A 55,948-nucleotide genomic window follows, 5' to 3' on the forward strand; every position below is an offset into this window, starting at 1 on the left:
CCCGGCCTCGTACCGGCCCCCGGCCCGCGTCCCTCCCTCGCCTGACGCTGAGCCCTCGAACGGACGCAATGGAGGCTCTAGACGCGTGTCGTACGAAGTTGGCCGGCAAGCTTGGCTACGCGCACCACCGCCAACTCCATTGAGCACTCCAAGGAGCCGCCGGCTTGCTCACTTTTATGGCCCTGACTCTTCTTCAGTCCTAGGCTCGGACATTGGTAGCAGGTGACGGAGCGAAGCAGGAAGCGGACCGGCTATCCCCGACATCGCTCTCAGCGTTAGCTCCGGTGGGAGGCTTCGGGTAGAAGCCGACCTGCTGCACCGTCAGGTCGCCGCGATGGCTGAGGGCAGGGCAACTGCTCCGACCCGGTCGGCACTCCGATGGCCTGCCCCGAGGCCCCTGCGCCGGAACCTGCAGGAGGTGGCCGCGCGGGCTGGGTGACAGGTGGCACGATCCCGAGGCCTCCCCTCGACCGATCGCTAGGTGCCTTCCGCCACTGCGGGCCCGGCTTGTTCGTCGAGAAGTGAGGATTTCTCATTAAGCCATCGCATGGGCTTATGTCGATTTTGCGTCCTTCGCCGGGCTTGCTCCTCGCGCGAGCGACTGTGACTTGTGCCACTGCTCCTTGCAGCGGCTTGGGCTGGCTGAACCCCTACGGCGATCTTGTCGCCGCTGCGGGCGCCCGCAAGAGTTACGCACAGTAAGCTCCACCGCTTTGCCCTCTTGTCCACCGCCTATCGCTCAGCACCTCCGTGGCGGTCGCCCCGCCAGGCCCTCGTAAGTGATCTTGTGTAGGCATGGGCAGCCTTGGAGTGGGGGCCGAGGAAGAACGGGCGGAACTTGGCGCTAAGCCGTCCTGCCGGTGGGTGCCGAGTCGGTGTCGTGTCCGGCCCTACCAGCGCAATTGAGTTACCGGGCGCCCCGGTCAGGCCGCCTGGTGCCGCGTGGCGCTGGTGCGGAAGGGGTGGGTGTACTCGGCACCGCAGTCGGCGCACCAGGCCCGGAACAGCAGGCTGGTCGCCGTGTCGCTGAGACTTGGTTCGACCTCGTAGCGACTGCCTTCGATCATGGCGTAGAGGCGCCGCCAGCGGATTGGACAGAGGCAAGCCGCCGTGCTCATGCCGTTGCCTGCCCGTCATCGGGATCGGGGGCTCGCCACTCTCGGGGCTTGGCGCCGGTGGCGTCGGCGACCTGGGCGACGTCGCGGTGGCTGTAGGCGGTGCGGACGCCGGAGATGGACATGCCGGCGGCTGCGGCCAGGTCGCCCAGCGTATAGGGGCGGGGCTGGACGAACTCGCGCCCGTAGGCGATCAGCTCGCGGATCCGCTGTTCGGCTTCCTCCTTCGCGCGGCGGGCACCAGCCAGCGCGCCGATCAGCGGGTCCTGATCGTCTCCGTCCCACGCGGCCAGCAGGTTCTCGGCAGCACGTTCTTGGTCTTCGGCAGCTTCGTCCCGCGCCGCGAGGAAGCCGTCGTCGTGCTCCTCGCCGAGGTCGGGTTGCGGGATCGGGTACAGGATCGCGGCCACATCAGTGAAAATGTCTCGTCGAGTCATGCCTACATCATGCGCACTAATTTGCGATGATCGCAAGGTGTGGCGTGTGCTGCAATCTCATCACTCTTGCCTTCGGATTCTGATCTTGTTTGAGAATCGATCGTTTTCCAGACAAGATCAAACCGTGCTGTCAGAGCGGGTAGATCGCGTCCGAAAAACCCGTCCGAGAAGCCGGCGTGTCCAACAACGCAAAGATGGGTTTGTTGGGCACGCTGGGCGGCGTGATCGTCACCCCCACGTCCACCGATAACGACCTGCTCGCCCAGACTCCGCTCGCAGGCGTGCTCATCGGCTACGGGCGAGTGTCCACCCGCGAGCAGAATCTCGCCCGCCAGCAAGCCGCACTGACTGCGGTTGGCTGCGCCAAGTGCTTCTTCGACAAGGCCTCCGGAAAGAACACCAACCGGCCCGAGCTAGCCAAGGTGTTCGAGTACATCCGGCCCGGCGACGTGCTCACCGTCGTCTCGCTCGACCGGCTCGGCCGCTCGCTGGAAGACTTGATCGGCATCGTCGGCCGGCTTAAGCACTACGGCGTCGGCTTCCAGTCCCTGCACGAGAAGCTCGACACCACCACCGCAGGCGGGATGTTCGTCTTCCACGTCTTCGCCGCGCTGGCCGAGTTCCTGCGCACCATCATCGTGGCCAACACCAACGAGGGCCTGGCCGCCGCTCGCGCCCGCGGACAACGCCTCGGCCGGCCGCCGGCAATGACTCCGGAGAAGGTGGCGTACGCGCTGCAACTGCTCGCCGAGCCGAACCGCACGATGACCTCGATCGCCAAGCTGCTCGGCGTTTCGCGCAGCACCCTGTACAGCGCGCTGCCTGCCCTCATTCCGGCCCAGCGTGACGGGCAGGTCGCTGCTCTGTAGACCGGTGACACCCGCTGACAGAGTTAGCCCTCGCTGCCCGCCGCTCCCGCGCGGCGGTGTCGACCAGCCCCGTGCTTCACCAGGGAGGCGACGGCGTTGCTCGACGCTCATGTGCGGCCTATTCGTTGCAGCCGTAGCCGTCACGGTTCCGATCGAGCTTGTAGATGTCGTAGCCGATCACCTTGACCGGGCCCTTCACGTAGGCGGGTCCGTTGCCCCTGCCCCCCGCGCAGTCCACGTCGCTGGCGATCGGCACGCAGCCGCTGTAGTTCGGGTCGCAGTTGTTCGTCCCGACGGCAATAACTTCGGTTACGGGCTTCGTCGTGACCTGCGTCTTGATCAGCTTCCTCGCTGTCTCAACTCCGTCGGTGACGGTCACCTGGTAGGTGAGCGTCTTGGCGCCGTCGATCCCGGGTGTGCGCACCTTCGTGGTGCCCTTCGGCGTTGACGAGTCTTTGACCTGCTTGGTCCGGTACGGGATGGGCTCGGTTTCGGTGACAGTCCAGGTTTTCACCACGGCACGAGTCGGTGTGAGCGTGGGTGACGGCTTGACGGCAATCGTCGCAGCGGTGTTGGTTGCGCCACTAGTAGGGGCTACCGATCCACTTACCGAGCCGTCGATGGCCGTGTTCACGGCTGCCACGCCGAGTCCGAGCACTGCCAGGATGGCGGCGCTGGCAGTGATGGATCGGAGGTTCCCGCCGGGCTTTTGAGGGTCCTGGGTGGTCACCTCGATAAGTGTGGCCAATAACTGCCAGTAGCCAAACCGGGCAGACCGCGCGCACCGACTTCGACCGGCGGGCGCAGTCCGCCGCCGACCGCAACGACGTCGGTCCTGCTGTCGACCGGTGGGGACGTTCGGGCAATCAGGCTGACCGTGCTCGCCTGCGACTACGACGGCAAGTCCGCCCCGATCGTCGCTGTCGCCGGAATTGTCCCGGCTGGTACCTCCCGGACCCGTGGCGAAAAATGCCAAATGGTTGACCCCCGCACATGCGGGTGGCAGCGTCAACTGCGCGGCCAGGCGGGGGTAGCAGGACTTCGGCACGTCATTGACGGGCGACGGATCCGTCCCCTCCGCGGGGTAGCACGAGATGCTCGGGGTCGGGCGGACGGACTGTCCCGGGGGGACATACAGTTTCGGGAGTTCGGGACGTGTCACGTGACTACATCGCGTGGACCCACTTCGTGGACCCGGACGAGGTGCCGTGGTCGATCGACGCGACCTGGCACCAAAGTAAGGGCGGGCACCCGGCTCCTACCCCGGGCACCCGCCGAAGCGCAACACCTATCGCCAGCCCAGGCAGAAAGAGTCAACGCTATGGGAAGACTACGTCCTCATGCAGCTGAAGTGCAGCAGAGGGTCGCATCCGGTGGGCCGAGTGGGCTTCACTTGCCCGTCAGCACGGCCACGTTCCTGCTGGTGGGGGGCATTGTCGGCGTCGCCGCCGACCAGTACCCGCACGTGGTGGCGCCGGTGAGCCTGGGGCTCGCCACGTTCCTCACGCTGGAACGCCTGCATCGCTCGATCCGCTAGTGCACGGGGGCCCCCGCACCGGTCTGGTGCGGGGGCCGCCGCCTGTCCGGCCTCCGGTTCGCAGGCCCCTCAGCGGCCTCGCCGTAGTTTCCAGCGAGAAAACAACTTCAGCCCTGGTCAGGAGCCCGCACGAACGCCTGGAGCCCCCAGAGTGTCATTACGTCCCTGACCAGCGCTGGGGTTGTTTTTGGTCCGGAAGCTACCGGCGGGCCTTTGAGGCCGTCTGGTCGTGATGCCTGAGTGTGGCTGTGGGTTCTCCTTGTTGGTCGTGGTCGGCTGCAATGGACGCATGTCGCTTCGTGGTCGCGTGAGTGCGGGTAGTGGTCGCCGTGGTGTGTCTGTTTCGGGGCGGCGGTGGAGGGCGGCGGGTCAGTCTGCGGTCGGGCCTCGGGCACGGTCCTCGCGGCCGGCGGCGGTCCGGTTGGAGTTGGCACCGGTGGGGCCGATCGACGTCAAGCCCGACCCGTGGCAGCGTCTGGTGGCCATCGGAAGCATCCTGTCGGTGCTCTTCGTGGCCATCGGCTTGTACATCACCAACGAGGCCAATCGCCAGAGCAGCGAGGCCAACCGGGAACAGCATCGGCTCACCGATCAGGGTCAGATCACCGATCGGTTCACCAAGGCGGTCGAGCAGCTCGGCCAACCCGGTCCGGAGAAGGTGGACGTACGACTGGGCGCGATCTACGCCCTGGAACGCATCATGCGCGACTCGGCCGTGGACCAGCCGGCCGTCGTTGACATCCTCGCCGCGTTCATCCGGGTCCACGCCCCCGCACCCAAGCAGGCCGCCACTCCGACTCTTTCGGGTCCTCGCCCGCCGGTCGATATCCAGGCCGTCGTGACCGTGCTGGGTCGCCGCGACATCACCCGCGACGGCGTAATCGGAAACGAGACGCCGCCTATCCCTATCCGCCGTCTCGACCTCTCCAACGTCAACCTGGCCCTCGCGAACCTGGCCTACGCGAACCTGGCCCACGCGAACCTGGCCGACGCGCACCTGGCCGGCGCGACCCTGATCCACACGAACCTGACCGCCACGGGCCTGAGCGACGCGAACCTGAGCGACGCGAACCTGACCGCCACGAGCCTGCGCAACGCGAACCTGGCCGACGCGAACCTGACACGCGCGCTCCTGACCGGCGCGGACCTGACCGGCGCGGACCTGACCGGCGCGGACCTGACCCACGCCTACCTGAACGGCGCAAACCTGGAAGGCCGGCTCACCGCGAGAGTCGCGAAGGTGATCGCGAACTTGATCGCGAATCTGGCCGGCGCGAACCTGACCAGCGCGGACCTGACCGACGCGGACCTGACGGGCGTGAACCTGACCGGCGCGGACCTGACCGACGCGGACCTGACGGGCGTGAACCTGACCGACGCGGACCTGACCGACGCGGACCTGACCGGCGCGGACCTGTTCAGCGCGGACCTGACCGACGCGGACCTGACCGGCGCGAACCTGACGGGCGTGAACCTGACCGGCGCGAACCGGACGTGCGCCAAAACCGATGACCACACGCAGTGGCCCGTAGGGGAGGCCCGCCCGGAACCGTGTGATTGAGACACCGGTGAGGAGTGATTACACCGGTAAGGCCCTCGGGGACCAACGTTCGGGAAAGTCACGCTACAGATCTTGAATGGTCAGGTTGTGTCGGGTTCGAGTGTCAGTCCGGTGTGAGCGAGGAAGCCGTCGAGTAGGTCGGTGCGGTACTGGATGCTCTTGAGTCGATTCTTGATGATCGCCTGGAGGCCCGCCGGTAGCTTCCGGACCAAAAACAACCCCAGCGCTGGTCAGGGACGTAATGACACTCTGGGGGCTCCAGGCGTTCGTGCGGGCTCCTGACCAGGGCTGAAGTTGTTTTCTCGCTCGCTGGAAACTACGGCGAGGCCTCAGCGGACTAGCTCAAGTCTGGCGACTCCTTCCTGGCGCCGAGCGGGCGGTCTACGGCGTTACGGAGCGCCGCTTCCGCGAGGACTTCGTCAAGCTCGCTGCGGACCGGCCGCCACGGGCGATGCCACGGAATCAGAGGCTGTCGGCGTCGGGGAGCTGCGCGAGCATCTCTGGCGGCGCAGGCTCGACGGGCAGGGGCCGGGGTTCGGTGTGCTTGTCCGGGCTGCACCGGCTGAACGGCCCGTACTCGGCGGCGAGCGCGGCGAGGTGGGGATCGAGGTGGTCGCGCCACCAGATGCTCATGCCGGTTTGCGGGTCGCTGACCCGCAGCGTCTCCCAGGCTCGCCACAGCGCGTACAGGCGGGAAATCGCCTCCGGGTGCGCCCACCACCGGGGGCACCAGTTCACCCCGGAGGTCGGCCCAGTGGCGAGGCGCCGCTCGACGACGTAAGCGAGGTAGCCCCCGACAAACGCCTCGACGTTGCGGTAGACCGGCTCCGCCTCGGCGGGCTCGGCGGCCGGCGTCGCGGCCGGCGGCGGAGTGTCGCTCGGGTCGCCGGCGAGTTGGCCGAGCAGGGCGCTGAGGTCGGCGACCGGGTCGCCGGCCGGTCCGGGCTGGGGCAGGGTCATGGGGTCGGCTCCGGCGGGGTGTCGTCGGGGGTGAGGGTCCAGTCGGTGCGCTCGTGGGGGTCCCAGCGGGCGATCGAGGCGCGGATCGCCGCCGCGTAGGGGCCGGTTTGCCAGGGGGCGGTGCGGGCGAGCGCGGGCGGGGCGCCGGAGGCGTAGACGACCATCCGGCCCCGGGGCAGGGCGTGCAGGTCGGCGACGTCGAGGATGCGCTGGCGGCGGGTGGCGTGCGAGACGGACCGCTGGCCCCACCCGGATCCGCTGCTGCTGGTCGACCTGGTCGTGACGTCGTGCTCACCGATGAGCTTGGACAGTTCTTCGAGCCAGTCGGGGTCGGCGACGCCGCCGCCGTAGGTGCGGATGTTCGCTGCGGACCAGAGTTTGCGCATGCCCTCGCGGCCCCACACGTCGATGCCCTGGGGGTAGGACTGGAGGATTGTGATGATGGGCAGGCCGTGGGAGCCGTAGAAGGAGTAGAGGGCTGGGAGCTGGCGTAGCCGGCAGATGTTGGCGGCTTCGTCGAGGACGCTCAGCAGCGGCGGGTCGAGGCGCCGCCCGGCCGAGGCGCGGGCCTGCAGCTCGCCGGCACGCAGGACGGCGTCGGTGAGGGCGGCGACCAGCGGGGCGGGGGAGCCGGGGCCGCCCTGGGACAGCAGGTACAGCACGTCGGTGGAGGCGACGAAGACGGCCGGGTCGAACTCGAGGACCCCGCCGCGCGGGGGTGGGGTGACCCAGGCGGTGACGGCGGGCTCGGTGAGGCACATGAGCATCTTCTGCGCGCCCGCGTAGATGCCGCCCCTCGTCTTGTCGGGCATGTTGACTACCCCGGCGACCGCGTCGGCGGGCAGCTCGTAGCCGCGCTCGCGCAGCAGCTCGGCCGGCTCGTCGTCGCGGGGACTGACGGCCCACCGGTACGCGGCGAGGATGTCCCGGCCGGACACGGCAGCCGCGAGCAGTAGGTTCGCCACCAACTCCTCGCTGGAGGGGTCGAAGAAGGCGTCGCGGCTGACGCCGGGCTCGCGTTCGGCGGAGGCGAAGTGCTCGGCCAGGCGGCGGGCGTCGGTGATGGTGGCCACGGTGCGCAGGGGGTTCCACCACATGCCCTGCTTGGGGCCGAGGATGTGCTGCGGGTCGAACGCCCACACCTGCCCTCGTGCGGCGCGGATGTCGCGGGTGGCGTCGACGATGTCGCCTTTGACGCTGGTGACCAGGGTCGGGCCGGGGGCGGCGACGATGGCGGGGATCGCCCGGCAGGTGGTCTTGCCGGTGCGTGGGCCCCAGATGTCGACGGCCATGTCCTCCCAGGACTGGCGTAGTGGCATTCCGCCGGCGACGGTGTGGGCGATCAGGACGCCGAGCTGGTCGGGGTCGGGCCGGTCGACGTCGGCGAGGCTGGGCCGCAGCCGCCGGCCGCTGTCGGCAACACCCCGGGGCCCGAGGTGGGCGAGGTCTTTTCGGCTGGCCATGCGGCGGGCGGCGGGGTCGACGCGGGTGCGTCGCCGGCGAGTCCACCGCCAGGTGGTGATGCCGCCGACGGCCAGGAGCAGCAGGACGGTCACCTCGGCGACGGCGATGAGGGTGCAGGTGGTGGTCCAGGTGATGTCACCGCGCAGCACCGCGGCGGCGACCTGGACCGGTCCGCCGCCGGTGTATCCGGGCGGGCGGGCCAGCACGACGGGCAGCCACGCGCCGCTGGCGAGGACCAGGACCCCGGCGGCGATGCCGCCGACGATGAGGCCCGCGTCGTCGTGGCCACCGCGCGGCCCAGCCGGCCGGCTCATGCCATGGTCCAGCGGAAGTCGGTGTTGCCGAGCCGCATCTCCGTCTCGGTGGGTTCCAGGTGCACCGGGATGCCCGGCCGGGATCCGACCTTGATCAGGAAGTTGCCACGGCCGACGGTGCCGCTGCCCTCGGTCGAGGTCCAGGACGGCGGCGCCGACCAGGACAGCACCTCGCGCCGTTCGGCCTGCGACAGCGGCCGAACGCGCGCGACGGCGTCGAGTTCCTGCTCGGAGCACGGGCCGATCATCAGCACCGCGGACCGCTCGGCGAAGCCTCTGGCCTTGGCCCGGTCGTGGGCGGTGGGCAGCGCCTCCAGGTCGGCCAGGCTGTGGGTGATGAACGCGGTGCCCGTGCCCTTTTGCCGGTTGAGGCGGGTGAGGCCGTCGGCGCGGTCAACCAGGCCGTGCCCGACGCGCAGCGCCCGCCACAACTCGTCGAGCACGGTGAAGAAGGTCCGGGCGGGGGCCAGGTTGAGGTCGGCCATCAGGTGTGCGGCCTCCACCTGGGCGAAGCCGTAGGACCAGGTGGAGAGCAGGGTCGCGGCGGTGCGCAGCTCGTCGGTGTCGTCGATGCTGGAGATGTCGACGCACACGGCCGGGGTGTCGAGGCGGATCGCCGTGGTGGTCTGCCCCTCGAAGGTGTCGCCGAGCGGGCCGTGCAGCAGCGCCAGCAGGGTGCGGTGCAGGTTGGCGACGTCGTCACGGAACCGGGGAACGTCCTGGTCCTCCTGCCACAGCGTGACGGCGCGGACCTCGGCCGGGGCGTCACGGATGACGTTCAGGACGTCGGAGAGCACCGGCGGGGTGTCGGTCTCCCGCTCGGCGAGGTAGCGCAGCGCGGCGGCCAGGACGGTGGTCTCATCCGAGGTAACGGGCCCACGTCGTACGAGGGTGGCCAGGGCGACGAGCATGTTCAGCCGCCGGTCGGTCACCGCGGCGCGCACGACGGCGCCGGTGCGCTCGTCGACGCGGTCGAGGACCTGCCGCCACGGGCCGGCATCGAGGGGATTGATCCGGTCCAGGCCGGGCCCGACGCGCAACACCTGCCCGCCGAGCGCGCGGACCAGCTCGGCGTAGTCCGGTTTGAGGTCGCCGAGGATCAGCGGCGTGACGCCCTGCGCGGTGAGACCGAGGACCATCCGCCGCACCGCCGTGGACTTGCCCATGCCGGGCTCGCCCTCGATCCACACCGACGGGTTGTTGATCAGCCTCGCCCTCGTGTACCAGGAGATCGGGTCGAAGCAGACCGCCGAGCCGGTGTAGAGGTGCCGGCCGACCGGGACGCCGATCATCGGCGTTGACGCGCCGGTGCCGAACGGGTACAGGCCGCAGACCTGCACGGTGGTGCCCCGGTACTCCGTCGGGGGCTCGATCCACGACCACCGGCCGCCGCCGGGTGCGGCGTAGCCGAGACGGCCAGGCCGGCGTCCGGCTGGTCGACGCCGTGGTGGTGGAGGGGGGCCGGTGTTGGGGCTGGTCATCGGCCGTCCTAGAAGGGGATCGTGGCGTGGGTGGGCAGGACGATGCCGGTGGGCAGGCCGGCGGCGAATCCCGCGGCCTGGCAGCCGTACATCGGCCGGATCGTCAGGCGGGCCTCGCCGGCGCGGGCCCGGATGATGCCGGTGGCCTCGTCGAGCTGCTTGCCGTCGTCGGTGGCGGCGACGGTGGCGGTGACCAGCACGGTGAAGCGGACGACCCCCGCGCCAGTGGCCTCTTCCTGGGCGGCTTGGTCGGCGGCGGCCAGGTCGGTGAGGTCCCGGGCGCTGGGCCGGTGTTTCTTGCTGGCCAGGAACCTCGCGTCGCGCTTGTCGGACTCCACCAGCCGTGCCGCGTCGGCGGGGGAGTACGGCCGGTAGACCATCGTGACCCGCTTGCGCAGCAGTTGCGGGTCCGGGTCGGTGAGCCGGGCGAACAGCCGCGAGTACACCACCCCGCGCGGGGCCTCCACCATGCACCAGGTGCGCGAGACGCCGGAGTCGTGTCGGTAGGAGTCCCAGCTCTCTCGGGTGGCCACCGGTCCGGCCTGCGTCCAGTCGGGGGTGAGCTTCGGGTCGCGGGCGAGGTCCAGGGCGGCGTCCGGGTCGTAGGCGGCGCGCACCACGGCGGCGAGGCTGCGGGCGGACATCGGCACGATGCCGGCGCCGGTGGCGCCGGTCAGTCCGGCGTGAAGGTGCGGCAGCCGGGCGGCGACCTCCCGGCAGACGTCCTCGTGCGACATGGACCGGCCGGGCGGGGCGGTGTAGGTCAGCGACACGCGGGTGTCGACGGCCGCCGACCCGGCCGGGTAGGACCGGACGACGTCGTCGAGGACCTGCAGGGCCAGCGCCGGGGCGTCGGGTCGGGACGTGGCGGTGACCTCGGCGGCCAGGCGGGTGCCCGGATCCGGGGTGGTCTCGACGGTGATCTGTGCCTGCACGAGCTGCGGCTCGCGCGACAGGGCCGCCAGCCAGGACGCCAGGTGACTGACGCGGGTGTCGATGACGGCCTGGTCGACCAGGTCCATGCCCTCGGGCGCGCACCGCAGGGTGACGGTGTAGTGCCGGCTCTGTGGCACCACGACGACGGCGACGAGCCCGGAGCGGCCGGTCTCCACCTCGTACACCTCGGAGCGGGCCAGCACCCCCGGGAGTTGGTGGGCCGCAGTGACCTTGGACGCGACGCCGGAGACGTAGACGTGGTGGCGGCGGGCCCGCGCCATCCACCACGCGATCCGGGCGTTGATGACCTGGAATCCGGTGCGCCCGTTGATCCGGATCGCCAGGGGCGCGAGCACGAGCAGGCCGATGATGGCGGTGCCCAGTGCCGCGAGGGCGGAGATCGGGATCATCGCCGCGGACAGCACCATGACCAGGAACGCGGCGATGGTGCCGGCCGGGCCGAGGCCGAACAGGCCGGCGCCGCGCCCGAGGCGCCAGTTGCCATAGGTGCGCTGCTGCTGCGGCTGCTCGTCGGCACGGGCCCGTACGTCGGTGCTCATGCGCCCTCACCACCTGTCGCTCCGGACGCCGTGCCGCCGACCTTGCGCACGGTGGCGGGCCCGGCCTGCGCTGCCGTGACCGCGACCCCGGCTGGTCCGGCCGCCGACGTGGCGGCACCGGCCGCGCCCGCCGTCTGTGCCGTGCCGGCCGCCGTGGTGCCGGCTGTCGTGGCCGTCGACGAGCCGGCCCCCACCGGCCCCGAGGCCGCAGCCCCAGCCCGGGTGCCTCCACCAGAGGGGCGGGGCGCCGGCACCGGAGCGGACGGGCTGGCACCACCGGGCCGCCCGCCACCACCACCGGTGGGAGCCCCAGGTCCTCCGCCGCTTGCGCCACTGCTGGCGTTGAGGCGGACCGCCCCCGAGGCGACCTGCCCGGCCGCCGACGTCGCCGCCACGGCCGCGCCGCCCGACCCACCGGAGGACAGCACCGACACGGCCGGGGCGATCAGCCGCATCAGCGCCGGTAGCGCGACGATGGCCATGCAGAACATCACCAGGCCGGTGAGCAGGGTCGTGAGGTCCTGGCCCTTGCCGAGCATCCAGAACACCGCGGCGTAGATGGTGGCCGCCGCCGGCTTGTAGAGGACCAGGGCGAGCAGCCACGTCAGGTACCGGTCGCGGATCGCGCGTCCGGATCCGGCGATGCCCGACGCGGCGGCCAGCGGGAGCAGCCCGGCCAGCAGCACCAGGCCGGCACCCCGGGCCAGCAGCAGCAGCAACTGCACCATGGTGGCGAGGAACATCATGATCGAGATGCCGATCGCCATCAGTGGGGCGAGTCCGCTGGTGGCGGCGGCCGGCGCGAAGAGGCGCAGTCGGGCGCCGAGGTCGCCGTCGGCGGCGGCTTTGAGGATCCAGTCGGAGTAGCTGTCGCCGATGCCGATGAGCAGTTGCACGGCGGGTACGCCGGCGCCGGCGAGCACGACCATGGTCACCAGCCCTCTGGTCAGGGTGCCGGCGTCGCGGCCGTTGCGTTCCCAGGCGAGGCGGAGTGCCCCGATGAGGACCGCGCCCACCGCGAGGGCGGCGACCGCCCAGTTGGTGTAGGCGCTCAGGTAGTCGACGGTGCCGTCACAGACGAGCTTCCCGGCCGAGTTGGTGTGGCAGGACCCCTGGGACACGTTCGGGGTAGGGATGGACATCCAGCCCGCGACCAGGGCCTTGAGCATTTCAGCGGCGGCCTCGGACGCCTGCTCGGACAGTTCCTCGATGAACCGGCCTGCAGTGGTGTCCAGGACGTGCCCGGGGACGCAGACGGGGTTGACGATGGGGCAGTCGTCTGGCACTACCGAGGCCCCCACTCGACGACCCCGGTGAGGTCACTGGTGACGCGGTTGATGGAGATCCACGCCCCGCCGGGCGGGGCCTGCATACGCCAGTCGCCATCTCGCCAGAGCAGCGTCAGCGACAGCACGTGGTAGCGGGGGGTGCCGGCCGAGGGTGCGCGCTGTACCAGCCCGATCACGGCCGTGTCGGGCGTGTACGACTGGAAGGAGAAGCCGGCGATCTGGCTGAGCGAGCCGGGATCGGCTGGGCCGCTGTCACTGGCGCGGTACTCGGCGAGCAGCCGGTCCCGGTCGGCGCTGGCCACGAACTGACGCTCAATGGTGGGCTGCCAGTAGTCCGGTCCGAGGGTGTGACTGGCTCTCGCGGTGAGCTGGGCCGCCGCGATCAGCGCTCCTTCCGGCGTGCGGGTGAAGCCCGACGCGGTGGTCGCGGTGTTCTGCTGCGGGCCGGCGGTGGCGCTGACCGGGACGGCGAGTGGACCGACGAGTTCCCACCGCACGTCGGCGGGTGCGGCGGTCGGGACCGCCGTGGGTAGGGCCTGCGGGGCGTCACTGGCGGGCGGGGCGTCGCTGCCGTGCGGGGCTGCGCCGGGCGAGGGTGCCCGGCCGGCGCCATCGCCGCCGTTGTCGGCGATGGCGAACACGGCGACCAGGACCCCGGCGATGATGACGACCAGGAGCAGCGCGGCGGCGGCGATGAAACCGGGGCGCGTCCACGGCGGGCGCTGGGCGAAGTCAGACGATGACATTGGCAGCCTCCCGGCCTGCTAGGCGATCAGGGCCCCGACGATGGTGGATGCGCTGCCGATCAGGAGGCAGGCCGCGAATACCCAGCCGAGCTGGGCGACGTTGGTGTCGTCACCGCGGCGGTGCGCGATGGCCATCTTCGCGGCGCTGTAGAGGAGTCCGCCGACGCACGCCGCCACGGCGAGCCACGCGATCCACTGGAGGATCTCCAACACGTTGCTCTGCACCACTCCGGGGGGTGCCACGCCACCGCCGGGGTTCGGTACCCCACCGGGTGGCGGGGTGGGCGCTGCCAGGTACAGCCCCAGGCGAGCGGGGAGGTCTGTGAGCGTCATCGGTTCACTTCCGGTCTCGTGTGGATCTGTTGTGTGAGGGTGTGGCGGAGTGTTTCGACGTCGGGGGGAGTGCCGACGTCGCGGGGGTCGTCGGCGGCCAGGAGCGCGTCGACCCAGCCGACGCGCCACACCCGCGGCGCCCAGCCGCCGAGCAGTTGCAGTCGTTCGGTGGCGATGCGTGGGGGCCGCCGTGGGGAGGCCGCGACAGCGACCACGCCCAGCACGGTGGTCGTGGTGGTCATGCCGGCGCGGCGGCGCCACTGCTCGATCGCGCCGGTGGCCGCCCAGGTGCCGTGTGCGGACAGGCGGCAGACCAGCATCACCTGGGCTGGCGGCATCACGGGCGTCGTCAGTGGCCATGCCCGGCCGAAGTCGGCCCCGATGCCGACCAGCCGAGCCAGGGTGCTCGTGCCCGCTCCGCCGTGGCATCCCACCCACCAGATCGGTGGCCATCCACTGAGGAGGACATTCTCTGGAATCACCGAGGACGGAAGGTGGGGTGCGCTTCCGAGGCGGGTGCGTTGCGTGGCAGCAGTGGTTGTTTTCACCGGTGTTCCCGCCGCGCGCAGATGCTCTCCGTCATCCGATGCCTCCCCCGTGTATCAAGGTCACCGACGAGTAGCCGACAGTAGCAGCCCGTTTCTCAATGGATCTATGGTGATTGCTCTGCCGCGACAAGGACGCGAATGGCAGTACGGGGGAGGGCGTCATATGGCACGCAGAAGAGGTGCATGCGCGCGTATCAATGATGTGGGCTTGGTTCGGACGGGGCTGGCCATTGTGGGTGCGGCGGTGGCGTTGACGGGGTGCGGCACGGCTGCGGAGCCGGGCACGCCGGCGCCGGACCTTAGTGGCCCGGTGTATCCGACGGCCGGGGCGGTCGAGGCGTCGCCGACGTCGACCAGCGAGCGGCCGGGCAACGACGACCACGGCGACGAGAGGCCGCCGGCCGCGCTGCCACCGGCGGCGCAGGCGCCGAGGGTGGTGGCGGCGTTCGCGGCGGCCTGGGCCCGGCCGGACCTGTCGGCGGCCGTGTGGTGGAAGCGGGTCGCGCCGCACTGCGAGGAGGGCTTCGCCCGCGCGCTGCGTACCGTCGACCCGGCGCAGGTTCCGGCGACTCAGGTGACGGGCCGCCCGAGCGTGAAGCAGGCGCCGAAGGCCGCGGCGGTGTACGAGGTGCCCACCGACGCGGGCACGCTGACCGTCACCCTCGCCGCCGTGAACGGGCGTTGGATGGTCACTGGTAACGACTTCGTTCGGGCGGTCCAGTGACGCGGCGACCGGTCGCGTTGATCGCGGCGGTGGCCGCCGTGGTGATGCTGGTGTGCGGCGGAACGGTGGGCCTGCCCTTGATGCTGTTCGGCCAGGCACAGGCCGAGGCGGCGGCGTGCGAGGTGCCGTCGCTGCCTGGTGTCTCACCGGTACCGGGCGGCGGCAGGTGGAACAGCGCCCAGAGCACGCACGCGGCGACGATCGTGGCGGTCGGACGCCAGCGGAAGGTGCCGCCGCGCGGGTACGTCATCGCGCTGGCCACCGCGATGCAGGAGTCCACGCTGCGCAACCTGGCCAACTCGACGGTGCCCGAGTCGCTGTCGCTGCCGCACGAGGGTGTGGGCCGCGACCACGACTCGGTCGGGCTGTTCCAGCAGCGCCCGGGGTGGGGCAGTGTGCGGGAGCGGATGACGCCCGCCTACGCGGCCGGGAAGTTCTACGAGGCGTTGGTGCGCGTTGACGGGTGGCAGCGGATGCGGCTGACTGACGCCGCGCAGGCGGTGCAGCGTTCGGGTCTGCCGGAGGCGTATCAGAAATGGGAGCCGGAGGCGGAGCAGTTGGCCGCGCGGGTGCTCGGTCTGCCGAGCATCGACGACATCGGTGGTGGTGCGCCGACGGCCCCGTGTGGCGTCGACGACCTGGGCCCGGTCCCGGTCGGTCCGGGCGGTTGGGTGCAGCCGCTGCGGGCGGTGGTCACCAGCCCGTTCGGCCCGCGCAATGGCCGCCTGCACGCCGGCGTCGACATGTCGACCTCCGACGTGCGGGGTGACCCGATCCGCGCCGCGTCGGCGGGGGTGGTGGAGCAGGTCAAGTGCGACTGGCACACCACCTGCGACCGGGACGGGCACACCGGTGCGCGCGGTTGCGGCTGGTACGTCGACATCCGCCACGCGGGCAACATCGTGACGCGCTACTGCCACATGATTGAGCGGCCCGAGGTGTCCATCGGTCAGCGCGTCGCGGCCGGAGTGGTCATCGGACACGTCGGTAACAGCGGCGGAAGCTCGGGGCCGCACCTGCACTTCGAGGTACACACCAACGTGCGTCCTGGCCCGTTCCACGCGAACAGCAGCAACGCGGTCGATCCGGAGTCGTGGATGCGGGCCCGCGGCGTGCCGCTCGGGACCAGGTCGTGACCCGCGCCCACACGATGACGGCCTCCCCCGCCAAAGCGGAGGAGGCCGTCATCGCGACGTGGACGGAGCTGCTACGTCTGCGCCGGGACGTCGGCCGGCGTCACCAGCTCGTCCGGCTGACCCTGCACGGGCTGCGCCTGCCGGGGTGGGCGGCGCCGCCTGGACGTGGTCGACGACTCCGGCGCGTCCAGGCCGAGCTTGGCCAGTTCGTCGGCGCTCCAGCCGCCCGCGACGGCGTCGGCGTAGCGGGCGGCGTAGCGGCTGTTGGCCTCGCGCAGCGCGTCGACGAGCTGGTCGCGTTCGTGCCGGGCGGTAGCTGCCTCGCCGACCAGGTTCGCGCGCTCGCGCAGCAGTTGCAGTGCGGCTCGCTCGGTTTCGGTACGGACGGCCTTGGCGGACTGTTCGGCCATGGGAACCTCCCCCAGGATGCTCCGGTCTGGTGTCTGCGGACGCAGAGCTTAGCGGCCAAGATCGATCCACGTGGGCCCGCTCTTTCAGCCCTCCCTCCGACCGGTGAGGGCGCTAGCAGTGCCACCCAGGGACGTCGGCCAGGGTCAAAAAGGGGGCGTAGGCCCATCGCGCAGCGACGCCCAGCGCCCTTGATGCTGGGGGGCGTGCGGCTACCGTCTCCAGCCCTCACGGGGCGGGTTCCCGGCGCAGACAGACAGGTTTGTTCGAAGCTAGTCAGTACCAGTCCTGGTGATGCCGCTCTCGGCTGTAGGAACTGGGGTTTGTGTGCATACGGATCAGGGCCGCAGATTTTCGCCCTTGACGCCGTCGATGAACGCCATCCACTCCGAGCCGACAACCACCAGAGCGGGACCGAACGGGTCCTTGGAGTCGCGGATGCCCACCGCGTGCGGGGTGAGTGCGACCTCGACACACTCGGCGTTTCCGTTCAGGCTGCGGCTGCTCTTGCGCCAGGTCGCGTGGTTCAGGAAGCCACGATTCATGCTGTCTTCCCTTCAAGGGTGGGTTCGAAAAGTTGGTTCGAGATCAAGAGTAGGCCAGAGCGGTCGCATGGTGAAGGAGGGAACGATGGCTGAGGGTGACGGGAGACAAGGCGAGTGGCGGCTCACTGATCTGGGAACCTGGACCGAGCAACAGGCTGCCGACTTTGAGTTGGCCAGGTCGGTGATTGGCACGGTGATTGCGGCATGCAGCAGTCGCCTTGGTAGAACGGTGGATGCTGACGAGCGTGCCGGGTTGCTGACAACGCAGCAGCAGTACATGCGGGAGCGACGGCTCCTGACTTTCGAAGACGAGGAGCAGATCAAGCGGATCTTGCGCGACTATCCGGCGGTGGCACGAAAGATGTCGGGGCGATGACCACCAGCATGGATTTCTCGATGTACCGGCTTCCTGCCGAGGATTTGCGGCGCATCTTCGAGGAGCAGATCAAGCCGGGCTACACCGGTACGTCAAGAGACAACCCCACGGTGGTGTTCATCGCCGGTCAGCCCGGTGCGGGAAAGACCACCGTGGAGTCTCAAGTTGTCCGGCAGCTGGGGCGCGAAGACGCCGTCGCGGTCGATGGTGACGATCTCTTTCTCTACCATCCGGCCTACGACAGACTGGCCGCTGAGGACGACCAGACGGTGCGAACTTTGCTCGCTGATGCTGCGGACGAGTGGTGGATGATGCTTGCCGAGTACATCCAAGAGCAGCGGTTCGATGCGGTCATCAGCGCACCATTGGCCGGAGCTGACTGGGCGGCAGCCCGATTCGCAGACTTTCACCAAGCCGGGTTTCGGGTGGAGTACGTCTTCGTCGCGGTGCACGAGGCCCGAAGCCTCCTCGCGATCTTAGACCGATACCAGCAGGAGAAGGACACGTCCGACGTCGGTCGCTTCGTGCGGCCCGAGATCCACGACAGGGCGTACGCCGCAGTGCTTGCTACGGCGGATCGGCTGGAGGCCGAGCATCTTGTTGATGCCGTGTATGTGGTGCGGCGCGGGGGCGAAATCTTGCACCACAACTCCCTGGACACGGCCGGCAACTGGCACGAGCCCGCAGGGTTGCGGCGAGCAATCGAAAAGGAGCGGTCCCGGCCATGGACGGACGAGGAGCGCGACCACTTTCGTCAGCGGGCGCAGGCTACGGCGGCCCGGCTCGGCGAGCATCTAAAACCTGCTCTTGTTGACGCCGTCCGTCGGGCCGTGGCTCACCGCAATCTAGCTGGCGGACGATCATCCACCACCGCAGCAGCTCAAGCCTTCCCGTCATCGAGGAGGGCTTCGCTGACCGAGGAAGCTGCACTGGGCAGCACCGCCCAAGGCAGCACGATAGGCGCATCATCGACACGAAGCACGACTAGCGACCAGGCGGTGTCCCGATAGTGGACACACTTGCTCGACCTGTCGGAGCAAGTTGGAGTAAAAGTCTGACTTTTGGTCAGGCGGGCCGCGCAGCGGCCGGGCAGATCAGGGCGGCGTCGGCCCGCCGGGAGGGTGGTCGACGTGGCTGAGTCGCCGCAGGTCGGTGTGGTCCGGTTCGGCGCCAGTGAGCGCCGCAGACGTGCCCACACTGACGATGATCCGCGTGTGCACCGAGTGACCGTGCGGCTGTCCGAGGCGGAGCTGGCGGCGGTCGAGGCGAACGCGGCGGCGGCCCGGATGGCCACCTCGGCGTACCTGGCGGAAGCAGGATCGGCGCCGCTCGTGCCCGCCCCGGCCGGGCCGAGCGGAGGCGGGGAGGCGGGCCCATTGCTGGTCGAGTTGATGGGTGTACACCGACAGGTCCGGGGCGCGGCGACCAACCTCAATCAGGCGGTAGCGCGGCTGCACTCGACCGGGGAGCCGGCCGGGGACCTGGCCGCCACGGCGGCGTACCTGGCGCGGATCGCGGCCCGCGTCGACGACCTCGTCACTGCGATCGCTGCCGCCCAGACCGGCCGACGCTGATGATCCCGAAGGTCACCTACGGCACTCGGGTTCGGGGCTTGTTGGAGTACCTGTGGGGGCCGGGGAAGGTCGAGGAGCACGTCAATCCGCACCTGGTCGCCGGGTACGACGACGTGGCACGGCTGGCTCCCGAACGGCATGACCGTGACGGCGAGCGGTGGTCGTTGGACGAACTGGCGGCGCGGCTGGACGCGCCGCAGATCGCCGCCGGTGAGCGCGGGGTGAAGCAGTACGTGTGGCAGTGCTCGTTGAGCCTGCCGGCCCACGAGGGGCAGCTCGACGACGCGACGTGGGGCCGCATCTCGGCCCGGTTCGTGCAGGAGATGGGCTTCACCGGCGACGCGGAGCGGGCCGGGTGTCGGTGGATCGCGGTGCGGCACGGGCTGTCGGCGATGGGCAACGACCACGTGCACCTGGTCGTCACCCTCGCTACCGAGGACGGGGCGCCGGTGTGGCTGCGGCAGGACAAGCGGCGCAGCCAGCAGGTCGCCGACCTCATCGAGGACGAGTTCGGGCTGGGCAAGTGGACACCCGGTCGGGCCGGGGCGACCCGGCGTCCGGAGCTGACCCGGCCCGAGGTCGAGCGGGCCCGGCGCGTCGACCAGGCGCCGGACCGGGAGCTGCTGCGCCGCCAGGTCCGGGCCGCGCTCGCCGGTGCCACCAGCGAGGCCGAGTGGGTCGCGCGCATGCGAGCCGCCGGTCTGCTGGTCGCCGCGCGCACTGCGGCGACCGACCGGGACCAGGTGGTCGGATACGCCGTGGCGCTGCGGCCGGCCGGTGCCGGCAAGCCGCGCTGGTATGCCGGCCGCCGCCTGGACGGTGAGCTGAGCCTGACCCAGATCCGTAAGCGGTGGCCCGACGCGCCGCCGGCGTTGGCCGGGCAGTGGAAGGCGGTGGATTCCGCAGAATCGCCGACGCTGCGGGGTGAGGACCGGATGGCGGTGTGGCGGTCGTCGGCCGCCGCCCTGGAGGCGATCAGTGGGCGGCTGGCCAGCGTCGCGCCGGGCTCGCCGCAGTGGCCGATGGTGGCCCGCGCCAGCGCCGACCTGATGGCCCGGGTCGCGGCGGCCACCGAGCCGTCCGGGCGGGGCACGGTGACGCGGGCGGCTGACGCACTGGCCCGCGCGGCGGCACCACCACGTCGCGCGCCGGCACCGGCGGCGTCGACGATCGCCGCCGAGCTGGGCCGGGTCGCCGACGCGCTGATGGTCACCGGACCCGCCCGCAACGGCGGTGAGGCGGCAGTGCTGCTCGCCGTGGTTGTGCAGGCGGCCCGGCTGGTGGTGGCGCTGGCCGAGCTACGCGCGGCCGAGCAGCAGGCACACGCGGCCGGCGCGGCGGCCAGGGCGGCGGCGCACCTGATGCCGCTGCTCGCCCAAGGCGCGGTGCACGTCGAGCGAGACGTTCCGGTCCCGCGCGTGGGGCGGGACGAGCCGGATGCGGCACGGGCACGGGCCCGCGTCGACCCGGCGGTGGATCAGCAGACGCAGCGATGAGAGACGGGGGACGGTAGTGGCCGACAACGAGATGGCCGAGATCCACCAGCGGGCCACCGCGGCGATGACCGCCGCGATCCAGGCCGCCGGCCAACTGGCCCAGGTGCTCATCGACGCCCGGATCGCGCAGCTGCAACGCGCCGCCCGGGCCAGCGAGGAACAGGCCCGGCAGATCCGCGCGCAGGCCCGCGCGGCACAGCAGGCCGACGCGGCGGTGTGGCGGCCGGCGATGCGCCTCGGGTGGTGGCGCACCGCCGGGACGGAGGACATCACGCGGGTGTGGCGGGCCGCGTCGACGTGGCAGCACATAGATCCCCGGGCGCAGCAGGTCCGACAGACGGTCGTCGACCAGCTCGCCAAGCGGGCCGGCCGGGCGGCCGAGAAGCACGAGCCGGAGCGCGAGCCCGACGACATTGAGGTGCTGTCCGACGCCGTCGACCGGGCGGTGCGCGAAGCCACGGACCGGGCACGGCGGCCGGCGATGTCCGCCGAGGCAGTGCGGGACAGGCAGGAGCGGATGGCCGCCGAGGTGCGCAAGGCATGGCCGTCTGGGCAGCGGGCCGACAGGATGATCGGGTGCGAGGCGTGGGGTGCTCTGGCGTACACGCTGGACCAGGCGCAGCGAGCTGGCCACGACGTGCAGCAGTTGCTGCGCGGAGTGCCCAACTTCGTCGACCGGGCCCGGACCCCAGGGGCGTTCGCGTGCCGGGTGGTGCAGGACCAGCTCGACGGACGTATCGACCTCGGCACGGTACGTCGAGACCGCAGCCAGGATAACGTCGAGAACCAGGCGGCCCACGCCGATCCGGCGGAGAGCATCGCGACCAGCAGTGAACCGGCGGTGACGGCCGCTCGGGCGTTCCCCGTTTCGACCCGAGATGCTGTGGCGGGGGCGAAGACCGGCAGCGACGCAGCCGGGCAGGTGCCTGCGGTGAAAGCTGTGGAGGCCGGCCTTGACTCGCCCAGCCGGTAGGCCCGTCCGGGGTCGGCGTCCAGTTCTCGTCAACCTCCGACGAAGTCGGGCCCGCTACGTAACCGTGCCGCTGACGCGACTCCGCACGGCGTTGCGGGGTTCCTAGCCGCTCCCCGCCGATAGGTGAGAGGCGACCAGGCAACGGGCCCGGCCGCCTCGAACAAGGAGGCACAGGATGGAAAACAACAACCGCATGAAGGCGCTCGCTGACGAGCTAATCGGCGAGTTGTCCCAGAGCCGGGAGGAACGCGCCGAGCAGTACCGGCGGGCACGCAACATCGCCCTCGGCGCGGCGAAGCCGAACCGGCCGCACCGCGAGGCGCATACCTTCACAGAGACGCCGCTGCTCCGCGAGATCGACCGCCGATGGAACGAAGACCTGCGCGACGACGAGTAGGCCTGCCAGTAGCTTTCGGACCAGTTCAGCCAGTGGTTCGATTGAGCACCACCTGCGGCCTCGGGCGTCACTGCCCGGGGCCGCAGGCCGCACAGCACAGGTCAGGCTTACGGTCGCCGCTGCTGGGCGGGCCGAGGCCACCGCGGCCACCGTCACCACCGAACGCGACGCCGCCCGGCTCACCGCCGACGTCTCCCGCCTGAGCGCCGAGGTGGACACCGTCCGCGCCGAACTGGCCGACGCGCGTGCCGCCGGTGAGCAGGTGCGCGGGGAGCTGGCCGCCGCGACCCGCCGTGCCGAGACCGCCGAGGCCCGCGCCGACCGAGCGGAGGCCGCCACCGTGGCAGTCACCGCTGAGCGGGACACCGCCCGCCGCGACCTGGTCGACGTCGACAACGCCCGCCGCGACCTCGCCGCCGAGCTGCGCGCCGAACGCGCCACCCTCGCCGAGGTCCGCCGCCAGGTCGAGCAGCTTGCCGCCGAGCGCCGCGCCGCCGAGCAGGCCGCCCAGGACGCCCGCGCCGACGCCATCCGACACGAGACCACCGCGACGGCCGCCGCCGACCGCGCCCAGGCCGCCGAGGCCCACGCCGAGCGGCTCCAGGCCGAGCTCAACCAGGTCCGCACCAAGCCGGGCCGCAAGCCGTGACGGCGGGCGATTCCGAGGAATCGCCCGCCGTCATCCGACTGTCCGCGCGGCCGAGGCCGTGTTCCCGCACGACCCCGACCACTACCTCCAGTCCCCCGAAACCGCTGAGCAGCAACCCGAGACACCGAAAGGCAGCATCATCATGACCGAACCCCCGTACCGACACCCAGCGCCGACCGCTCGCGCGGCTGTTCCCGCTTCTGAAACGGGGTCCGGGGCGGTACGCCTCGCTGGCGGAGTCGGCTCGGCCCGCGTTCGGCGTGCTGGCGGTGTTCCTGGCCGGCCTGTGGTACCGGCAACGCGCGCACCTGGACTGAGGACCGCCGCCTTCCCCCCAAAGGGTGGAGGATTCCCGGGGTGCATGTGAGGGTGGCATGGTCGTGAGCCTTCGATGCCGTCTCAGTCGCTGTGCTGCAACCGGCGATCTGGGTCTTGCAGCGTCAAAAGGATATCGACTATGGTCATCGCCACGGCCGCTACTCTACGCGATTGAGATATCGCTTTACGTATCGTCCGGTGTCCTGCAGGGGCGGCTGCGACGCGCTCGTCGTGGCCGTTCGCCTGTTCACGACCCATCACGGGAGGGTTCCATGCGAACGGGTAGACGACTTATCGGTGTCATGGCCGCACTGGTCGTGGCGCTCGGGATCACCGCCACGCCGGCGCACGCCGCGCCAGCAACACCGTCTGGTAACGCTCCGGTGGTGGCCACGCCGGCGCCGGCCGGATTCGCGCCGGGGGCGGGACCGACGTACCACTTCACGGACGGCGCGAGGGCAGTCGGCGACATGTCGGTCTTGGCGGACAGTCTGCCGTTCAACTACACCTTCGAGTACGAGAAGTCGATGGAAAGCCGCCGGTTCAAGACGACGACCGGCAAGGTGTGCAACTGGACTGACGTGTACAGCACCGTGGACATCACGATCGACCTATGGGTCGACACGCTTGGCACCGATGTCCAGCAGGGCAGTACTGCCACGTTCCCGGCGGCGGGTGGCACCCACTACTACTGCTGGACCGGCCTGAACAACAACAACACCTACTACCTGTGGTTCCACAAGGGCTGGGCGCAGGGCGCAGGTAGCGTTACCAACAGCTGAGGCACCGCATTCGACAACATGCAGGGGCCGCCCGGTCGGGGCGGCCCCTGCGCGTATGTGGTCTAGCGACTGGTCGAGACCATGATGTTCACCTGACGCAGGGTGGTGAGGTTCGCCGTGGTGATCAGCCGCACCGGTGAAAGGCCGGAGACCCGGCCGACGGTCAGGGCGCCGACGCGGTTGTCGCGCTGTGCGGGGTCGGGCACCAGCACCCGGTTGCCGATGTTGACGTTCGCGTCCGCCGGCAGGTTCTGCAGCCGCAGGCCGGTGCCGTCGCCGGCTACCTGGCCGGGGTGGTTGCTTATGTCGGTGTAGGCAGGACTGGTGAACCCGACTGCGGTGGACGCTTTGATGGTCACCTGGCGGGCGGCGGTGTCGACGGCGGAGACTTGGCCCACCAGTCCGTCGCCGGTGGCCGCCAGTTGACCCGGCTTTACCCGGCTGGTGTCCATGACCGACACCGTCAGCGACTCAGGCTCCGCAGCGACGACCTGCGCGGCTATCGGCTCGGCGTCGCCGAACGCGCCGCCATCAGCTGCGGCCCTGAACACGCGGGTCTTACGGTGAAACCCCGTGATCGTGGTGGTCAACGCCGTAGACGAGATCGGCAGTGACTGCACACGCACCGGCCCGGGGCGGCCGCCATCGCCGTCGCGCAACTCTTGATCGACCGTTGTGCTCGACACCTGTACCGAGGTGACACCCGGCATCGCCAGCACGATTGCGTAGGCGCCCCAATAATCCCCGCTGACCGTCCTGATCGGCCCTTGCAGGCGGGCACTGACCAGGCTGACCACCTTGGTCGTGGCCGGATCCGGTGCCGGCCGGTCGGCGCGCAGCACCAGGCCGCCTCCGTCATCGCCACCTCCGGTGAAGAACCCGATCCTCGGCATCCCAGCGCTGTCGTACGCCTGCGCGATCACCACCAAGCCCAGCGGCTCGGTGCGGGTGGCCAGCAGGGTGCGGGCCTCGGTGTGCGGGCCGGCTGACGCTACGGTGTCAGCGGCGGCGGCGTTCCATATCCGCGTGACCGTGCCTGTGAGGCCACTGCTCACCGCGTTGCCCGCCGGCGCCCAACCCAGGAAGGGACCGTCCGGAGGCGCGGCGGCGAGCTGCCCATCGGCAGCGCCCACGATCCGGGTCGTCGACGTGGCGGCCAACGCTGCCACCATCACCACCGCGCAAGCGGCAGCCACTCGCTGACGTCGACGCCGCTGGCGGGCTCGGCGCAGCACGGCCACCTCCGGAGCCTGCGATGGCCTCACCTGCTTGGCAAGGTCACCCAGCGCGCCCCGCACCTGCTCATCTGTGTACATCCGCCGCTCCCTGCCTCTCGTGCATCCGTCCCACGCCGTCTTCCTCCGCCAGATACGCCCGCAGCGAGCGCAGGCCCCGCGAGGTCAAGCTTTTGACCGTGCCCAGCGAGCAACCCAGCGCCTCAGCCGACTGCTGCTCACTCAGATCCATGTAGTGACGCAACACCACTGCCGCCCGTTGCCGCCCCGGCAGCCTTCCCAGCGCCCGCCGCAGCGCATCCCGCTGGTCCACCGCCTCATACGGGCTCGCCGCGACCAGATCATCTGCCAGGCCTAACGGCCGTTCCCACCACGACCGGCGCCGCTGAGCGCTGATGTAGGTGTTGACCAACACCCGCCGCACGTAGTGGTCCACCGCGTCGCCGTGATCGATACGCCGCCACGCGACCGCCGTTTTGGCCAGCGCCGTCTGTACGAGATCCTCTGCCCGCGCGGCGTCACCACACAGCAAAAACGCCACCCGCAGTAAACCGCCGTAGCGCGCCCGGACGAACTCGGTGATCTCGTCGTCTACACGCCTGTCCATCCAGCTCCCCGCACCGTCGGCTCCTCGTAACCCCTACTCACGCACCCACCCCATCCAAAGGTTGCCGGTGAACCTGCGCCGTCGACCCGATCGGCGCCAGTCAGGTCTGGCTGGCGCTCACGCGGTGATGGGCGCGAGGCCGCTCAGTCGGCTGTGCGGCGAGACCACCGTGACCTTCGCGCGCCGCCACCCACCTGGTGATCTGAACCGCGCCCACCGACTGACGACCCGGCAGCGGGCCCGCGCCGGTGCGCGCAGGCCGGGACGTCACCGTGACTGGACGCGGGCGGCGACCACGGCACCCGGGAGCGTGAGGACGTGTCGCGTCGGTGTGGGGCACCGCTCGGGTACGACGTGGTCGTGGTGGGTGACCCGGTGGGCGGTGACAGGAGCGGGGGAGTCGGGCGCCGCCGTCACCGTGCCGGCCGCCGGCATGCGGCGGAGCTGTAGCCGGGGGCGGAAGCTAGCGTCGACCTCGCTGGCACATCAGGGGGTCAGCTCTTGGTTCCGGCGCCGTGCAAGAAGACCATCGCCGCAATGCTGACCGTGGCCGCGCCGATTGTGGCGACTCCTCCAGCACCGAGGCCTTTCTCGATACTTTCTGTCACCGCAGCGGTTACTAGACCAGCCAGAATCCCGATGACACCAGACCCAACGAGGGCCACCAGCAGCCAGAGAAGACGCATGGCAAGTGGCATGCCCTCGTCGTCCCTGAGGGGCGTCACGGAGGCTTCAGTCTTTGGCTGCATGTCGAAGATCCCAGCGTTCAAGATCCCACCCGCCCGAGTGTCGCGTCACGAAGCTCGGCCCGCAGAACCCAGGCCCGGTCGACAAGCCGGAGGGCGTAAGCCACCAGGCTCCATCGGGACGCGCCGGTTGCCGCAATGTCGTACAGCTCGGAGCGGTACTCGTCCCGGTAACGGCTGCGATGTTCGGCGGGCAGGACGCGAACAGCAGCGCTAACCAACCGCTCCGCGGAAGGCGAGCGTCTAGCCCACGTCGCCGAAGGCGTGCCCGATGGAGTCAGCTCGGCGGTATGCGAGTCCGCCGCCCGGGCCTCTGGAGTCAACTTACATAGCACGTTGACCTTCGACCAAGCAGACGCTCTGGCCTCCTCACTCTCGGCGGTGGAGTGAGATCCCGCGCAGGCGAGGGCGTCATCGAGCGTTTCGTTCAAGCCCCACGGAGACTCATCAAGTGGCTGACCACGTAAGAGCCGCTGCTCCAGCTTGTCGATGTACCTTCAAGGCTGACCGAGCAGCCCAGTCGCAGTCGCATTCTTTGTCCAGAGCGCCGTCGCGTAGGACCTGGACGGGCTTGCGTAGCTTCTGGAGAAGTTCGGTCGCTCGTCGCTCAATGGTTGCCATGTCACTCATCCGGCAACCCCGCCAGCGGCCGGACCGAGGCGGAGGCCAGCCAGCCGGCTGATCGGCGTACGCGCGGTGGCCAACGCGTGACGGGCGTGTTCAGCGCCATCCGGGCTCAGCTTGTAGTAGCGCCGCTTCGGACGGCCTTCGATGGCGGGGTCGATGTCTTCCCAGCGAGACTCCAGCCAACCGAGAGCCTCCAGCCGAGCCAGAATGGGGTGGATGGTGCCGGTCGCCAGCCCGGCCGCCTCACTCAGCTGCAGCCCGTACAACTCCTGGGTTGGGTTCTCCAGCAACGCGCGAAGCACGAGCTGCGTCTGCACGGTCATCTTCGGAGCCATGCCCTAACTCTAGCTAGGGGCTAACTAGAGTTCAAGTGCGTGCGGGCATTGGCGGCGGGCCGGAGGGGGCTCGCCATGCAGGGTCGCCCCAAGCGGCTGTGCTACGCGGCGGCGGGACGCTCCCGCCGGGCAACCTGGGCCAGCGCGCGGACGACGTCGGCGGGCCGTACGGTGATCGGCTCGTCGCCGGCGGCGTCGAGCGCGGCATAGTGCGCCTCCACGATCTCCCGCAGGATCGCCCCTGGCTTCACGCCGCGGGCCTCCGCGTCCTCCATCACCCGGCGGGCGATGTCGCTCGAGTACCGGGCGGACATGCTCACCTTCGTCGTCGGCGGGGTGTCGTCGACCACCGCGTCGGACCAGTCCTGGCTTTCCAGCGACTCCTGCGCCGCTCTGATGTCCTCTGCTCGGCTCATCGCCCGCCCCTCTCCATCAACTTGCGCAGTGGCTGCGCCTCGTCATCGTCGAGCCACCGCGCCCCGACTACCACGTACTCGTCGTCGGTCTCCTCGATAAGCGCCACCGCCAGCAGCCGCCCGTCCGGCACCGCGCCGACGACGTGCATCACCGCGCCGATGTGGCGCACGATCCGCGGCCGGGAGGCGGTGAGCACGTGCAGGGCCGCCTGCCAGCCGACGCCGGCGCGGTCGAGCGCCTCGTAGCTGGTGTACGAGAACCGGTACGGGTCTACCGACATGGGAAAAGTATACAAACGCATACGCCGCGTGGAGTGGCTTCCGGGCAGGTAGTCGATGGGTCCTTCGTCTGCCCGGCGATCTGAGCCGTACCCATCGACTGACGACCCGGAACCGGCTCGCGCCGGTACGCGTTGGCCGGGACGTCGCCGCGACTGACGCGGGCGGCGACCACTGCAATCGAAGGCGCAAGTCCACGTCGCCGCGGTGGAGCGGGGTCTTCGAGCGAGGCTAGCGGGGACCAGATCAAGAGATTCCCTGCCTCACTGCGGCTCGCCGACCGTGAACCGGACGGCAGTAAGGATGAGCAGGAGGGTGCCGCCGAAGCCACCACCCCCCGTCAGCACGGCGGTGGGCGGATTGAGGCCGCCGGCCCAGGCGAGCAGGCCAGCGGTGGCGCCGACGAGGACGGCCGTTAGGGCGGCGATCGCGAGCCAGATGCCGCGGACGGTCAGGGTGGTCAACGGGCAGCCTTTCGACGGTCGAGCTTGCTGATGAATCCATCGTTAGGCCTGCTCAGAGCAGTTGATCTCCGGACGTCGACTTGGGCTCATGGTTGTTCCAGCGTTGTCGTGATGCTGGGAAAGCGAGTCGTAGGTGGTGGTCCTTAGACTTCGGTTGTCAAAGCGTGACTTCCGAGCGGGGGCGAGTGTGCCGAGAACGTTGAGGATGCCGTCGAAGGACGTGCTGCCGGAAGGTCCTCGCCGCGCCTTCGTCGAGGAGTTGTTCACGCACTACCGGGAGGCTGGCCGGCCGACACTGCGGCAGATCGAGAGCTGGATCCGGGACAACGAGGACCTGCCGGGTACGGCGAGCACCGAGACCATCCGCCGCGTGCTGACTGGTGCCGTTGTGCCGCGTACCTGGGCAACCGTTGATGCCATTCTCCAGGCGTTCTGCGCCCTGGCGGACCGGAGCCCGGACGAAGACCGGTGGCCCGAGGACAACTGGTCCGAGGTGACTCTGCGGGGTGAGCTGAAGAAGCGCTGGAACGCTGTGCTCGACGACTACGAGGGCGACGTACCGACGCTGCCGCCCAAGCCGAGCCCGCCGCCGGCACCGGCGCCTCGTGGCAACTTCGAGGACCCTTGGGCCGACGTCGCCCCCGCACGTGGCAACTTCGACGAGGAGCCGCCCTTCTGATCGGCGCCGCGCTCTGGGCTGATGCGTTGGTGGTTCAGTAACCCTCGGGAGTGTCGGTGTCTTCCTCCAGTGCCCAGGCCAGGATCTGCTCGTCGGGAGGTACTCCGGCGGCGTCGAGCGCGAGGGCGGCGTCGGCACGGAGGTCTGCGAGGGCCTCGGTCCGGGTCCACGGCTTCAACCTGTCGTCACGCATCGTCTGGTAGTGCTTGAGCAGGGTCGAGCCGGCCTGCGCCCATCGTTCTGCGACGGCGCGGGCCTGAGCGGGAAGCACCTCCAGGAAGAGGTTGTGGATGCGTGGCTGGGAGGTACTGGAGACCAGCTGCAGGTCATCGAGCGCGAGGCCAGCGCGGACTTCCTCCAGCAGACGGGGGTCGGTCTTGTCGGGCAGCGTCAGGTACTGCTTCTTGGTGTCGTGGACGATGAATCCGAGATCCTTCGCCATCCAGAACAGCCACTTGTGGGCGCGTCGGCAGATCAGCACCGGAACGATCCGCTGACCGGGCAGCTCCTGTTGGTAGTGGGCGGCCTTGTAGAGGAGCTGGTGCACTTCGGCGTGTCGGGGGTAGAGGGTCAACCGCCGGTTCTTGATCTCGAACAGGACGGCGTGCGGAACGGGCAGTCTCGCCACCGGGTCGTTGACGAGCATCCACGCGCCGGAGTCCAGTGGGCCTCTCACGCTGGCCGTGCCGAGGGTGGCCACCTCTCCGAAGCCTGGCGTGATCGGTACGAAGCCGCGGTGCATCGCGTCGGTGAGCGAGGCACGCACGACGGCCTCGCCCGCCGGGCCGAACTCCGTCTTGCTCCACCGCAGGAAGCGGGCGTAGAGCATGGCCTTACGCCGGATGACCCGCTCGATGTATGTCCAGCGGCCGTCGACGTTGCCGGGGATGATCAGCTCGGTGGTGATCCCACCCTTGGTCGGGTGCTCCCAGGTCTGGATCTGCTCTTCTGCGGTGAGGTCCCGTACCGCCTCGCTGAGGATGTGCGGGAAAAAGGAGGCACGCCGACCGCTTCCAGGTTCTTCCCACACTCGCTCCCACAGCCGGGCTTCCAGCTCTGCGTGCGGCACAGCGAACTCGGCCTCAACGAGGTCGACGACGGCGCCCTTGGCGAGTTCGACCCAGGCAGCGCGATCCAGGCCACGCACATCGCGGACGCCGTGGCCGTGGCTCACCGCAGGACGCCGTTTCATTTCCTCCCCCGCCGACGCCCCTACATAGAGATGTCTCTGGTCCGGGTGCGCTCATGATCCGCCTGGCGGCGGCAGCTATCGACGGTCGTTCAGTCTAAGAGCGCCGAGGGTGTGATCGTTTATTCCGGCATCGGGGCCAAGAGCGTCAATGGAGCCGGCAATCGCCTGGCGGATCAGCGGGCGTGGTCGTGGTCGGCGGCGCGGTAGGTGCTGGTCGGGGCCGGTGAGACGGGCGCGGCGGCCGGGCCGCTCGTCGACGCCGCGCGAGGAACGGGGAGGAACGCCTTGGCGGCGACCGAGGCCGAGTCGACCGCCGAGGCGGGCACGGCTTGGCGCTCGGATCGAAGGAGCGGCGCGAGGTTGTCCCAGACCAAGTTCGTCAGGCCGGTGCGGAACGCCTCGTCACCGTGTAGCTCGGCGAGGCGTACCACGGCGTCGGGGCTGTCGACCTCGCTGATCGCCGTGGTCATCGCGGAGGTGTAAGCGGTGGCAAACGCGGCCTGGTCGTGGGCGTGGATGGCCGCCTGGACGTCGTCGGCGCGGAACGCCTGCTTGCTGCAGGCGTCCAGCAGCGCCCGGTCCTCCGGGGTGGTGGCGGCGATGATCGCGGCGGGCGTCAGTGGGTCGACTGGTTGGTGCGGCCCGGCCGCGGCCGTGGGCGTCGCGGTCGGCGCCACTGACGGCGACGGCGGAGGCGGCGCGTCACGGACTGCCTGGTGCACGGCCTGCCCGGCGGCGCTGTAGAGGGCGTGGCGCCAGTCCGGCTCGTCGCACCGGAGCATGACGGCCACGGCCATCTCCGTGTTGCCGGGGTCGGCCAGCGCGTGGCGGAGCGCGGTGTCGAAGGTGGCGGCGAAGGTGGGCAGATCGGTGGTGCGGGCGGCCTGCTGGACGGCTCTGTCGCCGGCGACGCTCTGTACCCGGCGTTCGAGCCAGCTCTGTTCGTCGGGGGTCAGGCCCTCGCGCAGGTTGGCTGGCATCCAGTCGATGACGGTGACCGGCACGGCGGGCGGCGCGCTCGGCGGGGGTGGTGGTGGGGCGGCCATCAGGTCGATGACGGCGTTGATGGCGCGCAGCCGACGACGGGCGTCCAGCAGTTCGGCGCGGCGGGGGAAGGGCTGGTCGAGTTGCTCGACGGCCCGGTCGATCTCGTCCTGTTGCTGCGCGATGCGCGCCTGCACGGTGGCCCGGGTGCTGTCGAGGTCGGTGAGCTGGTTCTCCAGGCGGCGGATCAGGCCGGTGGGGTCACCCTCGATGGCGGCGGTGAGGCTGATGGTGGTGGAGGAGTCGGGGATTCCGTGGAATTTCAGCGCGACGAGCAGGCCGTCGCGGCCGGTCCAGAGCACCGCGTCGACGCGGAAGCCGCCGAGCTCGGCCACGCCGTCGGCTTCGCGCTGGTCGGTGGAGGCGATGCCCTGGGAGTGGGCGGTCAGGGCGTGTTGCAGGGCCCGGCCGGCCTCGGCGCGTTTGGTGAAGCGGTGCCCGGCGACGGTGGCGGCGAACTTGTCGCCGCGGGTGTCCTGGCGGCGGCTGATCGCGTCGTCGAGGACGTCGACGCGGCGGGTGTCCTTGACGATCCACGCCTTGAGGTCGCCGATCTGTCGGCGCAGCGCCGCCTGGGTGTTGTGGTGGGCGCGGTCGGCGCGGTCTAGGCGGGTGAGGTCCTGGGCGACCTGCTCGCGGTCCATCAGCAGCGGGTTGCCGGTGGCGATGGCCTTGATCTGGTGCGCCTGCAACGTCTCGTCGCTGACGTCCTCGATCTCGCGGGCGGAGGTGCCGCGCATGATCTGGTCGATGAAGGTGCCCTTGCGGGCCACGGTCTGCCAGGAGAAGGCGTCGAAGCTGCCGGCGACGACGTAGCGGTAGATGCTGACCTCGGCGTTCTGGTTGCCCTGACGCAGGATGCGGCCCTCGCGTTGGGTTACGTCAGCCGGCCGCCACGGGCAGTCGAGGTGGTGCAGCGCGACCGCGCGGGCCTGGACGTTGGTGCCGACACCCATCTTGGCGGTGGAGCCGATGAGCACGGCGACGTCGCCGGAGCGGCAGGCGTTGAACAGGCTGGCCTTCTTGGCGTCGGTGTCGGCCTCGTGGATGTAGCGGATCTTCTCGCGGGGCATCCCCCGGTCGACGAGCAGGTCGGCGAGGGCGTCGTAGACGTTCCACTTCTCCGGGTTGGGTGTGGACTGGTCGCAGAAGACGATCTGCAGGGCACCCGGGGTGGGGTGCGGCACCGGCGTGCCGGCGTCGGGGCTGAGCAGGTAGACGGTGTCGCGGGTGTCTCGCCAGATCGCCGCGATGCGGTCGGCGGCGGCGTCGATCTTGCCGGGGGTGTTCTGCTCGCCGCCGATCAGGCGCATGTCCAGGGAGGCGGCGCGGGCCTCCCCGGAGACCTTGAGCATGTTGTCCTGCTCCGGCTCGACGCGGCGGTTGCGGATGTCGTCGACGCGCTCGTCGAGGCTGGAGATGAATTCCTCCAGCTCGGGTGACGGGTCGAGCGTGATGATGTGCGGGGCGCGTTCGCCGTCGTCGCGTTGGGTCAGCAGCGGCGTGGGCAGCGCCAGGTCCTCGGGTGTGCGGACGTCGCCGTAGCTGCGCATCATCAGCGACAGCTCGGGCACGTTGGTGTACTTGGCCAGCCGGGCGCGCATCTGGAAGCCCTGCCCGGTCGGCGACACCTCGATCGCGGTGACGACCTTGGCGAAGGTGGCCGCCCAGGTGTCGAAGTCGGTGGTGCCGGTGGCCGCCAGCAGGTCCGGGCGGAGTTGGCGGGTCACCACGTACAGCTCTCGCACGCTGTTGGCGATCGGGGTGGCGGTGGCGCCACACACCACCCGAAGGCCCTGCTTGCGGCGTAGGTAGCTCAGCTTCATCCGGAAGTCGACCGCCCGGTCGGAGCCCTCGTGGCCGGCGTCGGGGATGGCGCTGTTGATGGTGTCGTTCTTCAGCTCGTGCAGCTCGTCGCGGTAGATGAAGTCGATGCCGGTCTGCTCGAACGTGACACCCGGATCCCGGGCCTTGCCCAGCTTCGCCTTGATCCGTTCCTCTTTGCGCGCGAGGGTGTTCTGGAGCCGCTTGACGGTGCTGTTTCGCTTGGGGCTCTCGCCGTTTTCGATGGCCTGCTCACCGGCGCGCACGATCTTCTCGCGCAGTTCGGCCAGTTCCTCGTTGAGGAAGGCGCGCTGCTCGTCCGGGGACAGCGACAGCCGCTCGAAGAACGAGGCGGCCATGATGATCGCGTCCCAGTCGCCGGTCGCGGCCCTGGCGACGAAGCGGCGCCGCCGCTGGGTGCTCATGTCGTCGCGGCCGGCGGCCAGCAGTCGGGCCCGGGGGTAGATCTGGAGGAACTCGCGGGTGAACTGCTCCAGCATGTGGTTGGGCACCACGATCGCCGGCTTGTTGACCAGGCCGAGGCGGCGCTGCTCCATCGCGGAGATGGCCATCACGGCGGTCTTGCCGGCGCCGACGGCGTGGAACAGCCCGACCGCGGGTTCGGCGACGATGCGGGCCACCGCCTCCACCTGGTGTGGGCGGGGCACGAAGCCCACCGCGATGCCCGGCAGCGACCGGGTCACCCCGACGTAGGAGCGCGGCACGGTGGCGTTGAACAGCTCGTTGTAGCGGGTGGCGACGTCGGCGGCCCGGTCCGGGTCCTCCCACACCCAGGCGGCGAAGCGTTCCTCCAGCTCGATCGCCTTGGCCTGCGCCGCTGCGGTGGCCTCCACGTCGAGGGCCCGCTTGCCCTCTTCCACCTCCACGAACACCCGGATCGGGGTCTTGGTCAGCAGCCGCTGCGCCAGGTCCGGCGCGGCCATACCTTCCGTGCCCCAGGTCGAGCAGGCCAGCACGCCGGCGCGCAAGCCGCGGACCCGCCAGTCGGATCCGCCGACGTGCTCCACCCGCAGCCCCGGATCACGCAGCGTTTCCCGCAGGAACTGCTCGACGACGGCGGCGGGCAGGAACGGCGCACCGAACGCCGCGTCGATCTCGCCCGGCCCGAGGTCGCGGGGCACGACACGGTGCAGCGCTCGCACATTGGTCTCGAAACGCGGGTCTTCCTCGGCGGCGGCCTGGGCGGCACGCAGCTTGACGCGCACGTTGCCCGACAGGTACTCCGGGGCCTCCACGAGCCGGCCCGTGTCGGGTTCGTCGAAGACCAGCTCGCCGAGCGCGGCGCGGGCCTCCGGCTCGCTGACACCCAGCAGCCGGGCCACCTCCGGCAGCCGCACCTCGCCGTGGGTGTCGACGCAGATCGCCAGCGCGTCCTGCGGGGTGTCGGCGCCGAGCTGCGGTGCCCGGGGCAGGATGACGCGCCGGGTGAAGATGTCGGCCTTGGTGGCGCGCTGGGTCGGATCGTCGAAGTGTTCGAGGGCGAACACGGTGGCGGCGTGCGGGTCGGTCTGCCGGAACTTGCCCATCGGCGGGTTGATCCGGGCCATCTTCGGCTCGCCGGTCTCCGGGTCCGTGCGGCCGGTCGGGCGCCGGGTGTACCGGTTGAGCGGCCCGTAGGTGGCCACGTAGGCGTCGTAGCGGTCGTTGAGCTGCGCGCGCAGCGCCGCTGGCGTTCCCTCGGTGGCCGGGCCGCCGTGCTCGTCACCGTCGTCGAGGGTGGCCGCCTCAGCGGACAGCAGGGCGGTCACGGTGTCACGCAGCCCGAGCAGCGCCCGCAGCTCGTTGGCCTGCGTGGCGGGCACCTCGTGGGGCACGATCTGACCATCGGCGACCGTGGTGAAGGCGCCGTCGTCCAGGGCCTCGATGTGGCCCTCGGCGCGGTCGGTCGGCGCGAGCACCGCCAGCGGTTCGGCCTGCCGGTCGGCGTCGTCGCGGGGCGTCATGGCCAGCCCGTCGCGGCGGGCCTCGTCGACGACGTCGCGTAGTACCCGCGCCAGGTCCACGGCCGTGTCGCCGCCCGCGCGCACGATCAGCTCGCCGTCGCGGTTCATGCCGCGCCCCAGCACCATCTCCCCGAGTACCCGCTCCGGGTGGTCGAGGAAGTAGCCGTTGACGTGCTCAGGCTGCTCGGCGTTCGTGTCGAGGTCCAGGGGGCGGGTCTGCTCCCACGTCATCGCAGCGGGCTCACGGTCCGGCTCGCGGCGCCGCAGGATCAGCAGGTCGGTGACGGCCTGCGTGCCGGCGGTGGCCTGGTGCGCGCCCGAGGGCAGACGCACCGCGGCGACCAGGTCGGCCAGCGCGGCCATCTCCCGCCGGGCCGCCGGGTGCCGGGCGTCCATCGTGAAACGGGAGGTCAGCACCGCGACCAGCGCACCGGGCCGGGTCAAGTGCAGGCTCTTGATGATGAAGTGGTTGTGCAGCGAGTGCCGGCCCGGGTTGTGCCGCCGGTCGACCAGGGGCAGCCGCGCGAACGGCACGTTGCCCACCGCCAGGTCGAACGCCCCGGACGGGGCCCGGGTCTCGGCGAAGCTCTCGGTGCGGATCTCCGCGTGCGGATACAGGGCGGCGGCGATACCGGCGGTCACCGGGTCCAACTCCACCCCGACCATCCGCGCCGTGGCCGGGGCGAGGCCGATGAAGTTGCCGGACCCGCAGCCCGGCTCCAACACCGCGCCGCCGTCGAAGCCCAGCTCCCGCACCGCGTCCCAGATCGCCTGCACGTAGGCGACATCGGTGTAGTGCGCGTTGAGGACAGTGCGCTCGGCGGCGGCGAACTCCGCCGGCGACAGCAGCTCCCGCAACTCGGCTCGCTGCGCGGCGAAGCGGGCGTAGTTGGGGTGGTTGGTGCGGGCCTCGAACACCCCCGCCACCGCACCCCACCCGGACCAGCGAGCCAGCACGGCCTGCTCCTGGGCGGTCGCCGGCCGCCCGGCGGCCTGCACCTCCCGCAGGGTTCGCAGAGCGGCCAGGTTCGCTCGGAGCTTGGCCATCTCGCCGGCGGGCGCCAGGTCCTGCTGGCCGCTCGGCCGGAACGATTCCGTGGCATCAACCACCGCGGCGTCGGGCGCCGGGTCGTCGGCGGCCGGCCCGGTGGGATCGGGGCCGGCCGCGCCGACGTCGTCGACCGGATCGGCTACCGGGTCGGTGGCACCGGTTCGTCGTTCTGGTCGGCCTCTTCCTGCGCGACCCGCTGCCACCACGGGTCGTTCGGGTCCTCCACCAGCGGCGTCCACGCCGGGCTCGCCGGCGTCGTTGACGCGCTCGGCGTCTCGCCCGGCGGGCCGTCCGTCGCCGGGTCGATCAGGATCAGCTCGGGCAGGATCTCCTCCTCCGCCGTCCGCTGCGCCGCGTTCAGCCGGCCCAGCTTGCCGAGGTAGCCCTCGTCCGGCTGGTCCGGCCCGGCCAGCTCCCGGGCCCGCTGCTCGATCGCCGTCGCTGCTTCCTCCCCCAAAGTCGAGAAGAAGCTGTTCGGGTCCTCGATGGTCGCGTACCGCTGGGGCAGGTACGTCTGCCAGTGCCTCTGGGCCTGAGCCCCGTACCGGTTCATCCCGCGTCTCCGTCTCTGCTCGCTGCTGCTCCGGTGCTGATCTGGGCGGCTGGTCACCAGGAGCGGACGGAGGGCCGTTCGTGGCGGCGGCGCCGCTGAGCATCACTGGTGCCGGCGCGTCGACGGCGGTGTCCGGGGTCGTGGTCGCAGGTGCCGGCGGCGTGGGCATGACGGGCACACCCAGCCGCTCGGCGGCGTACGAGGCCCACCGGTCGACGAGATCGGCGGCCTGCCCGTCGAGCATGGCGCGGATGGAGTCAGCGGCCACCGCCCGCCCCGCCCGCGTGACGAAGCCCCGCACGGCCCGGGCGACCCGGCTGGTGACCGCAGCCTCCACCAGCGGGAAGGACTCCACCACGGCGCCAGGGGCGCCGGGGAACGCGAACCCGAGCGGCCCTGGCCTGCTCGGGTGCCGGGCCACGGCAGGGGCGAGCAGTTGGTAAGCCCGTTCGGCCTGCCGGTCGTGCTCGTTTTCGAGCACGACGGTGACGCCGGCCGCCGTGTCGGCGTGCGCGGTGAGCGCGGCGACCTGCGAGCCGGTCAGCGTGGGCCCGGCGGGCGCCACCACCAGCGGCGCGTCCTTACCCAGCTCGTCGGCGCGTTCGGCCAAGGCGATGGCCTCCAACGCGCTGCGGGCCACGACTGCCCGGCCGTCCCGCTCGGGCTGCTCCGCCAGGCCGATGAGGCAGTCCGCCGGCCGGTAGACCGCCGTGGTGGGGCTGTGCAGCACCGGCGCCGCGTCGGTCGCCGCGCCGGGCGGGGCGTAGCCGACCCACCCGACGACCGGCGCCCCGGCAGCACGGTGGTCTCGCACCCCGACCATCACGCGGTTGCGGAACCGGTCGACCAACTGGCCGCCGCGGCTGGTCGCGGCCAGGCCACTGGCCACGATCTCGGCGTCGGAGAACCCGCGCCGCCGCAGCTCGTTGACGACCGTTGCCGGCCGGTCCGGGGCGTATCCCACCGTCCAGCGCCCGTCAGTCGGTACGCCCTGTGCGGTCAGCCACCGCGATGGCCCTGGCGCGTCGTCGAGCTGCTGGCGGTAGACCTCGGCGGCGACGGCCTGGGCGGCGAGCAATCGCTGCCGGACAGCCTGGTCCACGGGCGGGGCCGGGGCGGGGCCGGCTACCTGCGCCGCCAGGGACTCCGCCCGACTCGCCAGGTCATCGACCCGATCCACCGACGCGACGATCCGCTCGACCGTCGTGTCACGAGGCGCAGCCATCACCGGTCCTGGCCCGCGCCACCACCATCTGGCAGCAGCCCCGCCGCACGCAGCGCCTCGAACACCCGCTGGTGATCGCCCAGCACCCGCACGATCGCGTCAATCTGGTCCTGCAACCCGGTCAACGCCGCGTCGACGTCGCGCTCTGGCGTGGCCTGGCTGTGCGGCTCGCTCACGATTCCCCCGCATGATCGTTTCCGAGCACATCAAGGTAGCCGGCCGGCGCATACGCCGCACCCCTGTTGCCGCGCCGCCGGTGGGCGCACCGGGGGCAGTGCCCGCGCGTCGGTGCGGGTCAGTTCCCGCCGGTAAACCGGCGGTAGAACGAGGCCTCCGGCGGGGCCTCTCTCGGAGATGCCCGGGCGACCGTCGGCGCCAGGTGGGTGAGTGGTCACCCAGGGGTGGGATCCCCTCGCGCCGGCCGCCCAGAGGGCTACCAGACCGGCTCCGGGACGACCAGGCCAAGCCGCTTCGCGGTCGGCTACGCCGAGCCTGGCCGTCCCGGAGCCGGTCTGGTCGATCGGAGATCGGCCGACACGAGGAGATCCCACCCCACCCCCGGCACCGCGCGCGGGCAAGCCCGCAACCCCGCCCACCATGGCCTACGCCGACTCTTGCGCCGCGTCATACCGGGTCAGCACGTAGCTGACGCTGCTCTTGGCCCACTTGCCCTTGCCCGACGGGGTCGGCACCTGCTCGGCGTTCAGCGTCTCGGCGATGGCCGCCAGCGACAGGCCCTCACCGCGCAGTTCCGCCGCCCGGGTGGCCGAGGGCGGCACTGGCGCCGGCGGCCGACCCAGCCGCACACCCCGGTCCCGGGCCGCCGCCATCCCCGCCGACACCTCGGGCCGGCGCATCTCAGATTCACTGCTCATGTCCGCAGCGTACGGCAAAAAGGTACAGAAAAAGACCCCTCGAAGGAGCTTTTTCTGTACCTTTTCCTGTACGATAAAGAGGCAAGGAACGGTCCGGCCAGGTGAGCCACCACCCGGCCGGACCAGGAAGAACAACCCCTCTGCGAAAGGGAGTTCCATGACCCAGCGTACGACGATCCCGACCCGAGAGATCGACCACAACGACCAGTGCGTCGGCTGCGGTGCCGACGCCTACGGCGTCAGCGCCGGAGACCCGTGCCACCCGGAGTGCTCGTTCGAGACCGGCACGTTCAGCCCGTCGGTCGTCCTGCGGGCCGCCAACCTGCGGGTACGCAACCACCCGGCCGGGGTCGGCTACGACATCGCCGGCGCGATCTTCGCCGCCGCCGTCGACCTGGCCGGCAACGACCAGGCGCAGGCCCTCGCCGACGCCGCCCGGCAGGCGCTGGCCGACTACCTGGTCGGCCAGTGGCCGCCGAAGGCCGAGGCGATCCGCAACCAGGTGGTCTACCGCCACGGCCTCTTCGCCCAGCTCACCGAGATCGGGACCTCCCTGTACGGCGCGGCCGACCAGCACGACGGCAACGACCCCGACGACTGCTGACACCCAGCCGGGCCGGCCCCCGGTGGGCCGGCCCGGCTCTCACCAACCCGTCAGCGCATCGAAGGGATCGAGATCATGACCAGCACCAACACCCGGCCCGCCCAACTCGCACCGGTCCGCATCGGCCGGGGCCGCGTCGTCCACCTCGGCAACCTCAGCAGCATCAAGGGCCCGGCCGGCGAACCCCGCTACGTCGCCGGCTCGTGCGGGGCAAGCACCCGAGGCGACACCGTCACGGTCGGTGCCGCCGTCACCGCGCCGATCGACTGCCGTACCTGCACGCGCTCCAACCCGATCCGCGTGGCCTGGATCAACGCCACGGTGACCGCGTCGACCAGCGAGCCGGTGACCCTGCCGCACACCGGACTGACCGTGCCGCACACCCAGCTCCGCGTCGACGGCCCCACCCAGGTCGGCCCGGGCCGCGCGGAGCAGCACCGGCTGTACCTCGGTGCCCGCTTCGTCGGCTGGATCACCACCTACCCGCGCCACCCGCACCGCAGCGCCACCTACCAGACGAATTCCCTCGGAGGGAGAGAGCTTGACGAGTACGCCCAGCAGTGCCGGCTGTTCACCGGCGAGCCCGCCACCGTCGCCGACGTGCTGGCCGAGCTGGTCCGCGAGCACATCACCGCGGCAGCCGTCGCCGAGCGGCTGGCCGCGACCCGCACCCCGACCCGGCTCATGCAGCACATCCGCGACGGCGATGGCCAGCCCACCGGGGCCCCGTACCCGACCACCTACGGCAGCGTCAACGCACCGCTGACCACCGACCCAACCTGGCACCGCGCGGTAGCCCGCGCCCTGCACCGCGACTCCCCCGCCGGCCCCGGCCAGCACTGGCAGATCTGGACCCCCACCGGCTGGACCCGCCTGCCCGACGTCGTCGACGTCGACCAGGACCTCGGCTGACTGCACCCGTGCCCGGGCCGCCACCGGCCCGGGCACGGGTGCGCCGCCCGACCAGCATCGACGGGGAGACCACCATGACCAACAGCCACCGGACCGACGCCCGCACCATCCTCGGCACCACCACCCTGGCCGCCCACCGCCCGCTGCTGGCCTGGGCCGTCGGAGCCATCGCCCGCAGTCACGCCATTGTGGGCGCTCACGTAATTGGCCCAGGGTCGGCTTACGTTATTGATCCGGCCTTGGGCGCGGCTCGGGCTGAGGTGTCTGGCTTGGTGGTGTTGCCCCCTGCGGGAACCGATGGGGATTGTGGTGCTGCGTCAGGCACCGTACCGGCGATGGCGGGCGGCGTAGGACCGTAGGGCGCGGAGAAAGTCGATTTTCCGGAAGCCGGGCCAGTAGACGTCGGTGAAGTGCAGCTCGGAGTATGCGGCTTGCCAGAGGAGGAACCCTGACATGCGGCGTTCCCCGCTGGTCCGGATGACCAGGTCGGGGTCGGGTTGTCCGCTGGTGTAGAGGTGGGTGGCGATCTGGTCGGCGGTCAGCCGTTGGGCAATGTCGTCGATGGTGTGACCGGCTTGCCCTTGCTCTTCGAGCAGCGATCGGATGGCGTTGAGGATCTCTTCACGGCCGTCATAGCCGATCGCGATGTTGAGATGGAAGGCCGTGTTGTTGTCTCGGGTGGCTTCTTCGGCCAGCTTGAGGGCGTGCCTGGTGGAGTCCGGTAGGACGTCGAGCCTGCCGGCCGTGTGGACCTGCCAGATGCTGGACGGCCGGGTCAGGCGTTCAGCGACAACGTCCTCGATCATGCGCAGGAGGTTGTCGACTTCGTCGGAGTCTCGCTTCTGCAGGTTGTCAACGGAGGCGACGAACGCGGTCACATGTTGGATGCCGATTGCTGCGCACCACTGAAGGACCTCGTCGAGGTGCTCTGCCCCGTAGCGGTGGCCGATTTTGGCGTCGGTGAACCCTGCCTGTCGCGCCCATCGGCGGTTGCCGTCCATGACGATCGCGACGTGCCGGGGCAGGCTCCCGCCGGCCAGTTGCGCGTTGAGGCGCCGCGCGTAGAGCGCGTAGGCAGCGTTCTTCACTGTCGTCCACATTCGCGAGATCTAATCATAGCGGAGCTGACAGTCCCGGCGTTTCGCTCGTTCCTTCACACGACTCTCATAACTGCTCGCCGGCCAGGCCTGCCGGTAGCTTCGGGCCAGAAACAACTCCAGTGCTGGTCAAAGACGGGGATAGCTATTCCCCGGCTCAGGCGTTCGCGCAGGGCCCTTGAGCAGGGTTGAGGTTGTCTTTGGTCCGGAAGCTACGGCGAGGCCGTAAGGGCCGAGGCGGCTCAGTCGGAGTTTGCGCCCGCCAGAACATCAAGGACAGCGACCGTGATGTTGTCCGGACCGCCGTGTTCGAGAGCCGCCGCGATCAGGTGGTCAACCGCCTGCCTCGGTGTTGAGGCGTCCGTCAGGGCGGTGTGAAGGAGGTGCTCCGGCACGTACGAACTGAGCCCGTCGGAGCAGAGCAGGAAGCGGTCGCCTGGGGTCAAGGCCAACAAGGTGATGTCTGGTGAACGGCCGTCCAGTCTCCCGTCGAGGAAGCGTGCTAACCGTTCGGGCAGATTGGGTACGTCCGCAGCGTCAGCGACCAGTTGCCCGTAGACGTGATCTTCAGTGATCTGTGTGGTGTGCCCGGTTGACCGGCGAAGCCGGTAGGCCCGCGAATCCCCGATGTTCGCCAGGGCAGCACTCGTCCCGTTGATCAACATGGCGACCAAGGTTGTGCCCATGCCGGCGAGCTCAGGTTCGGACGTGATCCGTGCTCGAAGAGCGTCGTTGGCGGCACCGACAGCCTTCCCCAGCGTGGTGGCTAGGGCCTGCTGATCAACTTCCTGGTCGTACTGGCGAAGTGTCTCGATCACCGTTGAGCTGGCTACGTCGCCGGCGACATGTCCTCCAAGCCCATCAGCTACGGCGATCAGAGAGCACCCCAGGTAGATCGCGTCCTCGTTGCGCCGTCGGACATATCCAAGGTGGGAACCACCAGCCTGGTCGAGGTGGAGAGCTGACGTCATGAGGCACCCCCGTGCCTGCCATCGGGCGTCTCGCCGGCCTGTTCAGGCCAAGGACCCTGCGCTGACTCGTCTCGGTGCAGGACGTGGATGGTCTCGACACGGTCACTAGCAACGACGTACTCCGTCACTTCGACGGGCTGACCGTCACCCCCAGATGTGCCGACACGCACGATCTCCAGGACGGGGAGGCTGGTCGGGATCTCAAGTAGCGCCGCCTCGTCCTTGCTGGGCATGCGCGCCCTGTGGATCTCCATCCAGCTCAACGGCCAGTGGCCAGCGCGCTCTAGGCGGTACAGCCAGTCCCCCGGGCCAGGCGCTTGCGAGGCAACGCCTGGAATGTCGGCTACCCGAGGGTGGATCCAGGAGATGTTGATCTGGAAGGGAGGCTCTGACTCCGGGCCGGTGACCCGAAACCGCCGTAGGACTTCGGTGCTTGCCGGGACGCCAAGCAGCTTGGCAATCCGGGGGTCGGTCAGTGGCTCGATCGTTGCCACCGGTGGGATGTGGTGCTTCCAAACTTCCTGGCTGGATGCCGAGGGGAACGAGTAGCCAGGGGCGGTCGCATTCCTCTTCACCAGGTTTCCGCGAGGGCGACGTGGGCGGATGGTCCCGTGGCGGACGATGATCCCCCTGCCTTGGACCGCCCAGACGTAGCCCTCGGCCTCTAGCGCTCCGATAGCTCTCCCGATGGTGTCCCGGTTGGCTCCGTACTCGGCGGCGAAGTCGTCGAGGCGCGGCAGCTTGGAACCGGGCTCCCACTCGTTGGTCTTGATCCGTTCCCGGATCTTGGCCGCAATGTCCAGGTAGCGCGAGTGTACGGCCACCGCTTCTCCTCATCTCCAAGAATTGTCTTGGGACTATCGTTGACAGCCGAGGGGCTGACAGTCAACATTGTCCCAAGACAAGACCGAAGGGCCAGGGGATCGCACCCATTGGCCCCATAAAGAGACCGCGGCGGATCGCACCCGCCGCGGTCATGGTCACGACGGATCGCACCCGTCGTGACCAATGCCCTGCGGATTGACGCCACAGGGCGACGGCATCTCTACCTGAGGAGGCTCAGATGCCTGCAACGAGAGTACGTGCTGCCCAAATTCATCCAGGGCAGGCCCAAGCAGCATCAACGACCAACGAGGTGTCGGCGCTGGTGGCGCGGGCGCAGGCCGGTGATGTGGAGGCGTTCGGTCTGGTCTACGACCGGTACGTCGACCAGGTGTTCCGGTCGATCTACCGGCGGGTCTCGGACCGGCAGGTCGCCGAGGACCTGACCTCGGAGACGTTCCTGCGGGCGCTGCGCAACTTGGCTAGCTTTAGGCGGCCGGGCGGCGACTTCGGCGCCTGGGTGGCCACGATCGCGCGGAACCTGGTGACCAACTACCAGTCGTCGCACCAGCGACGCGAGCGGCCGGTGGCGGAGCTGCGTGACGCGGCTCCGGTCGAGCAGGCCCCGACCCCGGAGGCCGCCGCGATGGCGAGCCTGACCCGGGACGCGGTCATGGCGGGGATCGAGCAGCTCAACCCGGACCAGCGGCGGTGCATCACGCTGCGGTACCTGCGAGAGATGTCGATCGAGGAGACCGCCCAGGTGCTGGGCAAGACCCCGGCGGCGGTCAAGTCGATGCAGCACAAGGCGCTGCGGGCGCTGCGCGGTCTGCTGTCGACGACGGCGGTGATGCCGGCATGACCACGATGACGCCACCGCTGAACAGCGCCGACCGGGCCGCCGCTGTGCGTGCTGCTCAGGGACAGACGGCTCCTGCACAGCGGATGCCGATGGGCATCCGGGTCACCAGGACCCCTGCCGCGCCGGCTCCGGCCGCTGCGGAGACCACCTCGGCCACGCCGGCGACCCCTCGGGGCGTGGAGGACGTGCTGCGTATCGCCGCTGGCAGCAGTGCCGCGCGGACCCGCCAGCTCGCCGAGCGGATCGGCCGCCTGGTGCAGGAGTTGACCGGGCGGGTCGAGGCGGAGGAGGCGACGCGCCAGGAGCGCGAGGCCGCCGAGCAGCGGCGCCGCGAGCTGGCCGAGGCCGCCGAGAAGCTGGCGAGTCAGCTCGCTGAGGTGCGGCAGGAGCTGCGGGCGACCGGCCGCGGCGATTCCGTGGACTCGCCGCCGCGTAACCGCCGCGAGGGCGCCGCCCAGCGGGCGGCGATGCGGCAGTGGGCCGTGGCCAACGGCTACGAGGTCAAGGACCGGGGTCGGATCTCACGCGAGATTTGCGAGGCGTACGCGGCGGCCACCCAGGAGGTGACCCGGTGAAGGCGCGCAAGATGCTGCTCCCGGCTGCTGCGGTGCTGTCGGTGGCTGGGCACGTGTGGGCGGTGCGGACGGTCCGGGCGGATCGTGCCCGGCTGGCTGAGGCTCACCGGGACGCGACGACCGACCCGCTGACCGGGCTGGCGAACCGTGCTGGGCTGGCGTCGGCGCTGGCCGATCTGGCCGGGGCGCCCTACGACGTGGCGATCGTGGACCTGGATGGGTTCAAGCAGGTCAACGACACGTTCGGGCACGACGCGGGTGACGCGGTGTTGGTCGAGGTCTCGGCCCGGCTGTCGGCCGCGATTGACGAGGTCGACGGTGCGGTGGTCGCGCGGCTCGGCGGTGACGAGATCGTGCTGGTCTGCCCGTCGCCGGTGCCGATCGCGGGGATGCTCGGCGGCGAGGTGGTCCGGGCCCTGGCCGCGCCGGTGGTGCTGCCGGGCGGGCGCGAGCTGATGGTGCGGGCCAGTGTCGGCGCGGTGTCGGCGATGGTCGGTGACGAGCCGTCGCGGGTGCTGCGCGCGGCTGATCTCGCGCTGTACGAGGCCAAGGCCAACGGCGGCGACCAGGTCGCCGAGTACGGCCGGGTGCTGGACCTGCCGGTAGTGGAGACGCGGCCGGTAGTGCGGCTGCGGGAGATGACCGAGACCGCCCGTGTGCTGGGGGGTGCGGCATGACGGTCCCGACTAAGGCTCTGGACCTGGCCGCCGCGCTGGCCAGCTACCGGACCAGCCTGCGTAAGGCGTCGGACATCGAGCTGGAGCACCGGGCGGCGTCGGTCGCGGCGCTGCCGGGCTGGTTCGCCGGCGAGCTGCGCCAGGCGATTAGCGACGAGCGTGAGTCCCGTCGGCTCGCGGATCGGCCGACGTCGGCGCGGATGCCAAAGGTCGCTGCCGGTGCGGTGGTCGCGGCTCCGATCGCGGTGGTCGCGGGCCGGCTGCTGGCCGAGCACGCCGAGCAGGTGCCGCAGGTCCTGCTCTACTCCCCGGTGGTCGCGGTCGGCCTGGTCGGCGCGGTGGTGGGTGGCGGCCGGCTGGGGCGATGGCTCGACAAGCGCCGTCACGGCCTGGCCGTCGACGTTGACGACGCCGACCTCAACCCCCTCGGTCGGGAGCTGCTCGCGCAGGTCCGGGCCCGCCGCGCGGTCGGTGGTGAGAGCTGATGCCGACGCTGCGTATCCCGACCCTGGCGGGTGTCAGCATCCGCGCGACCGGCCAGTCGAGCGTGGCCACTGACCAGCGCGGGACGGTGGTGTCGTACACCGGCCGCCTGATCCTCAACGGCCGTGAGGTGCTTTCGCCGGATCAGGTGCGCGCCGATTGGGCCGCGCGGGGCGAGACGGCCCTGCGGGAGGCGGACCGCACCGAGCACAGCGACCCGTCCGGGCACGCCTGGGCCAAGGGCGTGCGCGCGGCCTACGCGACGGCGGTGCAGATTCTCGACGCCTGGTTCGGCAAGTTCGCGGCGGAGGGGCTGCCGCTGACCGACATCGTCGCGGGCATCAAGGTTGCCCGGTCGGCGATGTTCGAGCAGGCGGGCGACGTCGACGACCTGGGGCGGCTGACCATATCGGCGGCCACGTCGACGCTGCTCACGCTGGCCGGGGACCTGGCCGTGACGGCCTCCTACGAGTGGGAGGTGTCGCGGTGAGCCGGATCCGTGCCGCGTTCTACGACCCGGAGGGCACCCGCTACGGCATCCCCACCTACTGGTGGCAGGGCGCGCCGGCCGGCTACGCCACGGTGCGTCAGTTGCGGGCGCAGGGACTGCGTCCGGGCGGTCAGCCGATCGCGGCGCAGGTGATGTGGCGCGGGGTGGGCGGCGAGCGTGTGGCCTACCTCTACAAGGTCGACAAGGCGGCGAAGAAGCGCACGGCCACGCTGGCGCAGCTCGCCGCGATCGGCAAGGCGCTGGTCGCCCGCCGGACCTGCCCGACCTGCCAGGTGGTGCGGCCCTACTACATCCCGCGCTCCCTCGGGGAGTGCCTGGAGTGCGCCGAGCCGGCGATGGGGGCAACCCGATGAATGCGAAGCTGCGCGACGCGGCGACGGTGGGGCCGTGGATCGCCATGGCCGCCGCGGTGATTCTCACGGCCAAGGGTGAGTTCGACCTGGCGGTGCTGGCCCACTTCCACGCGTCCATCGCGTGGATGTTCCCGGTGATGCTCGACGTGTACGTGATCACCGCGTTCCACCGTCGCCGGTGGAAGGACATGCTCGTCGGCATGCTGCTGATGATCTTCTGTCAGGTCGCGGTGCACCTTCTGCCGGTGTTCATCGACACCGAGGCCGGCGAGGAGGTGCCGTGGGGTCTGGTGGTGGCGGTCGCGTGCATTGCGCCGATCGTGGTCGTCCGCGTCAAGATCCTTACCGGTCGTACCGGAAAGGAAATCGAGGCCGAGGAAGAGGCGGCGCGACGGGCGGAAGATGTCCGGGCGGCGCAGGCGGAAACGGCCGCCGCGCGCCAGGCGCAGGCGGAAGCCGAGGCGAAGGCGCAGGCGGAAACGGCGCGGGCCGACGCGGAAACCGCCGCTCGTGCCGAGGCGGAAACCCGGGCGGCCGATGTGGAAACGCGGGCGCGCTCGGAGGCGGAAAAGCGGGCGGAAATCCAGGCCGCCACGGAGGCGGAAATCGCCGAGCACGAGCGGGCCGCCGTCGAGGCTCGTGAGGCCGTGCGGGTCGCCGAGCAGCGGGCCGCCGCCGCGATCGAGGCCGCGCGGGTGGCGGAGGGGCGGCTGGCCGAGGCACGCGACACCGCAGACCGCGCCGCTACCGCTCGGGCCCTGACCGAGCAGGCCACCGCCGAGCAGGTCCGAGCACTCACCGAGGCCGCTGACCAGGCCGAACGCGACCACCAGCACGCCCTGGCGGAGGCCCGCTACACCGGCCAGGCCGCCCAGGACCGGGCCGCCGAGCTGGACGAGACGGTGCGGGAGCTGCGGGCGCAGCTCGACCAGGCGCAGCGTTTCGCCGAGAGCCAGATGACCGCGCGGGCCCGCGCCGAGCAGGAGAGCCAGGCGATCACCGAGGCCCGCGAGGCTCTCGTCAACGAACTGGAGCGCACCCGCCGGGCCCTCGCCCGGGCGCAGGAGAAGGCGGAAATCGGCGGGGGTCGGCAGCCGGAAATCGTGCGGTCCACCGCCCGGAAATCTCTGGCCGCTGTGCCGGCGCAGTTGCCGGCCAACCTGCCCGAGGTGGAAACGGTGAAGCCGGAAAAGGTGGCGGCCGTGCTGATGGCCCGGGCGGAAAACCCGGACGCGACGCAGACCGCGCTGGCGGAGATCACCGGAATTTCCGACCGCACGATCCGCAAGGTCCTCAACGCCGTGCCGGCGGAAATCGTCGGCCAGGTCTTCGAACTCACCGGCGGTCGCGTCGCGTGACCGGGGGCCGGCCCGGTCTCCGGGTCGGGCCGGCCCGTGCAGCGCCTCATAACAGCTCATAACCGTGGGGCGTGAGCAGCCAAAACGCTTGATGGGAGGTAACGCGATGCAGACGGAGACGATGGCCGTGGCCCCGACGATCGAGGGTGAGGCGACCGAGACGGCGATGCCGGCTCCGGACCTGTCGGTGCTGGCCGAGCAGCCGCAGCCGGTGGAGCAGGGCAAGGACGACAAGGTCAAGCCGCAGGAGCTGACGGAGACGTCGCCGGCGTCGGTGGGCCTGGTGGTGGCGCTGGTGGTGGTGTCGATCGTCGCCGCCGTGGTGGTGGCGATGTGGATGGTGTCGCCGCTGATGGCGCTGCTGCTGGGTGTCGGGCTGATCGTGGTCGCGGTGCTGGCCGGCGCCGGCTGGCTGGCCTGGCGCAAGTACACCCGCCGGAGCAAGACCGGCAAGGACCGCTCGGGCCGCGACGGCTCCGCACGGGGCGACCGGCCCGGCAAGTCGCCCAACGGCCGGGGCAAGGGGGACAGCTGGTGGCCGTTCAGCCGCAACAAAACCCCTGGCGGCGGCAAAACCCCTGGTGGGGGCGGTAAGACCCCTGGCGGAAAGGCCCCCAAGGGCGGGACGACCCCCGGCGGCGGTGGAAAGCCGGCCGGCGCCAAGTCCGGGAGCTGGTGGCCGTTCGGCCGTGACAAGACCCCGGGCGCGGGCGGCAAAACCCCTGGCGGGAAGACCCCGAAGGCACCCAAGGGCGGAACGACTCCCGGCGGCGGTGGAAAGCCGGCTGGCGACGGTGGGAAGAAGCCCGGCGACAAGGGGCGGTGGCCGTTCGGCCGCACCAAGACCCCTGGCGACAGCAAGACCCCGGGCGGCGGCGGCAAGCCTCCGGCCAGCGGAAAGACCCCCGGCAGCGGCTCGAAGCCGACCAGCAGCGGCGGCGGCGCGAAGCCGACCAGCGAGGCGGGACGCAAGGCCAAGACGGCGGGCGGAGCGGCACTGCTGGGCCTGCTCGGGTTGGCCCGCGGCGCGAAGAACAAGAGCAAGAGCACGGACGACAAGGCGGCGGAGACCGACAAAACGGCCGGCAAGGACGAGCCGGCGGCGACGGCAAAGGCGCGGCCGGCGCCGGGTGGGCATCGGCCGGAGACGGTGATCGACGTCGACCTGGACGACATCACCGTGCCGGGCGGCCGGCCGAGCAGCTCATCGAGTGGCCCGTCGACGTCGTCGTTCCGTAAGCCGCCGCATGAGGCTGCGTTCTTTGACTCCGGTCCTACCGCTGGCAGCGAGTGGATGGACCGGCCTGCACCGATGCCGCTGCACAGCACCGCGCACCACCAGCACCAATCCCCTGTTTCCCACCACTTTGGAGGACCAGAGATGAGCACCACGACCGACATCGACCAGGACGCGATGCGGGTGGCGAACCGCTACGCCGAGATGGTCGAGAAGGCGCAGACGCTGACCGATCGGGCGCGGGCCTGCCGTGACGCCGCTGACCAGTACCGGCGTGACGCCCGGGCCAACCAGGAGTCGGCCGAGAACCACAAGCAGGCGTCTCGCACGATCCGTGACCCCAACGTGGCCCACGGGCACGCCGTGGCGGCGCGGGAGGCGGAGGCGGAGGCGGCGCGGGAGATCCTCGCGGCCCGCTACTACGAGGAGCAGGCCGAGGCGTACGAGGCGCAGGCCCGCTCCATCGGTCACTGACCGATCCACCGCGCGGGGGCCGCGCCGCACGTGGTGCGGCCCCCCACCCCTCCGGAACCGCAGGACCAGGCAAGACAGCAAGCGAAGGAGCAGCGTCCGTGACGAAGCGGCGAGCAGCAGGCATCGAGTGGAAGACGTTCTGGGCCGTGGTCGCGCCGTTCATCAGCGCGGTGTGGGTGGCGGTGTGGCTGGTCACCGGCTCGCCGGTGTGGATGGCGGGGCTGGCCACGGCTCTGCTGGCGGCGGCAGCCGCGTTCGGCGCCCGTCTGCTGGTGCGGATCAGCCCGATGTTCGCCCGGCTCAGCTCGGCGTCGAAGTCCCGGGTGGTGGGTTGGCTGGTGGCGGGGGTGACCGTCTACGCCGCCTGGTCGACGCTGGCGGTGTCGGTGCCGGAGATGTGGCCGGTGTGGGCCCTGGTCCTGCCGGCGCTGGGCGGCATTACGTGGGTGATGGCGCGGGCGCACGAGTACCTGCTGCGGTACGCGCCGCCGCCGGCCGCCCCGGCGCAGACGGCGCTGACCGCCACCGCCCACGCCAACCTTGCGCTGACCAGCGAGGATCTGACCGGCCCGCGTGAGGGTGAGCCGCACCTGGCGTGGCTGCTGCGCTTGGCGGTGCGCCGCGCCGGCCTGGAGTGGCTGCGCGTGTCCAACCCGCAGATGGTCGGCCCGGCGGACGCGCCGTTCGGCGCGAAGCTCGAAGCGTGGGCGCCGATCGAGCTGCGCCGCGTGGTTAACGGCAAGGTCCGCGTCGAGCAGGCCCCCCGCCTGGACGACCACGATGCCCGCCGCATCGCCTTGGCCCTGCGCGACATCACCCGCCGCGACATCGCCCCTGACTGGGTGTCCATCAGCGAGGACCCGGGCCGGGTCGGCGTCTACACGGTCCAGGCCAACACCGAGGACGTCATGAAGCGGATCCGCCCCTACCGCGAGCGCGTCGACGAGCTGGTCGACGCCGCCGGTCGGCCGATCTGGCGGCGCCTCGCCGATCCCTCGTACGCGCTGTGGGGCATGGACGGTATGCCGATCGGCGTGGACATGGGCCGGCACGGCTGGATCCTCGGCGCGTCGACCGGCGGCAAGTCCGCCTTCATCCACCGCGAGTGGGCCGACGTCACCCGCTGCGAGGACGCCCTGATCTGGGTCGCCGGCACCCGCAAGCTCTACGACCTGGTCGGACAGTGGCTGGAGCCCTACCTCGGCACCGATGTGCGCCCGCCGCTGGACTGGGTCCGCGCCGACGCCGAGGGCGTACTGCAGATGCTGATCGCCGCGATGGAGATCGCCCGCTGGCGCCAGGACCAGCCCTTCTCCGCCCGTCACGGCTTCAAGAAGATCCTCATCTACATCGACGAGGCCAGCTTCGCGCTGAACACCAAGAACAAGGTGCGCTACGACGGGGCGGAAGTCACCGCCGGGGACATGTACGCGGAGTGCACCAAGGCGGTCGCCTCTGCCGGGATCTACCTGGTCGCGGCCACCCAGCGCGGGGTGCACCACCAGTTCGGCGACGCCGGCGGCGACGCCAGTGCGAACATCGGCCGCGAGATCGTGCTCATGAGTGGCGACGAGCAGGAAGCCGGCCGGGTCACCGGCAACTACAAGCTGCCCCCGCTGCGCCACCGCGGCGAGTGCTACGCCCGCCTCGGCGACGGCGACCCGGTCCGCGCGAAGATCGAGTACGTCCAGACCTGCGACCCGTCCAAGCCGGTCCTGCACGACGGCCCGAAGGTCGACGAGATTTCGTGGAATCGCCGCTTCCACCAGCGTGAGCTGGACGCCGGGTCGGCGCAGGCCGCCGGCCCGATCTACGCCGGCCGCCACCAGCTCGTCACCGACGACTACCTGGCCGACCTGCGCAGCGCCCGCGCCCGCAGCAAGAAGCCGCAGGCCAGCACCCCGGAGCGCGACGCCGACAAGGCTATGTCCTCGGCCGTCGCCTCGATCTTCAGCAAGCTCGGCGGCAAGCCCCTCGCGTCGGCCGCCCCCACGCCGGCCGCCAGCGAGGCCCCGGCCGCCGAGCCGGTGGAGCCGACGCCCCTGGCCGGCTATCGCACCCGCGCCGACCGGGTCGAGGCGGCGGTGCGCCTGATCTGGCGCACCAAGAGCACGCCGGCCACGCCGAAGGACATCCTCGCCGTGCTGGTGGAGGGCGGCGACGACACCGCGACCCCGCAGTTGGTGTCCAACGCGCTGACGCAGTTGGGCCAGCAGGGGCGGGTCGTGCGCCCGCAGAACCCGGACGGGCGGCCGGTGACGGGGCAGTACCTGCCGCCCGAGGCCGCCACCACCACCGTCACGGCCAGTAACGCATAACTCCTCATAACCGTGGGGCCCCTCCCCCCGGTGAGGGGCCCCTATGCAGGGGCCGACCCCCCTCCCCCACGCCTGTTATGAGCCCGCCTGTTAGGTCACCGTCCGTATAGGAGACACATGTCCCGGGTCGCCGAGATCGAGTCCGAGATCCGCCGCCTGACGCGCCAGCGCGACGTCCAGCCGGCAGACACCCTCTACGCGCTGACCCACCAGCAGCGCATCGACGCGCTGTCGGTCGAGCTGATGGCGTGGCAGCTCGACCCGGTGCGGATGCGCGCCGCCGAGGACGCCATCCACGCCGCCGGCCGCCGCCGCCACCGCGCCCACACCGGCCGCCGCCGCTGGCCGGCCGTTGCCGGCGTGAGCGGTCTGCTCGGCGGCGTGGCCACCGCCGGGCACCTCGCCGCCAACGCTGGTGGCCCGCCGGCATTCGGCGGGGCGCTGCTCACCGCGGCGGCTGCCGCGCTCGCGCTGACCGCCGCCGAACGCGTCAGCGACGCCCGCGAGGTCGCCGCCGCCGAGGCCGACATGCACACCGCCCTCGACGAGTACACCGCCGTCGTGGCCAGCCACGCCCGCGCGATCACCCCGGTCCGCCCCCTCGCCATCCACCACCAGGAGACGTCATGCGCCAGCCCGCAGCTCCCGGCAACGAGCCGGCCCACCGCCATCAGCACGACTCCGGCCTCTGGCCACGCCGCTGCTGCGATCGCTGGCCACCCGCAGGCCGCGTCACGACCGTCGGCACCGTCCTCGCCGACCGCCGCCGCCTGATGCACACCGCCACCTACACCGCCTGGGTCCTACTCGCCCTGGCCGCCGTCGTCGCCGTGCACGCGCTGCTGCTGCCCGCCACCACCGCCTGGGCCAGCACCCACGGACTGTGGGGCTGGGCGCTGTGGACGAGCTGGGCCGCCGGCAGCCTCGCCGCCGTGGGTCAGGGCGTGCTCGCCCGCCGCCGCTCCCACATCGCCCTCTACGTCCTGCACGCCGCCGCCGTGACCGCCGTGCTGATGGGCATCGCCGCCCCCGGCGGATGGACCCAGGCGCTCACCGCGACCGCCGGCACCGCTGGCGCGTGGCTGGTCGCCATGCTCGCCGCCCGCCGCTGACCCAACCCACCAACCGACCGACCCACCGACGAAGGAGAACTACGTGCACACCCCCGACACCGACCCGCAGCACCTGCCCCCGCTCGACGACACCGCTGCCGCCCCCGCCCGTCAGCGGTTGGCGGCCTGGTGGCGCACCGCCCGCACCTCCCGCGCCGTGCGAGCCGTGCGCGAGTGGTGGCCGATCGTCGTGGCCGCGCTGATCGCCCTGACCGTCGCCGGTGGACTGCTGTGGCTGCTGTGGGTCGTCATCGCCGGCATGCTCACCGCACTCGGCGGAATCGTCACCGCCACCGGCGAGGCCGTCCCCACCCTCGGGTCCTGGATCACCGACGGGCCGATCACCGGCTCGATCTCCGACCCGGTGCGCGCCTACCTCGACGCCCACACCATCGGCCTGCCCGCCACCGGCCGCGACGCCTGGATCGCCTGGCTCGTCGCCGTCTGCGTCCTTTACACCGCCGCCCTGTTCGGCTCCACCTACGGCCGCATCGGCTGGGCCGCGATCGGCGCCCTGACCGGCGTGGCCGTCTACGTCGGCGCACCGGCCGGCACCGGCCCGGCCGCCGCCGGCCTGACCGCCGTGGTGTGGCTGACCCTGTCCCTGCTCGCCTACGCCGGCCCCATCGCCGGCAGCGCCGTCGCCGCGATGGTCGACGACCTCATCGACGCCCGCCACAAGCCCCGCACCAGCGACGCGTCCTGACCACGCCCCCAATTCCGCCCGTCGATAGCACCCACTGAGGAGGAACCATGACCACCACGACCACCCCCGCCGCCGCGCCGACCACCACCGCGGTGCGGCTGTACGTGAGCGACAACGACGCCGAGAGCCCCCGCACCGTCGAGCGGGTCGTGACCGGCTGGCCGGTCGCGCCCGGCCTGGCCGTCAACGTCACCCTCGACGACGACGGACAGCGCCTCGACGGCCGCTACAGCCTCACCCACCTGCCCAGCGGCAAAGCCATCGCCCAGAAGGTGTGTGCCCGCCACGTCGACCAGGCCGCCGTCGCCGCGATCGCCACCGGCGTCGACTGGACCGACGACGCCGATCAGATCCTCGCCGACGAGCGCACCACCCCGCTGCGCCCCGGCCTCGCCGTATGGGACTGGTGCGGCTACGACGACGCCTGCCGCCCTGAGACGTACCCGCGCCCCGACTCCCCCACCTACGTCTCGACCAGCCGATAACGCCGCGCGGGCGGCCCCCACGCCTCCTACAGCTCGGGGCCGCCCGCCACCCCACCCAGCCCGCATCGAGCTAGAGGAGCACCCTCATCGTGCCTGACCCCGGAGATCCGACCTACCTCGGCGTCGCGTACGCCAGCACCTACGACCCGCGCGCCGCGCGCCGCCACTTCCAGATCCCGACCGCTGGGGCGCACGCCGTGCTGGTCGAGATCTCCACCAGCCTGGCCAACAGCACCTCGCGCTGCACTGGCTGCGGCACCACCGACGCGGACTTCTCCGAGTTGGAGATCCTCGCCCGCGCCGGGGCGCACGCCTCCGCCTGCGGGCGGGGCACCGTCACCGCCGGCCTGGACGCCGAGATCGCCGCCGTACGCGCCGAGCTGCACCGGGTCGACCCCAAGGCGTCGGGCTACCTCCAGATGGCCGGTGTGCTGCTCGGCGCCGGCCTGGCCGTGCTCGGCGGCGCCGGAGCCGGCGGCCACCTGCCCACCGCCGCCCTCACCGTCGGGGTGGTCACCGCCGTGGTGGTGCTGATCGCCGTGGTGCTGCTGCTGACCGCCTCCCGTCCGCGCCTGGGCCGCGACACCGGGTTCCCCGTCTACGCCGACGCGGACACCCCCACCGACGTTCTCGCTCGCTTCGCCGCTGGCGACGCCGAGCAGGTCGCGCAGATGACCCCGCTGAGCCGCGCCCGCGAGCTGTGGTGGCTCTCGCGCCTCGTTCGCGCCAAGTACCAGGCCATCTCCCGCGCGGTGCCGCTGTTGCTGGCCGGGTACGCCGGCGCCGCCATCACCGTCGCCCTGGCGATCTGGGCCCGGTGAGCGCCATGACCGACCGCCCGTTCGAGCTGCTCGTGCTCGGCACCACCGACGAGTACCGCCTCGACGTCGTCACCGACCCCGAGCCCGACACCCCGCAGGCCGTCACCTACTTCACCGCCACCGCCACCGACCTCGACGCCGCGTGCCGCCAGGCGCAGCGGCTGCTCGACGCCGTTGACGGCCCGGCCGATCGCTACGGCGAGCTGTACGCCCACGACGGAGTCGGTACCGCCCTCTACTGCGACACCATTCATCGGCCCGAGTGACCATTCAACGTGCCCGAATAGGCGGCCCGAATCGTCGGGCCGCCTATTCGGCTACCTGTAGTCGCAATTTTCTGCCCCTGGAGGACGCCGGAGTCATCCTGGTATGTCCAGATTTGGGACGCGATTCCACACAGGACTGTTCGAGATCGCTGATTTCGCGGCGTGTTGGGGTCACGGTACGAGTAAAGGTCGCCGTAAGATCCACGGGTTACAGCCAGACTCTGATCTTGAGGGAGCGCCCGCGCTCAACCCCTAACTCCACAAAAAAACAGAGCCCCAAACCCCTCTCGTTTGGCCGCGGTGAGGGTTTGAGGCTCTTCACAAGCTCGGAGGACACCATAGCACCCACCTCCGGGCTGGGTGCACTCTTGTCTCTCGACACCTTTTCCGCGTGTCGCGGCGACGCCTGTGCCCGCCCAGTCCCCTCGCTTGTCGCTGCCGCAATCGCAGGAGATCACCCTGGCTCAGGACGCACACCTGACTGGTCTGCGGCGGTGCCGCGATGACCACGGCATCGCACCTGAACGCGTTGACCGCCGACCGGGTGGTCGCGACCGGGCACTGCCCGGTCTGCGCCGCTGTTGGCCGGACGGTATTGGCTGCTCCTGGTCGTGATCGGTGCACGGTGCACCTGGCCCGGCCCACTCTGTTGGTGGAGAC

57 protein-coding genes are annotated in these 55,948 nt (G+C 70.9%); 30 read left to right on the forward strand and 27 right to left on the reverse strand.

Translation table 11 applies throughout. The features are described from left to right. Nucleotides 1-923 precede the first annotated feature (923 nt). On the reverse strand, nucleotides 924-1,067 hold the full coding sequence (locus tag ABZ809_RS27535; RefSeq protein WP_357565510.1) for a hypothetical protein: 144 nt from the start codon (nucleotides 1,065-1,067) through the stop codon (nucleotides 924-926). Between the two features lie 47 nt (nucleotides 1,068-1,114). Beyond that, a complete protein-coding gene (locus tag ABZ809_RS27540) occupies nucleotides 1,115-1,552 on the reverse strand; it encodes a hypothetical protein (protein ID WP_357565511.1) in 438 nt (145 codons plus the stop codon). A gap of 194 nt (nucleotides 1,553-1,746) precedes the next feature. On the opposite strand from ABZ809_RS27540, the gene ABZ809_RS27545 reads away from it, so the two are divergent. Then, nucleotides 1,747-2,421 (forward strand): recombinase family protein, encoded by a 675-nt coding sequence (locus tag ABZ809_RS27545; protein WP_357565581.1) that lies wholly within the window; start codon nucleotides 1,747-1,749, stop codon nucleotides 2,419-2,421. Between the two features lie 118 nt (nucleotides 2,422-2,539). On the opposite strand, the gene ABZ809_RS27550 is transcribed toward ABZ809_RS27545, so the two are convergent. Then, entirely contained in the window at nucleotides 2,540-3,151 is a 612-nt protein-coding gene (locus ABZ809_RS27550; RefSeq protein WP_357565512.1) for a G5 domain-containing protein, read from the reverse strand. Between the two features lie 1,243 nt (nucleotides 3,152-4,394). On the opposite strand from ABZ809_RS27550, the gene ABZ809_RS27555 reads away from it, so the two are divergent. Next, nucleotides 4,395-5,519, forward strand: a complete 1,125-nt coding sequence (locus ABZ809_RS27555; protein WP_357565513.1) for a pentapeptide repeat-containing protein — start codon at nucleotides 4,395-4,397, stop codon at nucleotides 5,517-5,519. A gap of 462 nt (nucleotides 5,520-5,981) precedes the next feature. Here the strand turns inward: ABZ809_RS27555 and ABZ809_RS27560 are convergent, their stop codons facing one another. From ABZ809_RS27560 to ABZ809_RS27595, 8 genes are read right to left on the reverse strand one after another with little or no spacing between them, the layout of a single operon-like run. Continuing rightward, a complete protein-coding gene (locus tag ABZ809_RS27560) occupies nucleotides 5,982-6,479 on the reverse strand; it encodes a DUF4913 domain-containing protein (RefSeq protein ID WP_357565514.1) in 498 nt (165 codons plus the stop codon). Further along, entirely contained in the window at nucleotides 6,476-8,257 is a 1,782-nt protein-coding gene (locus ABZ809_RS27565) for a TraM recognition domain-containing protein (RefSeq protein ID WP_357565515.1), read from the reverse strand. Before ABZ809_RS27565 ends, ABZ809_RS27560 begins: the two co-directional genes overlap by 4 nt. Then, nucleotides 8,254-9,738, reverse strand: a complete 1,485-nt coding sequence (locus ABZ809_RS27570; RefSeq protein ID WP_357565516.1) for an ATP/GTP-binding protein — start codon at nucleotides 9,736-9,738, stop codon at nucleotides 8,254-8,256. The genes ABZ809_RS27565 and ABZ809_RS27570 overlap by 4 nt, the downstream gene beginning before the upstream one ends. 8 nt (nucleotides 9,739-9,746) lie before the next feature. Beyond that, nucleotides 9,747-11,234 (reverse strand): SCO6880 family protein, encoded by a 1,488-nt coding sequence (locus tag ABZ809_RS27575; protein WP_357565517.1) that lies wholly within the window; start codon nucleotides 11,232-11,234, stop codon nucleotides 9,747-9,749. Further along, nucleotides 11,231-12,520 carry a hypothetical protein gene (locus ABZ809_RS27580; RefSeq protein ID WP_357565518.1) on the reverse strand — a complete coding sequence of 430 codons (1,290 nt, stop codon included), beginning with the start codon at nucleotides 12,518-12,520 and terminating at the stop codon, nucleotides 11,231-11,233. The genes ABZ809_RS27575 and ABZ809_RS27580 overlap by 4 nt, the downstream gene beginning before the upstream one ends. Further along, nucleotides 12,520-13,269, reverse strand: coding sequence for a hypothetical protein (locus tag ABZ809_RS27585; RefSeq protein WP_357565519.1), 750 nt, complete (start codon nucleotides 13,267-13,269; stop codon nucleotides 12,520-12,522). Before ABZ809_RS27585 ends, ABZ809_RS27580 begins: the two co-directional genes overlap by 1 nt. An 18-nt stretch (nucleotides 13,270-13,287) precedes the next feature. Next, nucleotides 13,288-13,602, reverse strand: coding sequence for a hypothetical protein (locus ABZ809_RS27590; protein WP_357565520.1), 315 nt, complete (start codon nucleotides 13,600-13,602; stop codon nucleotides 13,288-13,290). Then, entirely contained in the window at nucleotides 13,599-13,940 is a 342-nt protein-coding gene (locus tag ABZ809_RS27595; protein WP_357565521.1) for a hypothetical protein, read from the reverse strand. The genes ABZ809_RS27590 and ABZ809_RS27595 overlap by 4 nt, the downstream gene beginning before the upstream one ends. 520 nt (nucleotides 13,941-14,460) lie before the next feature. Between ABZ809_RS27595 and ABZ809_RS27600 the strand changes: the two genes are divergently transcribed. Together ABZ809_RS27600 and ABZ809_RS27605 are read left to right on the forward strand one after the other, a co-directional pair. Then, entirely contained in the window at nucleotides 14,461-14,874 is a 414-nt protein-coding gene (locus tag ABZ809_RS27600) for a hypothetical protein (RefSeq protein ID WP_357565522.1), read from the forward strand. Further along, entirely contained in the window at nucleotides 14,871-16,010 is a 1,140-nt protein-coding gene (locus ABZ809_RS27605; RefSeq protein ID WP_357565523.1) for a M23 family metallopeptidase, read from the forward strand. The genes ABZ809_RS27600 and ABZ809_RS27605 overlap by 4 nt, the downstream gene beginning before the upstream one ends. Nucleotides 16,011-16,081: 71 nt before the next feature. On the opposite strand, the gene ABZ809_RS27610 is transcribed toward ABZ809_RS27605, so the two are convergent. Further along, nucleotides 16,082-16,420 (reverse strand): hypothetical protein, encoded by a 339-nt coding sequence (locus ABZ809_RS27610; protein WP_357565524.1) that lies wholly within the window; start codon nucleotides 16,418-16,420, stop codon nucleotides 16,082-16,084. A gap of 336 nt (nucleotides 16,421-16,756) precedes the next feature. Beyond that, entirely contained in the window at nucleotides 16,757-16,963 is a 207-nt protein-coding gene (locus ABZ809_RS27615; protein ID WP_357565525.1) for a DUF397 domain-containing protein, read from the reverse strand. 85 nt (nucleotides 16,964-17,048) lie between these two features. Between ABZ809_RS27615 and ABZ809_RS27620 the strand changes: the two genes are divergently transcribed. The 8 genes from ABZ809_RS27620 to ABZ809_RS27655 all read left to right on the forward strand — a co-directional run bounded on the left by ABZ809_RS27620 (nucleotide 17,049) and on the right by ABZ809_RS27655 (nucleotide 23,528). Then, complete coding sequence (locus ABZ809_RS27620; RefSeq protein WP_357565526.1) at nucleotides 17,049-17,339, forward strand: hypothetical protein; 291 nt, start codon at nucleotides 17,049-17,051, stop codon at nucleotides 17,337-17,339. Further along, nucleotides 17,336-18,349 (forward strand): zeta toxin family protein, encoded by a 1,014-nt coding sequence (locus ABZ809_RS27625; protein WP_357565527.1) that lies wholly within the window; start codon nucleotides 17,336-17,338, stop codon nucleotides 18,347-18,349. The genes ABZ809_RS27620 and ABZ809_RS27625 overlap by 4 nt, the downstream gene beginning before the upstream one ends. 204 nt (nucleotides 18,350-18,553) lie before the next feature. Next, entirely contained in the window at nucleotides 18,554-18,913 is a 360-nt protein-coding gene (gene mobC / locus ABZ809_RS27630) for a plasmid mobilization relaxosome protein MobC (RefSeq protein WP_357565528.1), read from the forward strand. Further along, nucleotides 18,913-20,409 (forward strand): relaxase, encoded by a 1,497-nt coding sequence (locus tag ABZ809_RS27635; protein ID WP_357565529.1) that lies wholly within the window; start codon nucleotides 18,913-18,915, stop codon nucleotides 20,407-20,409. The genes mobC and ABZ809_RS27635 overlap by 1 nt, the downstream gene beginning before the upstream one ends. 16 nt (nucleotides 20,410-20,425) lie before the next feature. Continuing rightward, nucleotides 20,426-21,382 (forward strand): hypothetical protein, encoded by a 957-nt coding sequence (locus ABZ809_RS27640; protein ID WP_357565530.1) that lies wholly within the window; start codon nucleotides 20,426-20,428, stop codon nucleotides 21,380-21,382. Nucleotides 21,383-21,557: 175 nt separating this feature from the next. Then, on the forward strand, nucleotides 21,558-21,779 hold the full coding sequence (locus ABZ809_RS27645) for a hypothetical protein (protein ID WP_357565531.1): 222 nt from the start codon (nucleotides 21,558-21,560) through the stop codon (nucleotides 21,777-21,779). A gap of 211 nt (nucleotides 21,780-21,990) precedes the next feature. After that, nucleotides 21,991-22,428 carry a hypothetical protein gene (locus ABZ809_RS27650; protein WP_357565532.1) on the forward strand — a complete coding sequence of 146 codons (438 nt, stop codon included), beginning with the start codon at nucleotides 21,991-21,993 and terminating at the stop codon, nucleotides 22,426-22,428. Between the two features lie 620 nt (nucleotides 22,429-23,048). Then, entirely contained in the window at nucleotides 23,049-23,528 is a 480-nt protein-coding gene (locus tag ABZ809_RS27655) for a hypothetical protein (RefSeq protein ID WP_357565533.1), read from the forward strand. Between the two features lie 62 nt (nucleotides 23,529-23,590). Here ABZ809_RS27655 and ABZ809_RS27660 read toward each other — a convergent pair whose 3' ends face one another. The 7 genes from ABZ809_RS27660 to ABZ809_RS27690 all read right to left on the reverse strand — a co-directional run bounded on the left by ABZ809_RS27660 (nucleotide 23,591) and on the right by ABZ809_RS27690 (nucleotide 28,237). Beyond that, nucleotides 23,591-24,844 carry a hypothetical protein gene (locus tag ABZ809_RS27660; RefSeq protein WP_357565534.1) on the reverse strand — a complete coding sequence of 418 codons (1,254 nt, stop codon included), beginning with the start codon at nucleotides 24,842-24,844 and terminating at the stop codon, nucleotides 23,591-23,593. Next, entirely contained in the window at nucleotides 24,831-25,370 is a 540-nt protein-coding gene (locus ABZ809_RS27665; RefSeq protein WP_357565535.1) for a SigE family RNA polymerase sigma factor, read from the reverse strand. The genes ABZ809_RS27660 and ABZ809_RS27665 overlap by 14 nt, the downstream gene beginning before the upstream one ends. 494 nt (nucleotides 25,371-25,864) lie before the next feature. Next, nucleotides 25,865-26,140 (reverse strand): hypothetical protein, encoded by a 276-nt coding sequence (locus ABZ809_RS27670; protein ID WP_357565536.1) that lies wholly within the window; start codon nucleotides 26,138-26,140, stop codon nucleotides 25,865-25,867. 602 nt (nucleotides 26,141-26,742) lie between these two features. Continuing rightward, the gene (locus ABZ809_RS27675; protein ID WP_357565537.1) at nucleotides 26,743-27,078 is read right to left on the reverse strand and encodes a helix-turn-helix transcriptional regulator; all 336 of its coding nucleotides are present in this window, start codon (nucleotides 27,076-27,078) and stop codon (nucleotides 26,743-26,745) included. A 101-nt stretch (nucleotides 27,079-27,179) separates the two neighbouring features. Continuing rightward, the gene (locus ABZ809_RS27680) at nucleotides 27,180-27,494 is read right to left on the reverse strand and encodes a hypothetical protein (protein ID WP_357565538.1); all 315 of its coding nucleotides are present in this window, start codon (nucleotides 27,492-27,494) and stop codon (nucleotides 27,180-27,182) included. Beyond that, on the reverse strand, nucleotides 27,491-27,775 hold the full coding sequence (locus ABZ809_RS27685) for a hypothetical protein (RefSeq protein ID WP_357565539.1): 285 nt from the start codon (nucleotides 27,773-27,775) through the stop codon (nucleotides 27,491-27,493). Before ABZ809_RS27685 ends, ABZ809_RS27680 begins: the two co-directional genes overlap by 4 nt. Before the next feature lie 261 nt (nucleotides 27,776-28,036). Beyond that, a complete protein-coding gene (locus ABZ809_RS27690) occupies nucleotides 28,037-28,237 on the reverse strand; it encodes a hypothetical protein (protein ID WP_357565540.1) in 201 nt (66 codons plus the stop codon). Nucleotides 28,238-28,442: 205 nt separating this feature from the next. Here ABZ809_RS27690 and ABZ809_RS27695 point away from each other — a divergent pair, with 205 nt between their 5' ends. Continuing rightward, complete coding sequence (locus tag ABZ809_RS27695) at nucleotides 28,443-28,916, forward strand: hypothetical protein (RefSeq protein ID WP_357565541.1); 474 nt, start codon at nucleotides 28,443-28,445, stop codon at nucleotides 28,914-28,916. Nucleotides 28,917-28,950: 34 nt separating this feature from the next. On the opposite strand, the gene ABZ809_RS27700 is transcribed toward ABZ809_RS27695, so the two are convergent. From ABZ809_RS27700 to ABZ809_RS27715, 4 genes are all read right to left on the reverse strand, one after another. Then, nucleotides 28,951-30,090, reverse strand: a complete 1,140-nt coding sequence (locus ABZ809_RS27700) for a hypothetical protein (RefSeq protein WP_357565542.1) — start codon at nucleotides 30,088-30,090, stop codon at nucleotides 28,951-28,953. A gap of 191 nt (nucleotides 30,091-30,281) precedes the next feature. Continuing rightward, nucleotides 30,282-37,769, reverse strand: coding sequence for a helicase (locus ABZ809_RS27705; protein WP_357565543.1), 7,488 nt, complete (start codon nucleotides 37,767-37,769; stop codon nucleotides 30,282-30,284). Beyond that, complete coding sequence (locus ABZ809_RS27710; protein WP_165942569.1) at nucleotides 37,769-37,945, reverse strand: hypothetical protein; 177 nt, start codon at nucleotides 37,943-37,945, stop codon at nucleotides 37,769-37,771. The genes ABZ809_RS27705 and ABZ809_RS27710 overlap by 1 nt, the downstream gene beginning before the upstream one ends. Nucleotides 37,946-38,371: 426 nt before the next feature. Further along, nucleotides 38,372-38,644 (reverse strand): recombinase family protein, encoded by a 273-nt coding sequence (locus ABZ809_RS27715; RefSeq protein ID WP_357565544.1) that lies wholly within the window; start codon nucleotides 38,642-38,644, stop codon nucleotides 38,372-38,374. Nucleotides 38,645-38,801: 157 nt separating this feature from the next. On the opposite strand from ABZ809_RS27715, the gene ABZ809_RS27720 reads away from it, so the two are divergent. Further along, complete coding sequence (locus ABZ809_RS27720) at nucleotides 38,802-39,248, forward strand: hypothetical protein (RefSeq protein ID WP_357565545.1); 447 nt, start codon at nucleotides 38,802-38,804, stop codon at nucleotides 39,246-39,248. 75 nt (nucleotides 39,249-39,323) lie between these two features. Next, a complete protein-coding gene (locus ABZ809_RS27725; protein ID WP_357565546.1) occupies nucleotides 39,324-40,160 on the forward strand; it encodes a hypothetical protein in 837 nt (278 codons plus the stop codon). A 317-nt stretch (nucleotides 40,161-40,477) separates the two neighbouring features. On the opposite strand, the gene uppS is transcribed toward ABZ809_RS27725, so the two are convergent. From uppS to ABZ809_RS27740, 3 genes are all read right to left on the reverse strand, one after another. Continuing rightward, on the reverse strand, nucleotides 40,478-41,248 hold the full coding sequence (gene uppS / locus ABZ809_RS27730; protein ID WP_357565547.1) for a polyprenyl diphosphate synthase: 771 nt from the start codon (nucleotides 41,246-41,248) through the stop codon (nucleotides 40,478-40,480). Between the two features lie 251 nt (nucleotides 41,249-41,499). Beyond that, nucleotides 41,500-42,228 (reverse strand): protein phosphatase 2C domain-containing protein, encoded by a 729-nt coding sequence (locus ABZ809_RS27735; protein ID WP_357565548.1) that lies wholly within the window; start codon nucleotides 42,226-42,228, stop codon nucleotides 41,500-41,502. After that, nucleotides 42,225-43,052 (reverse strand): GntR family transcriptional regulator, encoded by an 828-nt coding sequence (locus ABZ809_RS27740; RefSeq protein ID WP_357565549.1) that lies wholly within the window; start codon nucleotides 43,050-43,052, stop codon nucleotides 42,225-42,227. Before ABZ809_RS27740 ends, ABZ809_RS27735 begins: the two co-directional genes overlap by 4 nt. Before the next feature lie 311 nt (nucleotides 43,053-43,363). Here ABZ809_RS27740 and ABZ809_RS27745 point away from each other — a divergent pair, with 311 nt between their 5' ends. From ABZ809_RS27745 to ABZ809_RS27815, 15 genes are all read left to right on the forward strand, one after another. Further along, a complete protein-coding gene (locus ABZ809_RS27745; protein WP_357565550.1) occupies nucleotides 43,364-43,912 on the forward strand; it encodes a sigma-70 family RNA polymerase sigma factor in 549 nt (182 codons plus the stop codon). Then, nucleotides 43,909-44,487, forward strand: coding sequence for a histone-like nucleoid-structuring protein Lsr2 (locus tag ABZ809_RS27750; protein ID WP_357565551.1), 579 nt, complete (start codon nucleotides 43,909-43,911; stop codon nucleotides 44,485-44,487). The genes ABZ809_RS27745 and ABZ809_RS27750 overlap by 4 nt, the downstream gene beginning before the upstream one ends. After that, the gene (locus ABZ809_RS27755) at nucleotides 44,484-45,164 is read left to right on the forward strand and encodes a GGDEF domain-containing protein (protein WP_357565552.1); all 681 of its coding nucleotides are present in this window, start codon (nucleotides 44,484-44,486) and stop codon (nucleotides 45,162-45,164) included. The genes ABZ809_RS27750 and ABZ809_RS27755 overlap by 4 nt, the downstream gene beginning before the upstream one ends. Next, on the forward strand, nucleotides 45,161-45,649 hold the full coding sequence (locus ABZ809_RS27760; protein WP_357565553.1) for a hypothetical protein: 489 nt from the start codon (nucleotides 45,161-45,163) through the stop codon (nucleotides 45,647-45,649). Before ABZ809_RS27755 ends, ABZ809_RS27760 begins: the two co-directional genes overlap by 4 nt. Beyond that, a complete protein-coding gene (locus ABZ809_RS27765; RefSeq protein WP_357565554.1) occupies nucleotides 45,649-46,137 on the forward strand; it encodes a hypothetical protein in 489 nt (162 codons plus the stop codon). Before ABZ809_RS27760 ends, ABZ809_RS27765 begins: the two co-directional genes overlap by 1 nt. Continuing rightward, a complete protein-coding gene (locus ABZ809_RS27770; protein ID WP_357565555.1) occupies nucleotides 46,134-46,511 on the forward strand; it encodes an RRQRL motif-containing zinc-binding protein in 378 nt (125 codons plus the stop codon). Before ABZ809_RS27765 ends, ABZ809_RS27770 begins: the two co-directional genes overlap by 4 nt. Continuing rightward, a complete protein-coding gene (locus tag ABZ809_RS27775; protein ID WP_357565556.1) occupies nucleotides 46,508-47,869 on the forward strand; it encodes a hypothetical protein in 1,362 nt (453 codons plus the stop codon). Before ABZ809_RS27770 ends, ABZ809_RS27775 begins: the two co-directional genes overlap by 4 nt. A 106-nt stretch (nucleotides 47,870-47,975) precedes the next feature. Beyond that, nucleotides 47,976-49,580, forward strand: a complete 1,605-nt coding sequence (locus ABZ809_RS27780; protein WP_357565557.1) for a hypothetical protein — start codon at nucleotides 47,976-47,978, stop codon at nucleotides 49,578-49,580. Nucleotides 49,581-49,678: 98 nt separating this feature from the next. Further along, nucleotides 49,679-51,898, forward strand: a complete 2,220-nt coding sequence (locus ABZ809_RS27785) for a hypothetical protein (protein ID WP_357565558.1) — start codon at nucleotides 49,679-49,681, stop codon at nucleotides 51,896-51,898. Between the two features lie 117 nt (nucleotides 51,899-52,015). Beyond that, on the forward strand, nucleotides 52,016-52,672 hold the full coding sequence (locus tag ABZ809_RS27790) for a hypothetical protein (protein WP_357565559.1): 657 nt from the start codon (nucleotides 52,016-52,018) through the stop codon (nucleotides 52,670-52,672). After that, nucleotides 52,672-53,010 carry a hypothetical protein gene (locus tag ABZ809_RS27795; RefSeq protein WP_357565560.1) on the forward strand — a complete coding sequence of 113 codons (339 nt, stop codon included), beginning with the start codon at nucleotides 52,672-52,674 and terminating at the stop codon, nucleotides 53,008-53,010. The genes ABZ809_RS27790 and ABZ809_RS27795 overlap by 1 nt, the downstream gene beginning before the upstream one ends. A 43-nt stretch (nucleotides 53,011-53,053) precedes the next feature. Further along, the gene (locus ABZ809_RS27800; protein ID WP_357565561.1) at nucleotides 53,054-53,716 is read left to right on the forward strand and encodes a hypothetical protein; all 663 of its coding nucleotides are present in this window, start codon (nucleotides 53,054-53,056) and stop codon (nucleotides 53,714-53,716) included. A gap of 47 nt (nucleotides 53,717-53,763) precedes the next feature. After that, nucleotides 53,764-54,201: a hypothetical protein gene (locus ABZ809_RS27805; protein ID WP_357565562.1), complete on the forward strand. Its 438-nt coding sequence runs from the start codon at nucleotides 53,764-53,766 to the stop codon at nucleotides 54,199-54,201. Nucleotides 54,202-54,290: 89 nt separating this feature from the next. Beyond that, nucleotides 54,291-55,022, forward strand: coding sequence for a Pycsar system effector family protein (locus tag ABZ809_RS27810; protein WP_357565563.1), 732 nt, complete (start codon nucleotides 54,291-54,293; stop codon nucleotides 55,020-55,022). Between the two features lie 5 nt (nucleotides 55,023-55,027). After that, a complete protein-coding gene (locus tag ABZ809_RS27815; RefSeq protein ID WP_357565564.1) occupies nucleotides 55,028-55,288 on the forward strand; it encodes a hypothetical protein in 261 nt (86 codons plus the stop codon). Nucleotides 55,289-55,948: the final 660 nt, after the last annotated feature.

Origin of the sequence: Micromonospora sp. NPDC047074, from assembly GCF_040643815.1 — a bacterium.
Taxonomy (GTDB): Bacteria; Actinomycetota; Actinomycetes; order Mycobacteriales; family Micromonosporaceae; genus Micromonospora.

Coding starts and splice junctions, on each gene's coding strand:
- ABZ809_RS27535 (WP_357565510.1), bottom strand. CDS start 1,067: ATGATCGAAGGCAGTCGCTACGAGGTCGAACCAAGTCTCAGCGACACG.
- ABZ809_RS27540 (WP_357565511.1), bottom strand. CDS start 1,552: ATGACTCGACGAGACATTTTCACTGATGTGGCCGCGATCCTGTACCCG.
- ABZ809_RS27545 (WP_357565581.1), top strand. CDS start 1,747: ATGGGTTTGTTGGGCACGCTGGGCGGCGTGATCGTCACCCCCACGTCC.
- ABZ809_RS27560 (WP_357565514.1), bottom strand. CDS start 6,479: ATGACCCTGCCCCAGCCCGGACCGGCCGGCGACCCGGTCGCCGACCTC.
- ABZ809_RS27565 (WP_357565515.1), bottom strand. CDS start 8,257: ATGAGCCGGCCGGCTGGGCCGCGCGGTGGCCACGACGACGCGGGCCTC.
- ABZ809_RS27570 (WP_357565516.1), bottom strand. CDS start 9,738: ATGACCAGCCCCAACACCGGCCCCCCTCCACCACCACGGCGTCGACCA.
- ABZ809_RS27575 (WP_357565517.1), bottom strand. CDS start 11,234: ATGAGCACCGACGTACGGGCCCGTGCCGACGAGCAGCCGCAGCAGCAG.
- ABZ809_RS27585 (WP_357565519.1), bottom strand. CDS start 13,269: ATGTCATCGTCTGACTTCGCCCAGCGCCCGCCGTGGACGCGCCCCGGT.
- ABZ809_RS27590 (WP_357565520.1), bottom strand. CDS start 13,602: ATGACGCTCACAGACCTCCCCGCTCGCCTGGGGCTGTACCTGGCAGCG.
- ABZ809_RS27595 (WP_357565521.1), bottom strand. CDS start 13,940: ATGCCGCCAGCCCAGGTGATGCTGGTCTGCCGCCTGTCCGCACACGGC.
- ABZ809_RS27610 (WP_357565524.1), bottom strand. CDS start 16,420: ATGGCCGAACAGTCCGCCAAGGCCGTCCGTACCGAAACCGAGCGAGCC.
- ABZ809_RS27615 (WP_357565525.1), bottom strand. CDS start 16,963: ATGAATCGTGGCTTCCTGAACCACGCGACCTGGCGCAAGAGCAGCCGC.
- ABZ809_RS27620 (WP_357565526.1), top strand. CDS start 17,049: ATGGCTGAGGGTGACGGGAGACAAGGCGAGTGGCGGCTCACTGATCTG.
- ABZ809_RS27625 (WP_357565527.1), top strand. CDS start 17,336: ATGACCACCAGCATGGATTTCTCGATGTACCGGCTTCCTGCCGAGGAT.
- ABZ809_RS27635 (WP_357565529.1), top strand. CDS start 18,913: ATGATCCCGAAGGTCACCTACGGCACTCGGGTTCGGGGCTTGTTGGAG.
- ABZ809_RS27645 (WP_357565531.1), top strand. CDS start 21,558: ATGGAAAACAACAACCGCATGAAGGCGCTCGCTGACGAGCTAATCGGC.
- ABZ809_RS27655 (WP_357565533.1), top strand. CDS start 23,049: ATGGCCGCACTGGTCGTGGCGCTCGGGATCACCGCCACGCCGGCGCAC.
- ABZ809_RS27660 (WP_357565534.1), bottom strand. CDS start 24,844: ATGTACACAGATGAGCAGGTGCGGGGCGCGCTGGGTGACCTTGCCAAG.
- ABZ809_RS27665 (WP_357565535.1), bottom strand. CDS start 25,370: ATGGACAGGCGTGTAGACGACGAGATCACCGAGTTCGTCCGGGCGCGC.
- ABZ809_RS27675 (WP_357565537.1), bottom strand. CDS start 27,078: ATGGCTCCGAAGATGACCGTGCAGACGCAGCTCGTGCTTCGCGCGTTG.
- ABZ809_RS27680 (WP_357565538.1), bottom strand. CDS start 27,494: ATGAGCCGAGCAGAGGACATCAGAGCGGCGCAGGAGTCGCTGGAAAGC.
- ABZ809_RS27685 (WP_357565539.1), bottom strand. CDS start 27,775: ATGTCGGTAGACCCGTACCGGTTCTCGTACACCAGCTACGAGGCGCTC.
- ABZ809_RS27695 (WP_357565541.1), top strand. CDS start 28,443: ATGCCGTCGAAGGACGTGCTGCCGGAAGGTCCTCGCCGCGCCTTCGTC.
- ABZ809_RS27705 (WP_357565543.1), bottom strand. CDS start 37,769: ATGGCTGCGCCTCGTGACACGACGGTCGAGCGGATCGTCGCGTCGGTG.
- ABZ809_RS27715 (WP_357565544.1), bottom strand. CDS start 38,644: ATGAGCAGTGAATCTGAGATGCGCCGGCCCGAGGTGTCGGCGGGGATG.
- ABZ809_RS27720 (WP_357565545.1), top strand. CDS start 38,802: ATGACCCAGCGTACGACGATCCCGACCCGAGAGATCGACCACAACGAC.
- ABZ809_RS27725 (WP_357565546.1), top strand. CDS start 39,324: ATGACCAGCACCAACACCCGGCCCGCCCAACTCGCACCGGTCCGCATC.
- ABZ809_RS27735 (WP_357565548.1), bottom strand. CDS start 42,228: ATGACGTCAGCTCTCCACCTCGACCAGGCTGGTGGTTCCCACCTTGGA.
- ABZ809_RS27750 (WP_357565551.1), top strand. CDS start 43,909: ATGACCACGATGACGCCACCGCTGAACAGCGCCGACCGGGCCGCCGCT.
- ABZ809_RS27760 (WP_357565553.1), top strand. CDS start 45,161: ATGACGGTCCCGACTAAGGCTCTGGACCTGGCCGCCGCGCTGGCCAGC.
- ABZ809_RS27765 (WP_357565554.1), top strand. CDS start 45,649: ATGCCGACGCTGCGTATCCCGACCCTGGCGGGTGTCAGCATCCGCGCG.
- ABZ809_RS27775 (WP_357565556.1), top strand. CDS start 46,508: ATGAATGCGAAGCTGCGCGACGCGGCGACGGTGGGGCCGTGGATCGCC.
- ABZ809_RS27780 (WP_357565557.1), top strand. CDS start 47,976: ATGCAGACGGAGACGATGGCCGTGGCCCCGACGATCGAGGGTGAGGCG.
- ABZ809_RS27790 (WP_357565559.1), top strand. CDS start 52,016: ATGTCCCGGGTCGCCGAGATCGAGTCCGAGATCCGCCGCCTGACGCGC.
- ABZ809_RS27795 (WP_357565560.1), top strand. CDS start 52,672: ATGCACACCGCCACCTACACCGCCTGGGTCCTACTCGCCCTGGCCGCC.
- ABZ809_RS27805 (WP_357565562.1), top strand. CDS start 53,764: ATGACCACCACGACCACCCCCGCCGCCGCGCCGACCACCACCGCGGTG.
- ABZ809_RS27815 (WP_357565564.1), top strand. CDS start 55,028: ATGACCGACCGCCCGTTCGAGCTGCTCGTGCTCGGCACCACCGACGAG.